This is a genomic window from Amycolatopsis sp. NPDC047767 (genome assembly GCF_040704195.1).
Classification (GTDB): domain Bacteria; phylum Actinomycetota; class Actinomycetes; order Mycobacteriales; family Pseudonocardiaceae; genus Amycolatopsis.
The window spans coordinates 1-44,504 of sequence record NZ_JBEYSJ010000055.1; the positions used below are offsets into that span (position 1 = coordinate 1).

At 69.7% G+C, this 44,504-nt stretch carries 40 protein-coding genes and 1 pseudogene; 19 read left to right on the forward strand and 22 right to left on the reverse strand.

Annotated features, from left to right (window positions below; translation table 11 throughout):
- A partial coding sequence (locus AB0878_RS46910) for an FAD-dependent oxidoreductase (protein ID WP_366589547.1) occupies positions 1-245 on the reverse strand: 245 nt, incomplete at its 3' end.
- Between the two features lie 323 nt (positions 246-568).
- Between AB0878_RS46910 and AB0878_RS46915 the strand changes: the two genes are divergently transcribed.
- Positions 569-1,390 (forward strand): isocitrate lyase/phosphoenolpyruvate mutase family protein, encoded by an 822-nt coding sequence (locus tag AB0878_RS46915; RefSeq protein ID WP_366589549.1) that lies wholly within the window; start codon positions 569-571, stop codon positions 1,388-1,390.
- A 124-nt stretch (positions 1,391-1,514) separates the two neighbouring features.
- Here AB0878_RS46915 and AB0878_RS46920 read toward each other — a convergent pair whose 3' ends face one another.
- Both AB0878_RS46920 and AB0878_RS46925 read right to left on the reverse strand, forming a co-directional pair.
- On the reverse strand, positions 1,515-6,476 hold the full coding sequence (locus AB0878_RS46920) for an AAA family ATPase (RefSeq protein WP_366589551.1): 4,962 nt from the start codon (positions 6,474-6,476) through the stop codon (positions 1,515-1,517).
- 183 nt (positions 6,477-6,659) lie between these two features.
- Positions 6,660-8,846, reverse strand: a complete 2,187-nt coding sequence (locus tag AB0878_RS46925) for an alkaline phosphatase family protein (RefSeq protein ID WP_366589553.1) — start codon at positions 8,844-8,846, stop codon at positions 6,660-6,662.
- Positions 8,847-9,050: 204 nt separating this feature from the next.
- Between AB0878_RS46925 and AB0878_RS46930 the strand changes: the two genes are divergently transcribed.
- Positions 9,051-10,205, forward strand: a complete 1,155-nt coding sequence (locus AB0878_RS46930) for an EfeM/EfeO family lipoprotein (RefSeq protein WP_366589555.1) — start codon at positions 9,051-9,053, stop codon at positions 10,203-10,205.
- Positions 10,198-11,352 carry a Dyp-type peroxidase gene (locus tag AB0878_RS46935; protein ID WP_366589558.1) on the forward strand — a complete coding sequence of 385 codons (1,155 nt, stop codon included), beginning with the start codon at positions 10,198-10,200 and terminating at the stop codon, positions 11,350-11,352. The genes AB0878_RS46930 and AB0878_RS46935 overlap by 8 nt, the downstream gene beginning before the upstream one ends.
- Before the next feature lie 424 nt (positions 11,353-11,776).
- On the opposite strand, the gene AB0878_RS46940 is transcribed toward AB0878_RS46935, so the two are convergent.
- A complete protein-coding gene (locus AB0878_RS46940) occupies positions 11,777-12,979 on the reverse strand; it encodes a LytTR family transcriptional regulator DNA-binding domain-containing protein (RefSeq protein WP_366589561.1) in 1,203 nt (400 codons plus the stop codon).
- A gap of 139 nt (positions 12,980-13,118) precedes the next feature.
- Between AB0878_RS46940 and AB0878_RS46945 the strand changes: the two genes are divergently transcribed.
- Complete coding sequence (locus AB0878_RS46945) at positions 13,119-14,456, forward strand: acyl-CoA dehydrogenase family protein (protein WP_366589564.1); 1,338 nt, start codon at positions 13,119-13,121, stop codon at positions 14,454-14,456.
- Between the two features lie 207 nt (positions 14,457-14,663).
- On the opposite strand, the gene AB0878_RS46950 is transcribed toward AB0878_RS46945, so the two are convergent.
- The 8 genes from AB0878_RS46950 to AB0878_RS46985 form a co-directional block, all read right to left on the reverse strand.
- Positions 14,664-16,310: a hypothetical protein gene (locus AB0878_RS46950; protein WP_366589566.1), complete on the reverse strand. Its 1,647-nt coding sequence runs from the start codon at positions 16,308-16,310 to the stop codon at positions 14,664-14,666.
- A gap of 2 nt (positions 16,311-16,312) precedes the next feature.
- Positions 16,313-17,260: a hypothetical protein gene (locus AB0878_RS46955; RefSeq protein WP_366589568.1), complete on the reverse strand. Its 948-nt coding sequence runs from the start codon at positions 17,258-17,260 to the stop codon at positions 16,313-16,315.
- A 435-nt stretch (positions 17,261-17,695) separates the two neighbouring features.
- Positions 17,696-18,028: a hypothetical protein gene (locus AB0878_RS46960; RefSeq protein WP_366589570.1), complete on the reverse strand. Its 333-nt coding sequence runs from the start codon at positions 18,026-18,028 to the stop codon at positions 17,696-17,698.
- A 13-nt stretch (positions 18,029-18,041) separates the two neighbouring features.
- Entirely contained in the window at positions 18,042-18,737 is a 696-nt protein-coding gene (locus tag AB0878_RS46965) for an SDR family NAD(P)-dependent oxidoreductase (protein ID WP_366589572.1), read from the reverse strand.
- The gene (locus AB0878_RS46970; RefSeq protein WP_366589575.1) at positions 18,734-19,498 is read right to left on the reverse strand and encodes an SDR family oxidoreductase; all 765 of its coding nucleotides are present in this window, start codon (positions 19,496-19,498) and stop codon (positions 18,734-18,736) included. The genes AB0878_RS46965 and AB0878_RS46970 overlap by 4 nt, the downstream gene beginning before the upstream one ends.
- Positions 19,491-20,870, reverse strand: coding sequence for an MFS transporter (locus AB0878_RS46975; RefSeq protein WP_366589577.1), 1,380 nt, complete (start codon positions 20,868-20,870; stop codon positions 19,491-19,493). Before AB0878_RS46975 ends, AB0878_RS46970 begins: the two co-directional genes overlap by 8 nt.
- Entirely contained in the window at positions 20,867-21,757 is an 891-nt protein-coding gene (locus AB0878_RS46980) for a polysaccharide deacetylase (protein ID WP_366589579.1), read from the reverse strand. Before AB0878_RS46980 ends, AB0878_RS46975 begins: the two co-directional genes overlap by 4 nt.
- Before the next feature lie 67 nt (positions 21,758-21,824).
- The gene (locus AB0878_RS46985) at positions 21,825-22,814 is read right to left on the reverse strand and encodes an asparaginase (RefSeq protein WP_366589582.1); all 990 of its coding nucleotides are present in this window, start codon (positions 22,812-22,814) and stop codon (positions 21,825-21,827) included.
- Between the two features lie 151 nt (positions 22,815-22,965).
- Between AB0878_RS46985 and AB0878_RS46990 the strand changes: the two genes are divergently transcribed.
- Positions 22,966-24,033 carry a LacI family DNA-binding transcriptional regulator gene (locus AB0878_RS46990; protein WP_366589584.1) on the forward strand — a complete coding sequence of 356 codons (1,068 nt, stop codon included), beginning with the start codon at positions 22,966-22,968 and terminating at the stop codon, positions 24,031-24,033.
- A gap of 424 nt (positions 24,034-24,457) precedes the next feature.
- Here AB0878_RS46990 and AB0878_RS46995 read toward each other — a convergent pair whose 3' ends face one another.
- The 7 genes from AB0878_RS46995 to AB0878_RS47025 all read right to left on the reverse strand — a co-directional run bounded on the left by AB0878_RS46995 (position 24,458) and on the right by AB0878_RS47025 (position 28,907).
- On the reverse strand, positions 24,458-24,649 hold the full coding sequence (locus AB0878_RS46995; protein ID WP_366589586.1) for a hypothetical protein: 192 nt from the start codon (positions 24,647-24,649) through the stop codon (positions 24,458-24,460).
- The gene (locus AB0878_RS47000; RefSeq protein ID WP_366589588.1) at positions 24,640-24,930 is read right to left on the reverse strand and encodes a hypothetical protein; all 291 of its coding nucleotides are present in this window, start codon (positions 24,928-24,930) and stop codon (positions 24,640-24,642) included. The genes AB0878_RS46995 and AB0878_RS47000 overlap by 10 nt, the downstream gene beginning before the upstream one ends.
- A 116-nt stretch (positions 24,931-25,046) precedes the next feature.
- Entirely contained in the window at positions 25,047-25,796 is a 750-nt protein-coding gene (locus AB0878_RS47005; protein WP_366589590.1) for an SIS domain-containing protein, read from the reverse strand.
- 423 nt (positions 25,797-26,219) lie between these two features.
- Positions 26,220-26,942 (reverse strand): SDR family oxidoreductase, encoded by a 723-nt coding sequence (locus AB0878_RS47010; RefSeq protein WP_366589593.1) that lies wholly within the window; start codon positions 26,940-26,942, stop codon positions 26,220-26,222.
- Positions 26,939-27,253: a hypothetical protein gene (locus AB0878_RS47015; protein ID WP_366589595.1), complete on the reverse strand. Its 315-nt coding sequence runs from the start codon at positions 27,251-27,253 to the stop codon at positions 26,939-26,941. The genes AB0878_RS47010 and AB0878_RS47015 overlap by 4 nt, the downstream gene beginning before the upstream one ends.
- A 59-nt stretch (positions 27,254-27,312) precedes the next feature.
- Complete coding sequence (locus AB0878_RS47020; protein ID WP_366589597.1) at positions 27,313-28,176, reverse strand: sugar phosphate isomerase/epimerase family protein; 864 nt, start codon at positions 28,174-28,176, stop codon at positions 27,313-27,315.
- Between the two features lie 14 nt (positions 28,177-28,190).
- On the reverse strand, positions 28,191-28,907 hold the full coding sequence (locus tag AB0878_RS47025; RefSeq protein WP_366589599.1) for a GntR family transcriptional regulator: 717 nt from the start codon (positions 28,905-28,907) through the stop codon (positions 28,191-28,193).
- A gap of 232 nt (positions 28,908-29,139) precedes the next feature.
- Between AB0878_RS47025 and AB0878_RS47030 the strand changes: the two genes are divergently transcribed.
- The 11 genes and pseudogenes from AB0878_RS47030 to AB0878_RS47080 all read left to right on the forward strand — a co-directional run bounded on the left by AB0878_RS47030 (position 29,140) and on the right by AB0878_RS47080 (position 40,017).
- Entirely contained in the window at positions 29,140-30,141 is a 1,002-nt protein-coding gene (locus AB0878_RS47030; protein ID WP_366589601.1) for a sugar ABC transporter substrate-binding protein, read from the forward strand.
- Positions 30,131-31,621 carry a sugar ABC transporter ATP-binding protein gene (locus AB0878_RS47035; RefSeq protein ID WP_366589603.1) on the forward strand — a complete coding sequence of 497 codons (1,491 nt, stop codon included), beginning with the start codon at positions 30,131-30,133 and terminating at the stop codon, positions 31,619-31,621. Before AB0878_RS47030 ends, AB0878_RS47035 begins: the two co-directional genes overlap by 11 nt.
- A gap of 36 nt (positions 31,622-31,657) precedes the next feature.
- A complete protein-coding gene (locus tag AB0878_RS47040; protein ID WP_366589606.1) occupies positions 31,658-32,671 on the forward strand; it encodes an ABC transporter permease in 1,014 nt (337 codons plus the stop codon).
- A gap of 30 nt (positions 32,672-32,701) precedes the next feature.
- Positions 32,702-33,871 (forward strand): Xaa-Pro peptidase family protein, encoded by a 1,170-nt coding sequence (locus AB0878_RS47045; RefSeq protein ID WP_366589608.1) that lies wholly within the window; start codon positions 32,702-32,704, stop codon positions 33,869-33,871.
- 52 nt (positions 33,872-33,923) lie between these two features.
- The gene (locus tag AB0878_RS47050) at positions 33,924-34,994 is read left to right on the forward strand and encodes an alcohol dehydrogenase catalytic domain-containing protein (RefSeq protein ID WP_366589610.1); all 1,071 of its coding nucleotides are present in this window, start codon (positions 33,924-33,926) and stop codon (positions 34,992-34,994) included.
- The gene (locus tag AB0878_RS47055; protein WP_366589612.1) at positions 34,991-35,824 is read left to right on the forward strand and encodes an SDR family NAD(P)-dependent oxidoreductase; all 834 of its coding nucleotides are present in this window, start codon (positions 34,991-34,993) and stop codon (positions 35,822-35,824) included. The genes AB0878_RS47050 and AB0878_RS47055 overlap by 4 nt, the downstream gene beginning before the upstream one ends.
- Positions 35,821-36,597 (forward strand): aldolase/citrate lyase family protein, encoded by a 777-nt coding sequence (locus tag AB0878_RS47060; RefSeq protein WP_366589614.1) that lies wholly within the window; start codon positions 35,821-35,823, stop codon positions 36,595-36,597. The genes AB0878_RS47055 and AB0878_RS47060 overlap by 4 nt, the downstream gene beginning before the upstream one ends.
- A 38-nt stretch (positions 36,598-36,635) precedes the next feature.
- A complete protein-coding gene (locus AB0878_RS47065; RefSeq protein WP_366589617.1) occupies positions 36,636-38,078 on the forward strand; it encodes a CoA-acylating methylmalonate-semialdehyde dehydrogenase in 1,443 nt (480 codons plus the stop codon).
- A 128-nt stretch (positions 38,079-38,206) separates the two neighbouring features.
- Positions 38,207-38,394: pseudogene (locus AB0878_RS47070) on the forward strand (AraC family transcriptional regulator); the annotation flags it as partial.
- A gap of 114 nt (positions 38,395-38,508) precedes the next feature.
- Positions 38,509-39,090: a dihydrofolate reductase family protein gene (locus AB0878_RS47075; protein WP_366589637.1), complete on the forward strand. Its 582-nt coding sequence runs from the start codon at positions 38,509-38,511 to the stop codon at positions 39,088-39,090.
- 405 nt (positions 39,091-39,495) lie between these two features.
- Positions 39,496-40,017: a hypothetical protein gene (locus AB0878_RS47080; protein WP_366589619.1), complete on the forward strand. Its 522-nt coding sequence runs from the start codon at positions 39,496-39,498 to the stop codon at positions 40,015-40,017.
- A 263-nt stretch (positions 40,018-40,280) separates the two neighbouring features.
- Here AB0878_RS47080 and AB0878_RS47085 read toward each other — a convergent pair whose 3' ends face one another.
- From AB0878_RS47085 to AB0878_RS47095, 3 genes are all read right to left on the reverse strand, one after another.
- Positions 40,281-40,490 (reverse strand): hypothetical protein, encoded by a 210-nt coding sequence (locus tag AB0878_RS47085; protein ID WP_366589621.1) that lies wholly within the window; start codon positions 40,488-40,490, stop codon positions 40,281-40,283.
- A 21-nt stretch (positions 40,491-40,511) separates the two neighbouring features.
- Positions 40,512-40,700, reverse strand: a complete 189-nt coding sequence (locus AB0878_RS47090; protein ID WP_366589623.1) for a hypothetical protein — start codon at positions 40,698-40,700, stop codon at positions 40,512-40,514.
- 69 nt (positions 40,701-40,769) lie between these two features.
- Positions 40,770-40,907 carry a hypothetical protein gene (locus AB0878_RS47095; protein WP_366589625.1) on the reverse strand — a complete coding sequence of 46 codons (138 nt, stop codon included), beginning with the start codon at positions 40,905-40,907 and terminating at the stop codon, positions 40,770-40,772.
- 663 nt (positions 40,908-41,570) lie between these two features.
- On the opposite strand from AB0878_RS47095, the gene AB0878_RS47100 reads away from it, so the two are divergent.
- From AB0878_RS47100 to AB0878_RS47110, 3 genes are all read left to right on the forward strand, one after another.
- On the forward strand, positions 41,571-42,017 hold the full coding sequence (locus AB0878_RS47100; RefSeq protein WP_366589629.1) for a DUF6325 family protein: 447 nt from the start codon (positions 41,571-41,573) through the stop codon (positions 42,015-42,017).
- A gap of 24 nt (positions 42,018-42,041) precedes the next feature.
- Positions 42,042-42,323, forward strand: a complete 282-nt coding sequence (locus AB0878_RS47105; RefSeq protein WP_366589631.1) for an SHOCT domain-containing protein — start codon at positions 42,042-42,044, stop codon at positions 42,321-42,323.
- An 876-nt stretch (positions 42,324-43,199) separates the two neighbouring features.
- The gene (locus AB0878_RS47110; RefSeq protein WP_366589634.1) at positions 43,200-44,408 is read left to right on the forward strand and encodes a cytochrome P450; all 1,209 of its coding nucleotides are present in this window, start codon (positions 43,200-43,202) and stop codon (positions 44,406-44,408) included.
- The last annotated feature ends 96 nt before the right edge of the window (positions 44,409-44,504 follow it).

The window sequence follows — 44,504 nt, forward strand, 5'->3', positions numbered from 1 at the left end:
ATCTCTTCCATCAGGTCCGGGCCCTGGATGCCGTCGCGGAAGCCGGGGAAGTTCTCGACCTCCGTGGTCGTCATCAGCGCACCACCGAACTGCGTACCCTCGAACACCAACGGTTCAAGCTGCGCGCGAGCCGCATACACCGCAGCCGTGTAACCGGCCGGACCCGACCCGACGATGATCACGTCCCTGATTTCCTCGGCAGCCGCCTTGCCTGCGGAGTCCAGTCGCCCGTTCGACTCGGCCATGTGCCCCTCTCCCCTGTGCTGGTTTCCTGGTGGCGTCAGCCGACGGCCGGTTCTTACCGCCGGCTGACGACACCCACCCGGATTGACCCGAACCAGCGGCAGATCCTCATCCGCCTGCACCAAGGCCCCACGCGGTAAAGTCCGCAAGCAAGTCGCGTCCGCGCGCCGCCCGAAACGGCAACCGCTCCCCTGCACCCGCGAGCGGCCGGCCGCGGATCCGCATCGGCGTGACCGCGGATATCCCTCGGCCACCCCGCCGGCAGCTGCTGATACGCCGCCGTTTCGGCAAGAATTTCGCCCGTTTGGGAAGGAACAGCTCGGCCATGTCTGACAACGCAGCCCCGACACGCTACGAACAGTTCGCCGAACTCCATCGTGGCCCCGACACCTTCATCATGCCCAACGCGTGGGACGTGCCGTCGGCCCTGCTGTTCGCGGAGGCCGGGTTCAAGTCCATCGCGACCTCTTCCGCGGCGTTCGCCGCGACGCTGGGCCGGCTTGACGGCATCCACGCCATCGGCCGTGACACGCATCTGGACCATGCCGCCCTGCTCACGTCCGTGAGCGGCCTGCCGATCAACGGCGACTTCGAAGACGGTTACGGCGAGACTCCCGAAGATGTCCGGACCACTGTCGAAGCCGCCATCGCCTGCGGTCTGGCCGGCATCGGCATCGAGGACACCACCGGTGACCTCGCCAACCCGATTCGTGACTTCGACGACGCGGTTCGCCGCATCGAGGCCGCCGCCGCGGCTGCGCGTGGGCGGATCGTCCTGACCGGCCGTACGGACAACTTCCTGTGGGGGATCTCCGACCTCGAGGACACCATCCGCCGCCTCACGGCCTTCGCGGAAGCAGGAGCTGACGTCCTCTACGCGCCGAACCTGCCGGACACGGCCTCGATCAGCGCAGTTGTCAAGGCTGTCGCACCCAAGCCGGTCAACGTCCTCGTCAGCCCCCAGGGCACGGCTACCCTCGCGGAACTCCGGACGATCGGCGTCCGCCGGATCAGCCTCGGGGTTGATCCGTACACGCACGCCCTCGGAGCCACGAAGGCGGCTGCGGCGAAGCTCGCGGACGGAGACCTCACGGCGCTCGCAACGGATCTCACCTTCGGCCACATCATCGACCTCATCAAGCGCTGACGCGGGAGTCGGTGGCCTGGCCCGGCAGCGGCGGAAGACTCAACTCGGTGGACAGCGCCGGGTTGAGCGCGACGCTGTGGTCCGCGTCGTCGGAGCCGGCACACGAAACCGCGGTGACTCCCGCTCAGCTCGGGCCCACGACGGCGCGCCGCAGGGAGAACTCGGCCAGAACGGCCGTGCCCGCACCGGCTGCCGTCTGCAGCCAGAGCCGGCCGCCGAGCGCCTCCACCCGGTCCTTGAGCCCGACCAAGCCGGAGCCGCCGGCGAAGTCGGCGCCGCCACGACCGTCGTCGCGTACCCGGACCCGCAGCGCCCGGCCGGAGTCGACGATCTCGACCTCGACGTGGACGGTCGATGCGTGCGCGTGCTTGACCACGTTGGTCAGCGCCTCGGAAACGACGTAGTAGGCGGCGGTCTCGACCGGCTCGGGCAGACGCCGGTCGACCTCTACGGCCAGCTCGACCGGGACCGCGCAGCGGCGGGCGAGTCCCTTGAGCGCCGGGCGGAGGCCGCCCTCGGCGAGGATCGCCGGATGGATGCCGCGGGCGAAGTCGCGCAGCTCGTCCAGGGCGGTGACGGCTTCGGCCTCGAGAGCCTCGAGCTCCTCCCCCAGCGCGCCTGACTCGGGCGGAACGTCCGCTCGGGCGATGCGCGCGCGCATGGCGAGCGTGATCAGACGTTGCTGGGCGCCGTCGTGCAGGTCCCGCTCGATCCGCCGACGGGCTTGGTCGGCGGCGGTGGCGATACGCGCGCGCGAGGCGATGAGGTCGGAGTAGAGCTGGGCATTGTCGAGGGAGACGGCGAGCTGCGCGGCGATGAGCCTGACCGCGTCGAGCCGTTCCGTGGCGAACGCGGCGCGCATGAGACGGTTTTCCAGCAACAGCACCGTCCGCAGCTCGCCGCGGCCGAGGATGGGCATGGCCAGCAACGAACAGGCGTCCAGACCGGCGAGGTACGGGTCACGGGCGAAGCGGTCATCGCGGGTGGCGTCGTCGACGATCAGGATCTCGGCCGTCCGCTGGACGTAGCGCACTGCCGACATCGGCAGGTCGCGTTCCTGCGGTCCCCCGGCCGTGGGGGTGTCCGTGGTGCGGTTCGGCGCCGGCAGCAGCCAGTCGTGGCGGTCCTCGTCCCACAACAACAGGTGCACGCTGGTGGCGCCGGTCATCGCGCTGAGCACTTCGACGACGCGGGTGTGCAAGCGTTCGATGTCGGTCTCCGAGCTGAGCGCCTGCGACGCGGCGAGGATGCCGAGCAGGTCGAGCGTGCCGGTCGTGACCGCCGAGGACGGCCGGAGATCATCGGTACCCCGGCCGTCACCGGACTCGCCGGTCGTGACTGCTCCCTGCCGTGAGGTGGGGTATGCCCAGTCCAGCTGGGCGACCTTCGCTGTCGCGCCCCATGCCGCGTAGTACTGCCGCGCTCGGGCGAGCAGGTCGCGCCCCGCCTCCTCCAAGCCCTGCGCGAGATGGAAGCGGGCGGTGCGTTCCGTGATGAGGGCGCGGTGCCACGGGCGCTGCCGGCCGGCGACCTCGCGCCGGGCGGTGTCGAACGCGAGGGCTCCGGCGCGGAAGTCGCCGACCGCCCAGGCCCGCTCCGCCTCCAGCAACCGCTGCAGGTGCCGGAAGTTGTCCGGCGCGTCCGCGGCGCGGGCGGCCAGCCAGCTCGTCACCTCGTCCAATTCCGACAGCAGAGCGCCACGCTCGGCACCCGGGCCGGCGCGGGCCTGCTCGGCGAGGGCCAGGCCGCGCAGCACGCGGGCCACGGCCGTGGGGTACAGGCCCGCCACAGCCGGCAGCAGCGGCATCGCCGCCGCGGTGTGCCGCGCCAGCCCGTCCGGATCGCCGAACACGGCGGCGACGAGCGCGTGGCTGAGATGCGCGTGGAAGAGCGGCATCGGGTTGCTGGCGTACCTGTCGGTGGGGACCACCTCGGCGGTGGTGGCGACGCTTTCGCCACGCAGTACACCGGCCAGCCACTGGTAGCTGTCGAGCCACTCGCCGGTCTGCTCGTTGCCGGTACGCCGCACGAAGGCCAGCCCCGCCTCCACCTCGGCCACGAGGACGTCCAGCGACGGCGCGCAGTCCAGCAGGTAGTGCGCGGTCGGGTGGTAGGTGTAGGCGGCGTTGGCCAGGTCGCCGGCCGCGATCAGCCCCTCGCGGGCCCGCTCCGCGGCTTGGACACCGTTCTCGATCGGCTCGAACCAGCAGCTCAGCAGAGCAAACCGGCGGCGGCATTCGGAGGTGCCGGGCTCGTAGCCGCGAGCCTCGCCCAACGTCAGGACCCGGCGCGCCGCCCGGTATCCGGCGGCGTAGCGGGCGCGCCGCGCCACGGCGGCGACAGCGGCGGCGCTGACCGGTCCGATGAGGGTGGGGCCAGGGCCGTGCTCGAGCCAGATCCGCAGCGATTCCAGGCCCAGCCAGGCGCCCGTGGCGTCGCCGCCGGCGAAGTAGGCGGCCGGTTGGACCGCGTCGATCAGCCGGGTCGCGGCCAGCAGTGCGGGCTCGGCGAGGACGGGCCGAGCCAGATCGTCGGCGGCGTCGGTGCGGTCCAGCCACTGGTTCAGGCGGTCGAACTGACGGTCGAGCTCGGCGGCGAGCCGGTCGGCCACCGGCACGGTGATGCCGAGCTCACGCAGCACCTCGATGCCGAGTCCGATCGCATCGGCGAACCGGTTCTGGTGGGTCAGGCTGCTCACCTGCACCGCCGTCGCGGCCGCGCGGTGCAACGCGCTGGGACCCAGCGCTTCGATCGTGCGGTACTCCTCGTCCGCGTCATCGAGGCGCCCCAGGCCGTAGAGGGCGGCGTGGCGGCCGGTGTGCACCGCGATCAGCGTGGCGGTCTCACCCGGGCCGATCAACCGCAGCGCGGCGGCCAGCAGTGAGTTCACCAGCGCGTGATCCCCGATCAACGCGGCCTGGTCCGCGGCACGCCGCAGCAGGCCCACCACCCGGCGCCGCTCGCCGGCATCGTCGATCCCGTCGACGACCGGCAGGTACTGCTCGGCGGCGACGGCGGACAACTCCGGCACCTCGGCCAGCCGCCGGGCGGTGGCCAGTTGCAGGGTGCGTCGCCGCTCCGGGTCGAGCCCGCGCAGGATCGCCTCGCGGAGCCGGTCGTGGCGGAACCGCACCGCCTCATGGGCACCGGGCTCCATGACGAGAAGTCCTTCGGCGAGGGCCGGCGCGAGCATCGATTGCACCTCGGCCGCTGGGTCGCCGGTCGCGATCTGCAACAGGCTCAGCTCGGCTCGGAAACCCAGACAGGCCATCGCCTCCACCAGCCGCCAGGACCGCGGCGGCACGGTCTCGATGCGTGCCCCCGGCAGCTCGCCCGCCCTTGACCGGCCCAGATGTGCTCGCACCGTCGCCGTGTCCCACCGCCATCCCGTGGCGGTCGCGGTGAGCACGCCGTCGCGGCGCAGCGCGTTGAGCAGTTCCACGGCCTCGTACGGGTTGCCGGACGTGTGCGGCGCGATCACCTCGGCCAAACCGGCCACCACGGCCGGGGCAGCGTGCACCATCTCGGCGACCATGGTGACGAGGCTCGGGACGGGCAGGTTGTCCAATCGCAGGTTCCGCACTCCGGCCCGGTCACGCCATCGGGCCAGCGGCGCCGCCAGCGGATGCGCCGCGTCCACGGCCTCGTCGCGGTAGGCGCCCACCAGCAGCAGACCCCCGACCGGTTCCTCGTCGAGCATCATGTCGACGAGGCCGAGCGCGACGCGCCCGGCCCACTGCAGGTCGTCGAGGAACAGCACCACCGGGCGTTCCCGCGACGCGACCGCCCGCAGCGCCTGCACGCCCATCCGCTGCGCCCGGTTCTGCGCGGTCAGCGGATCCCCGGGTTCGGGCGCCACCGCCAGCAGCGCGGCGAACTCCGGCACCACGGCGGTCAGCAGCCCGGCGTTCGGGCCGAGCGCGGCCAGGATCCGCGCGCGGACCTCGGCCAGCTCAGCCTCCGGCTCGGCCAGGAGCAACCGGCCCAGCGCCCGAAACGCCTGGTGGACGCCGTTGAACTCCAGGTCGCGCCGGTACTGGTCGAACTTGCCGGCCACGAACCAGCCGCCCCGGCCGGCCACCGGCGGCCGCAGCTCGTCGACCAGCGCGGTCTTGCCCACCCCGGGTGTCCCGCCGACCAGTACCGCCCGGCACCGGCCCGCCTGCGCGTTCTCGAACGCCGCCCGCAGGATCGCCACCTCGTCGTCGCGGCCCACCAGCCGCGGCGGCAGGAGCCGCGGCGGGACATCGTGCTCGCCGACGCGGACCGAAGCCGCCGCCGGACGCACCTGAACGCCCGGCACCCGCTCCAGGTCGTGCACCACGCCGTCGGCGGTCTGATAGCGGTGGTCCGGTTCCTTCTCCAGCAAGTGCAGGATGATCTCCGACAGCGGCCCCGGTACCGCCGGGTTCACCTTCGCCGGCGGCGCCGGCACCCGCGCCAGGTGATCGTGGGTGAGGCGCAGCGGGTCCCCGGTGCCGAACGGCGGCTCCCCCGTCGCCAGCTCGTACAGCGTCGCGCCGAGCGCGTAGAGGTCGGAACGCTGGTCCACCGGCCGGCCGGTGCGCCCGGTCTGCTCCGGCGCCAGATAAGCCAACGTCCCCACGATCTGCGTGTGGTGGACGAACTCCGGGCGGATCTCGGCGAACGAGGTCGCCAACGCGAAATCGACCAGGCACGGGACACCGTCGCCGGAGATCACGATGTTGGCCGGGGTGATGTCACGGTGCATGACACCCCGCCCGTGCATCCCCGCCACGGCCCCGGCCAACCCCACCGCCAGCCCGATCAGGACACCACCCGGCAGCGGCTTGGCCAGCCCCGCCAGGCCGGTGCCCCCCACGTCCACCAGCACGATGGACCCCGGATACCGAGGGGCCTCCAGCTGCGCCACCCCCGCGACATCGCGCAGCCGCTCCAACATCGCACGCTCATGCCGTAGCCGGCGCTCGGCGTCCGGACCCAGCGCCTCCTTCCGGATGACCGTGCGCCCGGCCAGGAACAGCCGGCTCACGCGCGTCCGGTCGCTCTCGTGCAGCACCTCGACCTGCGGCTCTCGGCCCGGCAGCACCCCGCCTTCCCCCATCCGACACCTCCACGCACGGACGGCTTCCCCTCACCCTGTGCCTACACCTGTTCGAGGGCAAAGGCGACCACCCGCGCGACGTCGGAGGTTGTGGAACCGGGGTGTCGCCGGATCGCGAACGTGCCCGCGTTCCGGTGGGAACGCGGGCACATCGCGACTAGCTCGACACAACCGGCGTAAGGCTCACTTCTCCGCGGCGCGACCGGCGAACCGCTGCATGAAGTCGGCAGACTCCTTCGCGGTGATGATCACGTCGTAGTAGCCGTCCTCGGTCGGCCAGGTGACGACGCTGTGCTTGCCGGCGGGCACCTGGATGGTCGTCTTCTTCCCGGCGAAGTCGTTCGCGGTCAGCGTGTAGGTCACCGACCGGCGGCCGTCGGCGGACAGCGTGAACTCGACGGTCGCGTCGGCCGACTTGCCCCGGCCGTCCGACCGCGTGCTCCCCTTGACCAGCCGGACGTCGACCCGCGGCTGGGCCGAGGTCCGGTCGCTGGCCGGGACGACGGTGCCGGCGAAGGACCGGATGAAGTGGTCGGGCCCGTAGAAGGTGAACGCGTACTTGCCGTTCGTCGCCTTGGTGTCCCAGGTGTACGACTTCGACCGGTGGTTGCCGGCCGTGAGGGGCAGCGCGTCCTGGCCGATGCCGAGCGGCTCGGCGCCGACGAGGGCGGGCACGTACTTGTCGGCCAGCCCGACCAGGTTGACCGCCTTGCCGCTGGGGCCGCCTTCGACGGTGAAGGTCGCGGTCGCGGTCCCGGTGCTGTGGTTCTCGACGAGGACGCCGTTGGGCTGGAACGACAGCGGGCTGCGCTTCGCCTTGCCGGTGATCGGCTGGGTCGGCATGACCTGCGCACCGACGGCCGGCTGGGGCACGGCCGGCAGGCCGGCGTCGACGACGACCGACTTGAGCAGGTCGGCCGGCTTCGGCAGCTTCGGGAACGACGTGTCGAAGTTGCCGAAGTCGATCGCCGAGAGCAGGTTGCCGGAGACGCTGCGCCGCCAGTCGTTGATGTTCTGGCAGATCGCCGGCTTGCCGAGGCTCTTGGTCCACTCCTCGATCAGCTGGATCGTCGAGGTGTGGTCGAAGACCTCGGAGTTGACGAAGCCACCACGGGTCCACGGCGAGACCAGCACGAACGGCACACGACCGCCCATGCCGGGCTTGATGCCGGGCGCACGCTCGCCGGCCGTGCCGGTCTCCGGGATCGGCGGCACGACGTGGTCGAAGAAGCCGCCTTCACCGATGCGGTTCGCGTGGTCGGGCTCGTCGTAGTTCAGGATGATCAGCGTCGACTCCCACAGTTCGGGGTTGTCGTGCACCGCCTGGATCACCCGGTCGGTGTAGACCGCGCCGTTGTTCGGAGCGTACGTGGGGTGTTCGGTCCACGCCGCGGGCGCGACGACCCAGGACACCTCGGGGAGATTGCCCGTCTCGCAGTCGGAGATGAAGTCCCGCAGCACGTAGTCGAGGTTGGAGGTGTCGTTCTTGATGCCGGCGGGCTGCGCGGTGTGGGCGTGCACCACGCCGCCGCGGGCGAGCAGGCCCTTGCGGGGGTGGGTGTTCTCCGGGGTCGCGTTCTTCGGGTCGAACGCCGCGAACGAACGGACGGTGTTGTCGGTGTAGTCGCCGAGGAAGTTGTCGTCGGTGTCGTTGTTGACGTAGATCTGCCAGCTGACACCGGCGTCCTGCAGCGTTTCCGGGTAGGTCTTGAACTTGTAGGCGTAGCCGTAGTCACCGTTGTTGTTCACGACCGGGCCGCCCTGGGTGCCCGCGGCGTCGTTGGTGCCGGCCCACATCATGATGCGGTTCGGGCTGGTGCTGGTGTCCAGCGAGCAGAAGTAGTGGTCGCCGATGGTGTAAGCCTTGGCGATCGCGTGGTGCCACGGCACATCGGCTTCCTTGAAGTACCGGTTGCGCGCGCTGGTGTTCTGCGCGTTGTACTTCAGGCTGTCGGCGTGGTACGGCAGCAGGTAACCCTCGGCACGGCTGTTGGGGTCGTAGTAGATCGTCTGGCCGTTCTGCCAGGTCAGCACCTGCTTGTCACCGAAGCCGCGCGCGCCGGCCAGGTCGAGGGTGCCGAAGTAGTGGTCGAACGACCGGTTCTCCTGCATCAGGATCACGATGTGCTTCAGGTCTTTGATCGTGCCGGTGCGGTGCCGGTTCTGCGCCGAGCTCGAGCCGGACTTGCCGCCCTGTGCGGCGTCGGCCACGGCGGCGTCGGCCGGTTCGGCCTCGGCCGGGACGGCCGACAGCCCGCCGGCGGCGACCGCGGCGCCGGCCGCGCCCGCGGCCTGGATCAGTCGGCGCCGGCTGATCCGGTTGCGCTCCGTGGTCGCTCTGTCCGCGGATGCCGAATCGTTGTCAGACATGGGTTTAGTACCTGACCTCTCGTGGTGGGGAGTCCCGCAAAGTCAACTGCCGCGGGTCTCGGCGCCGCGAGAATCAGGTTATGAACGTTCCGGAAAGTCTCAGGACGACCGCCATCTCAACCTGCCCGGCCGGTCACGCGCTGTTCACCGGTGCGTCATGGGCATCATCGAATGCGTTCACGACCGACACCCAGGCTGGGCTCGATGAGCAGCAGGACGGCCTCGGCCACACCAACCCTGCCGTCGAGCCGGCCGCAGCCCATCGTGCTGATCGTCGGCTCGCCCTACGGCATCGACGACTGGCTGGGCGGACCGGCCGGGCGGTACGACTTCGTCTTCGTCAACAACGAGGGCGCCGGCGCGGAGATCTACCTGGAGGACCCCGAGACCGAGCGGATCTACGTCGAGGTCGAGCACTTCGGCCGCGGCGTCACCCGCGCGGTCACGGCATCGGTGCCGCCCGGAACCTACCGCTGGGTCTGCATCACCGACTATACGATCAAGTACAGCCGGCCGGTCGTCGTCACCGGTGACCCGCTGCCCTACGACGTGCACGGGATCATCCCCGTCACGGGGCTCGACCTGCGCATCCCGATCAACGCCTACGTCGGCTGGATCACCGGGCAGCTGCCCGCGCTCACCCGGCAGGTCAGCCGGCTGCGCGGCGACCTGCGAGCCGGCGATGCGGCAGCTGCCAAAGCCGACTGGCTGATCGCGCACCTCACCTACGAGACGCTGGGCGGCGCCTACCGGGCCTACGACGAGACCGGTGACGAGATCAATGGCGACCCGCCGCGCGGCGTCGCCCCCGCCCGCCTCGCGGACGCGGACTTCACCGGCTTCCGCAAGATCGAGGCGATGCTGTGGCACGACCGGCCGACGGCGACGATCGTGCCCCACGCCGAGGCCCTGCTCGAGGCGATCGGGCGACTCGCCGACGAGCTGGCGCTGCCGAACGCGATCACGCCGATCGACATGGGCCGTCGCGCGCACGAGATCCTCGAGGATGCCCTGCAATGGGACCTGAACGGGATCGGCGACGCCGGCAGCCAGACCGAGCTGGCGACCGTGGACGCGAACCTCACCGGCGTCTGGCACGCTCTGGATCCGCTGCGGCCGATCCTGCGCAAGCAGAACCCGTACCTGGACCAGACCGACGAGCAGCTGCGGGTCACCCAGCAGCTGGTCCGCAGCCACCACCACGCCGACGGCTGGGCCGGGTTGGCGTCGCTGACCGTCCGGCAGCGCGCCGCGGTCAATGCGGCAGTGCAGCACAGCGTCGAATTGCTCTCCCACACCGCGGTCGTCATCGATCCGCGCAACGCCACCCGCGACCGAGGCCCGATCACCCATGACTGACCACGACATCGCCGTTCCGTTCGAAGGTGCCCACCAGGCCGGCATCCTCGAGCCTCCGCAGCGCGCGGCGGTCGTCGCCGCGTTCCTCGTGACCGCGGCCGACCGGCCGGCGCTGCGGCGGATGTTCCAGACGCTGACGGCGACCATCCGCTACCTGGTCGCCGGCGGCGACGCACCGGCCGGGCGCGGCAGCGACGACGGACTCGTGTCGACCCCGTACGAGAACGGCGTGCTCGGCCCGGGCCCGATGCCCGACGGTCTCACCGTCACGGTCAGTGTCGGTGCGAGCCTGTTCGACGACCGGTTCGGTCTCGACGGCGTCAAACCGGCCCGGCTGCGCGCGATGGACGAGTTCCCGAACGACGCCCTCGACCCCGAGCGCTGCGACGGCGACCTGCTGCTGCAGATCTGCGCCGATCACCGCGACACCGTGCTGCACGCGCTGCGCATCCTGATGCGCGCCACCCGGGCCGACCTGCAGGTGCTGTGGCAGATGGAGGGCTTCACCAGTCCCCCGCGGCCGAGCGGGACGCCCCGCAACCTGTTCGGCTTCAAGGACGGCACAGCCAACAAGGAGATCCTCGACCGCGCCGATCTCGTCGATCAGCTGGTGTGGACTCAGGCCGGCGGCGACGAACCGGCCTGGGTGACTGGTGGTTCGTACCACGTGGTGCGCCTGATCGGCATGTTCGTGGAGTTCTGGGACCGCATCTCGATCAACGAGCAGCAACGGATCTTCGGCCGCGACCGCAACACCGGCGCACCGCTGTCCGGCCGGCGCGAACGAGTGCCCGGCGAGGAGGAGTTCCAGATCCCCAGCTACCACCGGGATGCGCACGGCAACACAGTGCCGCTGAACGCGCACATCCGCCTCGCCAACCCCCACGACGGCACAGCCGACGACCGCCGGATGCTGCGCCGCGCCTTCAACTACAGCGCCGGCATCGAGCCCAACGGCCAGCTCGACATGGGCATGATCTTCATCTGCTTCAACGCCGACCTCGACCAGCAGTTCGTCGCCGTCCAGACGCTCCTCATCGACGAACCCCTGGTCGACTACATCTCCCCCTTCGGCGGCGGCTACTTCTTCGCCCTACCCGGCGTCCGCGATGCCGACGACTGGCTGGGCCGCGGCATGCTCGACTGAACTGTCGGCCGCGCGTTCCGGGGCACGTCGGCCGTGAACCTCTGCTCGCCGCGCTGACACTTCCGGCTCGGCGTTCGACCGCTGGATCGGCCACTCCTCTCGCCTACCGAAGGCTGACTCGCCCGCCGCCGACTGATCGCAACGCCGTGCGCGAAACTTCGCCTAGTTCGCCAACCTCCTTTCCGCGTACTGAGCTACAGCCATCAGGCCCTCTTCGTCGAACTCAACAAATACACTCGACCCTGAAATACTCCACCAATACTCACCGGAAACGAACGGCTCAGACCTCACCGTCACTTCACCACCAACTTCAGCCCCATCCACAAATTCCGTCCGAGTAAAATTCGGCATCCGAAGCCGGTTCGAGTCGGGGCAGCTGCAAATCCCGAGAACCGGCGACAGTTGACAGGCGACCTCACCAGGCTCACAGGCCGAGTGCGCGCCGGACCTCGGCCAGATGGCGTCGCGACACCGCGACGGTCTCGCGGTCGGGCCCGTCCAGGACGAGCGCGAAGCCGCCGTGGAAGGTCGGGGCGATTTCGCGCACGCGGTGCAGGTTCACCACGCAGTGCCGGTGCACCCGCAGGAATCCGTGTGGTGCCAGCCGCGCCTCCAGCCGGTTCAGGGTGTGGTTCAGTGCCCGCAACCGGCCCCGGTCGGTCAGCAGCCACACGGTTTTGCCCTCGGCCTGCGCGACCCGGATCTCCGCCGGGGCCATGAGCAGGATGTGCCCACCGTGGATGCCCGCGAGCCGCAACACCGGCGCGGGGGCAACCTCGGTCGCCGGCGGTGAGTCTGTTCTGGTGGTGAGGAGCGTGCCGATGAGCTGCCCGTCGTGCTGGATGGGCTGGACGGTGATCGGGCACCCGTCCTCCGCGCACGCGGCCAGCCGCAGCGCGCCGGCACGCGCGCGGGAGCCCAGCACGGCGTGCCCGACCTCGTTCGCCGCCACAAGCCGCCCGCGCCGGTCGATGACCGCCAGCGGTCCGGCGTCGTCGACCTGCGGCCGCAGCGATCCGGCCAGCTCGGTGAGCACGTCGTCGCGCCGGCGACGCAGGCCATGACCCACTTCCTGGGCGCAACAGGCCAGCCGCGCGATCGCGAGCGCCGTCAGCGGACGGCGATGCACCAGGAACGCGAGCACCGCGCACGGCCGGGGCCGGTCGGGGTCGGCCACCGCGACGCCCGCCCCGGACCAGTCGGCCAGGTCACCGCGCCAGTGCTCCGGGCCGGTCACCTGGGCGTGTCCGTCGAGCAGCGCAGTGCCGAGGGCATTGGTACCGCGGCTGTTCTCCGACCAGTCGTGCCCGGGCGCGAGCTGGTGCGCATCGGCGAGCGCGACGGCGGAACGGCTCCCGAACACCGCGACGACCCGCCCGTCGCCGGCCGCGACCGCCACCACCCCCTCGGTCCGGGTGAGGTCGGCCGCCAGCGAGCGGGCGGCCGACACCACGGTGCGCGGCGCCGCGGCAACCGAGCCGGGAGACGGGTCGGGCGGCGGCGTGTCGGGGGCGATGCCGTAGACCTCGCGGCAGCGCTGCCAGGACGCCTGGATCGCCGGCCGGATCGCGGCGGTGCCGTTCGCTCCGGGTTCGTGGCCGCCGGCGTCGGCCCACTGACCGTCCATGCCGACCTCCTCGCGTTCGGGCGGCCCCCTGAACAGACTAGGACCGACGTGGCCGGCCGGGATAGCGTCCGCGTGCTCCTCGCCCGGGCAGATCGACGATTCCGGCCGATCCGACGACCCGATGCAGGGAGGTTTCGTCATGGCCATCGACTTCACCCTCACCCCGGAACAACGGGAACTCCAAGCGAGCACCCGCGCCTTCGCCCGCGACGTACTCGCGCCGGTGGTTCGTGCGGCCGACGCCGAGACGGACCCGTTGCGCGCCTTCCAGATGACCAAGGACGCCTATGTGCAGGCCTACCGCGCCGGCATCGCGTTCTGCATGCTGCCCACGCAGTACGGTGGCGGCGGAGTGTCCAATGTGGACCTCATCCTGGCCGCCGAGGAGGTGTGCGCCGTGGACCCGGGGTTCGCCTGCACCATCCTGGTGAACGGGCTGGGCCTGATGCCCGTCTGGTACTGGGGCAGTGAGGAGCAGAAGGAGCGCTTCCTGCGCGCGGCCACCTCGGACCCGACCGGCGAGTACATCGTCGGCTACGCGGTGAGCGAGCCGGCCGGCAGCCCTGGCGGCACGGCGAACTTCGACGCACCCGATGCTTCACCCGTCGGGATCGGTGTCACCGCCACGCTCGACGGCGACCACTACGTGCTCAACGGCCGCAAGTACTGGCCGTGCAACGTCGCGGGCTGGGACGGGCAGGGGGCCAACGCGAGCATCGTCGTGGTGCGCACCGACCCGTCGAAGGGCGGCACCGAGGGGCTTTCGGCGATCATGATCGAGCGCGGCACCCCCGGTGTCAGCTACAACCTCATCAGCAAGATGGGGCATCGGCTCACCCCCAACGCCGAGATCGTCTTCACCGACGCCCGCGTTCCCGCGAACAACCTCGTCGAGGGCACCCGCGGCAACGGCGACCTGCTGATCAACCGCAACTTCGCCTGGTCGGGGCCGGTGGCCGGGATCGCGGCGGTCGGTGTGGCCAGGACCGCCTACGAATCCGCCCTCGAGTGGGCGCGGACCTACACCGCCGGTGGACCGAGCCCGATCATCAACCACCAGAACGTCGGTTATGTGCTCGGGGACGTCGCGGCGCGGATCGAGATGTGCCGCTGCTTCTGCTGGAAGACCGCGCACTTCCTGGACCAGCACGACTACCACGGCGAGCTGATCGGCGCGATGTGCAAGATCCAATGCACGGAGCTGATGTTCGACGCGGTCTACAAGTGCATGCAGGTCGTGGGCGTGAACAGCCTCGACAAACAGCACGAGTTCGAGAAGCTGCTGCGCGAGGCCGCGGTGCTGCCGCTCTACGACGCCGGCAACTTCGGCATGCAGCGCCGTCGCGTCCACGGCGTGCTCGCCAGCCCGGACTACAACCCGCGGGCCCTGATGGACGACGAGTTCGTGCCCTTCACGAAGTTCATGGAGACCATCGACACGGTCCCCACCTACCAGGAGACCCCGCTTCCCGTGTGACGGGCGAGCGCTCGGGTGCGCCCCTCACCGGATGCGCCCGGGCGCTCGGCCCCGGCCTGGCGGGACCGGAACTCGGCTCCACGCAAGTTCAAACGCTTGCAGCGGGACGACGAGCGGTTCGTCGGGCCGAACTCGTCGTCGCGATCGTGGTGTGCTCGCGGCGTTCGCGCTCGTTGTTCGTCGACGCCCGAGCCGGCACGGCAACGCTCAAGTCCGCCGTCGTCGCACCGCCGTGAACGCGAACAGCCCGGCGAGGAGCCACAGGAAACCCGCCCCGGCCCAGCCCGTGGCATCGGGCGGATCCATCGCCATACCCGCCGTGGCCAGCAGCGCGATCACGCCGACCACCGCCGCCACGACGAAAAGGATCCTCGACGCGCGTTTCTGCGGTGTCGTGGGTGGCCGTGGCGCCGGAGACGGTATCTCCCGCGGCTGACGCGGCGCCTGCGGGAGTGTCCGATGTGGACCGACCGCCGCGTCGATCGTCGCGGTCACCGCCGGGGACAGGCCGGCGAACAGCGTCGGCTCGACCTGGACCGTCCGGCCGTCGGTGCCGATGAGGCGGCGGCCGCCGTCGGGCCAGGCGAGCATGGCCGCGCAGGAGGTGAAGTGAACCGTCGAGACGCCTTCCGGAGTCTGCACGCTGCAGCCGTCGGCGCCGACGACCAGGTGTGTATCCGCCTGGTTGTGAGCCCGGAATCGGTTTCCCGCGACCGCGGCCGGCGAGAACCGCGGCACCGCCGCGTATCCGGCCCAGTCCGCCGATCGGCCGTGCGGAGCCCGCAGCAGCACCGACGCGCATGCTTCCAGAGCGACTGCGTGGACCTTCGCGACGTCGACTGCACGCAGCTCGGCGATCCGATCCTCCGCGGGCGGGAGAGGCGAACCGGAAAGCAGCGCGGCTGCGTGATCGGGTAGCCGCGCCACGTCCGCGTCTTCGCCGTAGAGCGCGGATTCGGCCTGCGTGCGGACCGTTTCGACGTCGCGCGGGTCCATCCGGCCGACCTTGAACTGGGCCAGGACGTCGACGACGCCGCCGAGCACCGCGGCCTGCTTGTCCGGCAAGGCGTCGGCCAGCCCGAGGATCTCCGCGAAGCCGTCGCCCCGGACCTGGTACGACGTCGTCACCTGGTAGGAATAGCCGCCCTCCTGCCGCAGCGCGCGGAACAGCTCCCGCTCGAGGACCTTCGCGAAGACCTGGGAAGCAGCTCCCTGGCGTACCACCGCGCTGAAGGCGACACTGCCGTCGCCGTGGGCGAAGTACGCGGGACCTGCGGCCAGGGTCGCGGGCCGAGGAGGCACCGGGCGCCGGACGCCCGAGGGGAGCGGCAGCCGCAACCCGTCGGGCACGTTCTCGCCTGCCACCCACAGCGCCGCGTTCTCGCGGGTGAACCACGTGCGTGCCCAGTGGGCGACCTCCGCGGGGCCCAGGCGGGGGACGCCGAGCTCGAGAAAGTCGGTCAGCCCGTATCCCTGCGCTCCGTAACGGTGCCGGAACAGCAGGCCGGCCCCGCCGCGCCGGGCCTCCTCGGTACGCAGGATCGACTTCTCGGTCTCCAGCCGGTCCATCGGAAGATCGCTCAGCGACGCGCAGACGCCGGCGAGGAACGCGACGACTTCGGACTCCGCACCGTTCATTTCGAAGTACGTGTGGTCGGAGCCCGTCGCGCCGCCGAAGTGGTGCTCCCCCAGTCCGAACCGATGCAACGCGAGGTGCTCGACCAGGTGCGTGATGCCGGCCGTCGCGAGCGTCTCGTCGGCCCGGCCGACCCGGAAGACCAGGCCGGCGGTCAGCGGGCCGGATCTCTTGGCCGCCACGGCGGGGACTCCGTCGACCTCGAAGGTGGACAGCATGATCAGCCTTTCGCGAGGGCGCGGTTGCGGTGCTGCGCGAGCGCGGCAGCCGGGTCGGGGAAGAAGTGCCAGGGGGCTTTGCTCGCACGTCCGTCGAGCGCGCGGAAGTGCACGGCAGCGCGAGGCAGATCGCCGATCAAGCTGAACGCCATGGCGAACGTGCTGTGCGCGGAGACCCAGCCGAACCGCGAACGGTAGGCGGAGTGCAGCACCGACGCCGACGCTGCGGCGGTGATCTCCTCCCGGACTCCGGGCTGCTGAAGGTGGTCACGGCCCGCCTTGGGGCCGAGCTCCAGCCAGCGCTCCAGGTGCAGCTCGGCGACGAGGACGCCTTGGGGATCGCCGGGCCGCGCGGCCGCCGCGCATTCGCGGACGAAGGTGTGCGCGGCTTCCCAGGAGCCGCCCCACTTCGGGCACAGCTGCTGGAGCAGGTTGCGCTGGGCGGCCAGGAAACCGGGGTGGTGGGCGGCCAGCCGGTCATAACGGCGCCGCGTCTCGCTCTGGCCGAGTTCGAGCCCAAGCGAGGTGGTCAGCCGCAGCCACCAAGCCAGCTCGTTCTCCGGTTCGCGGGCGGTGACGTCGATCAGCAGCTGCTCGGCCCGCCGCAGGTGCTCGTGCATCCCGGCGAACTGCTCGCGGCTCACCCCGGCTGCCCGCCCGCTGCCTCGGACGTTCCACGCCTGCTCGATGAGCTGGGCTGCGAGCAGCAACCGGGCCTGCTCGGAGCGGGGTTCACGCTCGATCACGGCGCGCAGCATCGCCTCGGCCGCCGGCACCGACATGGTGATGTTCACGCCGAAGCTGCGCTCGTCCGGGGCGGTGAACTGGGTGAAAAAGCCCGAAACGGTCGGCCAGTCGCCCGCTTCCGCCGCGGACCGCAGCACGCCTGCCTCCGGATAGGCGGCCGCCGGGTCGAAGACCAGCGCCGGCGCAGTGCGGGTGGAGGTCATGGGAAGTCCTTTGCCAACGGGGAAGGAGAGGGCGCCGAACTGTACTTCGTCCCGTCGCCCCGACCGAAAGGTGGCAGGGGCTAACGCGATTTCCTTCCCTGGCCGGGAATTCACCGGTTCGTCGTGCTCCCGGTTGCCTTCCCGCAAACGGACTGGGTGGACCGACCCGCGCGGCATCGTGGGTTATCGAAGTCCTTCGGGTGCTGATGCCACAACTGGCGCGGGTTCGAGCTGGCGCAGGTGTGGCGGTGCGGCTTGACGTTGTTCGGCGCGGCACGTGAAGGCCTTTCCCCGCACGACCCCGATCAGCTCGCTCTCGCCGGGGAGACGTTCGTCGACCTGATCTGAAAGGCACGCCGTCGACGGCAAAATGCCACCCGATCGGTCGCGGGGTGGTGCACAGTGCGGCACCGTTTTCCGGAAACGCGGACAGCGTCACCGCGTCCCGGGAAACGCGGTGACGACAGCCCGCAGCAACGGCAGTTCGGTCCGGTACCGGGCTTCCAGCTCGGCACTCGGCGTGCCTGTGGTGCCCGGCGCGGCGGCCAGCACGGCCGACCAGACGTCCGCCACCGTCGCACAGGAAACCGGCCGCCGGCCCGGGAGCGTGACGGTGAAGCCGTCTGCGTGGCCGGCGACGCGGATGCGGTTTGCGGCGGCAGCGCACAACGCGTCGAGCAGCTGCCCGGCGATCAGGTTGCCACGGGTGCTGCGGCCGGCCGGGAACACCGGGTCGGGGACGACCGTCCGGCCGCAGGCTCCGCACATCTTCGACTCCCTTTCAGGGCATCACGTCGCCGGAGTTGGGGCCCAGTGTCTGGCCGACGAACAGGTTCCCACCCGGATCACTCGCCAGCAGCACGGCAGCCGGGGCGACTTCCTCGGGTGTGCCGAAGCGGCCGAGGGGCAGTTCGGCGCGCTTCGCCACCTTCCACGCTTCGGAGATGCCGTCCACCAACGGGGTTTCGATGGGACCGGGGGCGATGGCGTTGACGAGGACGTTGTCCGCCGCGACCTCCAGCGCCACCGCCTTGGTGAAGCCGAGGACCCCGGCCTTGGCCGCGCTGTAGTGGCCGAGCCCGGTGCCGCCTTTGAGTCCCAGCTGCGACGAGACGTTGACGACCCTGCCCCACCGTTGCGCCCGCATCGGTTTCAGCACCTCGCGGCAGCACAGGAACACCCCGGTCAGGTCGACCGCGATGGTTTCGTTCCACAGCGCCAGATCCATGTCCTCGACCGGCGACTCGGTGAGCAGCCCGGCCGAGTTCACGAGCACGTCGACCGTCCCGAGCTCCTTGCGTACCAGCGAGAACGCCGCACGCACACTGTCCTCGTCGGACACGTCCACGGCGATCCCGCCGGGACCGGGCGTCCGGTCGAGCACGGCCACGCGGTCGCCCTCGGCCCGGAACGCCGCCGCGATCGCCCGGCCGATGCCGCTCGCCCCGCCGGTGACCACGACGGTGCGGGCGGTCACGCGCGCATCCGGACGGTCAGGCCGCCGTCGACGACGATGGCCTGACCGGTCACGTAGTTCGCGGCCGGCGAGGTGAGGAAGCCGATCACGTCGGCGACCTCCTCCGGCCGGCCGACGCGGCCCCACGGGATGTCGCCGCCGGCTCGCACGAGCCCGTCCGGGCCGAGCGAGTTGACCGGGTCGAGCGACTGCGGCGTCTCGATCAGGCCGGGGATCACCGCGTTGGCGCGGATCTGCCGGGGTCCGAGCTCGACCGCGACGCTGCGCACCAGGCCCAGGACTCCGGCCTTGGCCGCGGCGTAGTGGGCGTGTTCCTCCCAGCCGTAGACGCCGCCGGCGATGGACGACACCGCCACCATCGCGCCGCCCTCGGTCATGCGGGTGGAGCCGGCGCGCAGGGTGCGCAGCACGCCCGTCAGGTCGACGTCGAGCATGTCGTGCCAGCGCTGGTCCGACAGGTCGGCCAGCGCCGCGTTGCGCAGGATGCCCGCGTTGGCGACCGCATAGTCCAGCCGGCCGAACTCGTCGACCGCGCGCTGCGCGAACGCCTCGACCTGTTCGGTGCTGCGCACGTCGACCTCGTGCACCACGGCCTTCCCGCCCGCCGCCTCGACTTGCCGCAGCGTCTCGGCCGGGTCGTGCGGGTCGCCGGGGAAGGTGCCGATCACCGTGTGCACGCCGCGCTGCGCGTAGTGCACGGCCAGCGCCCGGCCGATGCCGCTGGCGGCGCCGGTGACGATCGCCGCTTTCGGCTCAGACATCCGCGTGGTCCTCTCGCAGGGCGGCGACGGGGGGCTTGGCGGCGATCATCAGCACGCCGGAGACCGCGGTGCCGAGCGCACCGACCCACAGGGCGGCCGCGCCGGTGCCCGCGCCCGCCGCGACCGCGGTGAACAGGGCGCCGCCGATGATCGTGCCGGGCTGGCTCATCGCGCCGATGAACGACGTGCCGGTGGCGCGGCAGCTGACCGGGTAGCACTCGGCCATGAAGTACTGGATGGCCGCGTACGGGCCGACCAGGAAGAACAGCCCGGCGCCGTAGGTCAGGATGATCACGAACGAGCTGCTCGCGGCCGGGCTGAGCATCACCGCGAAGCACAAGCCGGAAATGATCCAGCCGATGATGATGGTGAGCTTGCGGCCGATGCGGTCGCCGAGCCAGCCGTGGAAGACGTAGCCGAAGTAGCCGATCGCGTTGATCACGATCAGCATCCAGAACGCGCTGGACAGCGACACGTCCTTGGCGTTCTTCAGTACCGAGCTGCCCAGCACGCTGAAGATCGCGATGCCGAAGAAGTTCAGGATCCAGGCCAGCGACAGCACGATCGTGTTGCGCCGCAACGCCGGTTCCCACAGCCGCTTGAGCGGCGAGGCCGAGGAGTGCTCGACGCCGTAGGACGCGGCGAGCGCGTGCGCGTCGGCGGTGCGCCCGCCCTTCTCCAGCTCGGTCAGCTTCTGGTGCAGCTCGAACTGCGGTGTCTCGCGCAGCTTGCGCCAGATCAGCCACACCACGATCGCCGCCGGGACCGCGGCCGCCACGTACAGCGCGCGCCACCCCAGCGAGTCGAGGAAGACGAACGCGAGCGCGCTGGAGAGCAGGAAGCCCAGCGGCCAGCCACCCTGGATGAACGAGTAGTAGAACCCGGGACGTTTGCGGCGTTTCTCGTCCTCGGTGACCTGGTATACCTCGTTCATGTAGGTCGCGTTCACCGCCTGCTCGGAGAACCCGAGCCCGCCGAACGAACGGATCACCGTGATGATCACGCCGCTGACCGCGCCGAGCGCCGCCGGGATCAACGCGGTCAGGGTGGAGATGACCGCGGTGCCACCGATGGTGGTCATCATGCCGCGACGGCGGCCGAGCCGGTCGATGATCGGGCCGATCCCGAAGCACACGATCGCGGTGCCGACGGCGATCCACGTGTTGATCTGATAGGCCTCGGACGCGGTCCAGCCGAACGACTCCTGCATCGCGGGCAGCAGCGTGCCGAACAGGCCGTAGTCGAACACCGCGATGGTCCAGGCGATCAGCGCCAGGACAGTGGCGGTGCGGGTCGCTTTCCGGGAGAAGACGGGGAATCTGCGCTTCTCGTCGACGGCGGGCGCCGTCAGGTCGAGGGGTTCGACACTCACGACCCGGCTCCCTTCCGGGGGTTGCGGGCGAGGAAGGAGTCGGCGATCTGGTCGAAGGTCAGCCAGCTGACGCCCTCGTGGGAGTTGATGTGCTCGATCAGCCGCTCCAGCATGAGCAGCACCTGCGGCCGCCCGGACACGTCCGGGTGGATGGTCATGGTGAAGGTCGCCTGGTCCATCTCGCGGTAGACCCAGTCGAACTGGTCCTGCCAGGTCTGGCCCAGCTCACGCGGGCTGACGAAACCGTGCGAGTTGGCCGATGCCTTCACGAACATCATCGGCGGCAGGTCGTCGAGGTACCAGTTGGCTGGGATCTCGACCAGATCCGTCTCCTCGCCGCGCACGAGCGGCTTCATCCAGGTCTCGGCCGGCTGGGCGTAGTCGATCTTGGTCCAGCTGTCGCCGACGCGGACGTAGTACGGCTCGAAGTCACGGTGCATCAGCGAGTGGTCGTACTTGATGCCGCGTTCGAGCAGGATTTCGTTGGTGACGGGGGAAAACTCCCACCACGGTGCCACGTAGCCGGCGGGCCGGCGACCCGCGACCTTCTCGATCAGCTCGATCGAGCGGTCCAGGATCGCCGTCTCCTGCTCGCGGGTCATCGCGATCGGGTTCTCGTGCGAGTAGCCGTGTGCGCCGACCTCGTGCCCGGCGTCGACGATGGCGCGGGTCAGGTCGGGGAAGGTCTCGAGGGAGTGGCCGGGCACGAACCACGTCGTGGTCAGCCCGTAGCGCTCGAACAGGCGCAGCAGGCGCGGGCCGCCGACCTCGCCGGCGAACATGCCGCGGGAGATGTCGCACGGCGAGTCTTCACCGCCGTAGGAGCCGAGCTGGCCGGCCACGGCATCTACGTCGATGCCGAACGCGACCTGGATGTCCTTCGTCATGAACAAGCCTCTCGTGGTGTGGGGAGCAGTGGAGTGGGGAACAACGGAAGCGGGCCGGGCAGCGGAGTCAGGGTTCGCCTCCCCTCCGCGCGAAAGCCGCCGCGATGTCTTCGCGGGACCACCCGAGCCGCAGAAGCAGGGACAGCAGGACGAGCGACTGCGACGGACGCAGCAGTCCGGCCGGGATCGCGCCGGCGGCCAGCAGGTCCTTGCCGCCGCCGGCGCCGTACACCGGGACGACCGGGCCGGCCTGCACGCGGGTGCTGGTGACCACCACCAGGCCCCGCGCCGTCGCCTCGGCGACGGCCTCGCACAGCACCGGGTTGGCGTTGCCGATCCCGGTGCCCTGCAGCACGATCCCGGCCGCGCCGGCAGCCAGCGACGCACGCAGGTGCGCCGCGTCGGCGCCCGGGTAGGACGCCACCAGGTCGACGCGGCAGCCGGCGCCGGAATCCGGCAGCGGCAGCGGATCCGGCCGGTCGCCGGCCCAGCCGTCGCGGCCGTCGTCGGGATTGCTGAACGCGTGCGCCAGCAGGGTTTCCGACTTGCGCACCCCGCGGGCGCCGAACGCCTCGCCGGCGAAGCACACGAGCACCCCGCGGCCGCGGGCGTCCGGTGCGGCCGCCAGGGCCAGGGCGCGGGCGAGGTTGTCCGGCCCGTCCGGGTCGGGCGCGTCCGCGGCCCGCTGCGCGCCCGTGAACACCACCGGGCGAGGGTCGGCGTGGACGAGGTCGGCCAGGAACGCCGTCTCCTCCATGGTGTCGGTGCCGTGCGTGACCACGACCCCGACCACCGCCGGGTCGGCCAGCGCCTCGCGGATGCGGGCGCAGACCAGCAACATGTCGTCCACATCGAGGGTGTAGGAGCCGACGCGCAGCACGTCGACCACGCGCACCGGCAGCGAAGGTCCGGGGCCGGCGCTGCGCAGCAGCTCGTCGGCGCCGTCCGAGGCAACGGCGGCGCCGCCCAGTTCGGCGCGGCTGCGGGAGGAGATCGTGCCGCCGGTCGCGAGGAGCACGACGTGCTCACCTCGTTCCGTCGCCCGGCCGGTCGTCACGAACGCTCTCCCTCCGTCGTTACCTGGTCGTTTCCGAACCCAATCGTTTGGGTTACGGTGCCCGAGGCGTACCCAAACGATTGGGTACGATGGCTGCGGACTGTACGGTGTGGTGCGAATCGGGGTCAATACCCGGCGGAGAGGTGGGGGCTTGCCCAGGGCGAAGGCTGCGCGGGACGGCGATGGCACTGCCGTCGAGGACGGGGCGGTCGCCGAGCGCGTGCCCACTCTCAAGGATCTGGCCCGGCAGCTGGGCATCCACCCGTCGACCGTGTCCCGCGTGCTGCACTCCGACCCGGAGTCGGCGCGCGGCGCGGCATCGGACGCCACCGCGCGCCGGATCCGGGAGCTCGCCGCCGAGCTCGGCTACTCCCCCGACCCGCAAGCGTCCGGCCTGCGCACGCGCCGCACCCGGCTCCTCGGCGTGGTCGTGCCGCGGCTGTCCGACCTCGTGCTGGCCGTGATGTACGAGGGCGTCGAAGCCGAAGCCGCGACCATCGGCTACTCCTCGTTCGTCACCAACTCACGCGACGACGTGGACGAGCAGCGCCGCAAGGTCGAGCTGATGCTGGCCCGCCGCGTCGACGGCCTGATCATCGGCGACCGGCACCTCGACGTCGACGTGGTGCTGTCCGACCTGCGCCGCCGGGCCGTGCCGTTCGTGCTCATGAACCGCCACCACCCCGACATCCCGTCCGCCACCTGCGACGACACCCGCGGCGGCGAACTCGTCGCGGAACACTTGTGGGACAAGGGACACCGCGACGTCTGCGTCATCGCCGGCGAGGCCTACGCCACCACCGGCGTCGACCGCACCGCCGGCTTCGTCCACCGCTGGCGCGAACTCGGCGGCGACATCGCCCCCGCCGACATCGTCCTGTCCCGCTTCGACACCCAGGGCGGCCGGGAAGCCGCCGAGCAGATCCTCACCTCGGGCCGCCGCCCGTCCGCGCTGTTCGCGGTCAACGACTTCGCCGCGATCGGCGCGATGGGCGCCCTGCGCTCCCACGGTCTCACCGTCGGCCGCGACTGCGCGGTCGTCGGCTTCAACGACACCTCGCTCGCGGCGGAGCTGCCGATCCCCCTGTCGTCGGTGCGCTCGCCGATGTTCGAGATCGGCCAGACCGCGGTGCGCCTGCTGCGCGCCGTGATGCGCGGCGAGCCCACGGAGTCGGCCCGGCTGACGCCGACGTTGCAGATCAGGGAAAGCAGCACCTGACCTCAGCCCGAGAAGAAGACTCGGCCGGAGAGGACGCCATCGTGCCCAATCGGCCTCAATTCAACGACGCCAATCCCGCAATCGCACATTCGTGAACAACTACTGATCAAGGTGGCAATTTGGCGACCACGGTCCGAGCGCAGCGACCGACGACCAAGCCACCTCGCACGGACAGGGGTCACGCGGCCAGAGTGTCGGTGACCTTGCGAGTCTGCACGTCGGCCCAGTCCCTCGACTTGCTGGAACACAACGGCCGCCACCACACGACTCCGGCCTGCACCGGCGCCTTACCCCGCGGAGCCGGCCGGGCGTTCGCTCCGGCCGGCTCCCTTCGGCGGTTGCTTCAGGTACAGCGCGCGGCGCATCCCCGCGCGAACCCAGTCAGTCCGCCCCCTCCACCTCCCATGCGAAGCAGCGCGCGCGATCAGATGCGGAACGGCCCGGAGTCCACGAGAAGGGCCGGCGCCGTGACGCTCTCCATGAACGTCTGCTCGCCGCGTTGCGCTGCCTGGGGTTCGCGGGCCAGTGCCACCTCGATCCCGTGGTCGCGCGATTCATCCGCGACACACCCGCCGAGCTGATCAGCGTGTGCCTCGGGTAGAACGTCTACCGCCATTGCACGTTTTCCGCGCGCTCGTTCGTGCCGGCCGTGACCGGGTTCCTGCAGACAGTGCGGGACGGCCACCCCGATACTCCGCTGGTCGTGATGACACCGATCGTCTGCCCGACCGGGGAGCGTGAGCCCAACGCCGTCGGTCTCACGCTCGCGGACATCCGGCCCTGCTGCACGAAGCGGTCGACGTGATGCGCGACTGTGGACACCGCGGACTGCAGCTGGTCGACGGCCTCGGCGTACTCCGCCCCGAGGAAACGCACCTCCTTGTCGACGCGGTGCATCCAGGCACGGACGGGTACCGGCTCATGGCTTCGCGGTTGGGCCCCTTGCTGCGACCACACATGGCGCGCTCAGCCCCTCGGACGGCTGCCACCGATCCCAAGAGGCCGGATCGCGGTCAGCGATCCGGCGTGTAGCGCAGTTCGTCGCGCAGCCGGTTCATCAGGGCCATCGCGTGCAGAGCCGGTTCTTGCTGCTGCGCGGCGATCGCCAGTGTCAGCGCCTCGAACAGGGCGAGCGTGGTGGTCTGCATCTTGTACATCTGCGAGCTGCCGGCGGGTGTCGTGAGCACGATGGCAACCCGGTCTCGCAGCGCCTCACCCAACGTGTCGGTGACGAGAACGACTGTCGCGCCGACTTCCCGGGCGTGATCGAGCACGACCTCGATCTCGACCGTCACCTTCTCGTGCACGACGAGCACCACCACGTCCCGCTCGGTGAGCCTGATCAGGTCGTCTGCGAGCAGAAAACCCGAGGTCAACGCATCCCGACAGCGGTAACCGAGGCGGATGAGCCGCAGTGACAGGCAGCGCCCGAGCATGCCGAGCGCTCCGGTCCCCATCACCACCACCTCACGTGCGCCGCTCAGCGCGGTCACGGCGGCGGAGAACTGGTCGGAACGGATCGAGCGCAGCGCCTCCTGCAGCAGCAGGATGCTCTCGGTGAACACGTTCGACAGCAGGTCGTCGGGAGCCGACCCGACGACGTCCACCCGACGGCCCAGCCGCCCGGCCGGCGTCAGGTGTTCGCGCACCTGCTCCTGCAGAATGCGCTTCAGTGCGGGCATCCCCGTGTGGCCCCGATACGCCACAGGTCCACAGCGACGACGAGTACAACAAGTACCGAGGAACGCCAGTCCACAGGCCACACCCGAGCCCTTCGGCCGCGCGAACGAGGACTGTCCGAGCGGACGCGAACACGAGCCCGGCCAACACGAACGCGGCACTCAGCCGACGCGTGCTCGGCGTCGTCGCCACCCGGCCGACATGCGCCACGGCCGCGCACAGCCTGAGCGCGATGAACGCGAGCCTCGGTGCAGCGCACATACGAACAGCCGCGGCAATCGCGCGCCGGAAAGGAGCGGGGCGAAGCGGCGCACCAGGTGGGCGCGGGCCTGATCTTCGGTTATCTCGCTGCCCGCCGTGCCGCGAGATGACCGCTCGAGGTCACGCCCGCGGCCGCGCGGTCGGCTCCCGGATCTTCAAGTGCGACGGGAGCGAAAGGTCCAGCGGCTGATCACCTGATCATCAGCTCGCACGCGGAGGCATTGGCAGCGAACGGCGGCTCGCTTCTACCAGACGACTTCGCCCCCGCTCTCGGCGAGGATCGTCGGGCGGGGGCCGTCCGCGGTGGCCAGGTAGACGGCGGCCGCTGCGGTTTCGTGCGGGGTGGCGAAGCGGCCGACCGGGATGCTGCGCTGCCGCAGCGCAGCGAATTCTTCGGCGGTAGCGGTGCCTTGGGCTCTGGCGAACTGATCGTGCACGGCGGTCAGCAGCGGGCTCTCGGTGCAGCCTGCGCAGAGGGCGTGGTACGTGATGCCCGCGTCGCCCGCTTGGCCGGCAAGGTGACGGATCCAGCCGACCACCGCGAACTTCGACGCACTGTACGCGGCGTTGTCGGGTTCCCCGACCAGGCCCGCCTGCGAGGCGACGGCGACAAACCGCCCACAGCAGCGGCGCAGGGCGGGGAGAGTCACCTCGAGCAAAGCGAGCAAGGATTCGAAGTTGATCCGCATGACGCGTTCGGTGAAGGCCCGCGTGAGGTCGGCCAGCGGAGCGGATCCGGGGACGCCGTGGGCGGCGATCACGCCGGCCAAACCGCCGGCCGAGGCTTCGCGGACCGTGTTCTGTCCTTCGGCGGTAAGGAGATCGCCGCCGATCCAGTGCACGGTGCCGTCATTGGACGGAGTGCGGATGCTGCGTCCGTGTGCGATGACAGTCTCGGATCGGGCCTGTAACTCGGCGACGATCGCCGAGCCGATGGCGCCCGTCGCACCGGTCACCAGGTACGTCATCGGGGCCTGCGCAGGTCGATCGTCGCGCCGGTGACGTAGCCGGAACCGGAGCCGGCGAGGAAGTCCAGCGTCGGCTGCAGATCCATTTCGGATTCCGCATCGCAGACCACACTGTTGATGCGGATCCGCGCACCCAGCTCGCGCGCGAGCGACTGCGCGATGCCTCGCATCGCTTCGACAAGGGCGTTTTGGCCGGCGTGGCTTCCGGATTGCGTGGTCACCAAGGCGACTCTGAGCGGTCCGGCTTGCTCGTCGTGATCGGCCAGCAACTCCTGCAGAACGTTGAACGTCTCGACGATCTCACTTGTCACCGTCGCACCTTCTGTCGAGACGGTGACGACGTGCAGCGACCGCGCCGGGGAGCGGACCTTCATCGAGCCGAAGCCAGGAGCTTCGCCGCCGCCGCCGCGGCCTGCGTGGTCGCGGTGCGCACGTCGAGCGTCCGGTGATCAAGCGACATCATCTCCACGCCCCACGGACCGCTGAATCCGAGTCGCCGCAAGGACTTCACGAAGGACGCCACATCGAAGTCCCCCTCGCCGCAATAGAGCCGATTGTCGAACGTGTCCTCGAACAAGGTTCCGGTCACCTGCTGGTACCCGTCGTTGATCTCGGCGGCGAAGACGTACTCCGGCGGCAGGATGCGCTCCATGTCCTCATAGGACATCGCACTCCGGTAGATGTGCCAGATGTCGACAAGCAGACCACCGGCCGGGTGCGCGACATCGCGGACGAGCCCCGCGGCCGGCTCGATCGTCGTCATCATCGAGAAAGCAGCGGGTTCCAAGGCGATCCGCGTGCCCGCCGCGGCGGCGGCTTGCGCCAGCGCGGCGAACTCTTCGCGCAGCCGGTCGGGGCCGACCGTGTCACCGGCTTGCCCCGCACCGGCCTTGATGTGAGAGGCGCCCAGCGCTTCGGCGGCGTGCAGGAGATCGGCGCGTACGGCCTCCGATCGCTCACGCCGTTCCCCCGAGCACCACCAGTCGTCGATGTACTCGACTTCGACGGTCGTGATGCCGTGCTGTTCGAACTCTCGAGCGAGCGCCGGAAACCCGATGCTCTCACGCACCGCGACCAGGTCGGTGTGCGTGATCCCGAACCCGCTGAACCCCGCTTCGGCGGCGGCCGCGACCCGGTCCCGGATGTCGAACGGGCTCAAGTCTCCGTTGCGCTGCGGCATGACGTCGCCCGCGGAGGTCCAGCACGTGCTGAGCAAGGCATCGGGATGCGGCATCAGGAAGTGCCCTTTCAGTCGGTGGTCTCGGCTTGTCCGGACGGTCCGAGCTTGTCGATCAAACGGTCCATGACGTTGCGGATGTGGGTGTCGACGGCTTCGCCCATCGCCCGGGTGTCGCCTGCTTCCATTGCCTCGAGCATGGCCCGGTGCTCCTTGTACGCCAGCTCCGTGTGCTCGTGGAACTGCCCGGCCCAGTTGATGATGCGCTGGATGTGCCCGCGCAACCGGTGAATGTGGTTGACGAGCAGGGGGTTGCCGCAGTTGAGCACGAACAGGTCGTGGAAGTCGAAGTCGGCGACGTTGAAGGGTTCGAGGTCGCCCGCGGCGATCGCCTCGCCGATCCGGTCCATGCGTTCGCGCATGGCGGCCAGCTCGCCGGCCGGGATCCGGGTGGCGTTCTCGGCCGCGGCCACCTCGAGTGCCCGGCGCACGGTGTAGACCTGCCGGACCAATTCCACCGACAGCGCCGGAACGGTGAACCCCCGCGGCCCGGACACGTCCAGCAAACCCTCGTCCTGCAACCGGCGGATCGCCTCCCGCAACGGGGAGCGGCTGATCGAAAACCTTCGGGCAAGATCGTTTTCACTGAGCACGGAACCGGGTTCGAGTTCGCCTGACACGACCCAGCGCTTCAACGTGGCGTACGTCTGATCCGCCAGCGACGGCGCTCGTTTCGGCGCGTTCTCGTCGATCCGCATGGTTTCCCACTGCACAGTCGGCTCACTCATGTGCACCCTCCCGTTCGCCCCAGGTCTGTCTCCCGGCTCCGACGGCGATTCTCGTGCGAGGACGTCGGCAGCCCCCGCCGGGTGTATTGACACCTTCCGGGAGCGACTCTAGCGTAATCGGTCGACAGGCGACAGGCGCCCGTCGCCATGGCTCGCCAGACACTCTCAGTGTTCGGTCGACAGGCGACCGGACTGGTGCGGAGTCCTGATCTATCTCGGCAAAGGAGCCCAGATGAGAAACCTTCGTCCGCTGGCAGCGACCGCGATGAGCGTGTTGGCCGTTTCGGCCGGTCTGGTCGCGTGTGGCGGTGCTTCGGGCAGCAGCTCGTCCGGCGTCACGATCGGCTACTCGACGTACACGTTGTCCAACCCGTTCTTCGCGGGGATGCAGAAGGGCTTGGACGCCGGGACCAAGAAGTACGGGTACAAGCTGGTCACCACCAACTCCAACGGCGACGCCGCCCAGCAGGTCACCGACATTCAGAACCTGATCAGCCGGGGCGTGAACTACATCCTCCTGTCCCCCGCCGACGGCAAGGCCATCGCGCCGGCCGTGTCCGCGGCCGACGCGGCGCACGTGCCGATCATCTCCATCGCCGACAGCGTGATCCCGCCGATCACTGCGACGATCACCATCAACGACGTCAAGGCCGGCAGCGACGCGGTCGATCGGATCGCTGCGGAACTGAAGGCCCGCAAGGGCTCGGCGACCGGCACGGTCGTCGACATCCAGGGCATCCTGGGCACGCCGTCGGCGACGCGGCGCGAACAAGGGTTCCGCCAGCAGCTGGCCCGCTACCCCGGTCTGCGGGTGGCAGCGGCGCAGGACGGTGGCTACGACACCGCAAAGTCGAACGCGCTGATGGTCGACATTCTCCAGGCGAATCCCCAGATCGACGCGGTGTTCGCGGCCAACGACGCCGAAGCGGTGGGCGTGTCGGCGGCAATCAAGTCACAAGGCCGATTCAAGCCGGTGGGCGACCCGGGGCACATCATCGTGATCGGCGTGGACGGTTCCAAGCCCGCCATCGCCGACGTGCGCGCCGGCGTGCAGGACGCCAGCATCAGCCAGAACCCGATCAAGATGATGCAGAAGGCCGTGGACACCGTCGCCGACCTCGAAGCGCACAAGTCCGTGCCGAAGCAGATCGACTGGCCCTCGGCGACCATCACCAAGGAAAGCATCGACTCGCCCGAGGTCAAGAGCTACGGGATCTGGTCCGATGAAGTCTGACGCCCCCGCCCCGACAGTGGAGTTCCGCGGCGTGTCGAAGTCCTACCCGGGCATCCGTGCTCTGCACGACGTGTCCTTGACACTCGCGCCGGGCACCGTCACCGCGCTCGCCGGGGAGAACGGTGCGGGCAAGTCCACCTTCATCAAGCTCCTGTCCGGCGCGGAAAAAGCGGACTCCGGCCAGATCCTGCTCTGCGGAAACGAAGTGCCCGGCTCGCCCGGTGCGGTGATCGACGCGGGCGTGAGCGTGATCTACCAGGAGCTGACCGACGTGCCCGACATGAGCCTGCTGGACAACCTCGTGCTGGGCCGGCAGCCGGCGCGGCTGGGAGTGGTCCGACGAGGGGAAGCAAAACGAGCCGCCCGCCTCGCGCTCGACCGGGTCGGGCTGACGGGCCTGCCGCTGGACCGGCCCGTCCGGGAGCTGTCCCTGGCGCAGCGGCAGCTCACCGAGATCGCGCGGTGCCTGGCCCGCGACGCCAGTGTGCTGGTGTTCGACGAACCGACCTCGGCACTGTCCGAAAACGACGTCCGGGTCCTGCTGCGCACGATCAAGGCGTTGCGCGCGCAGGGCATGACGATCCTGTACGTGAGCCACCACCTCGACGAACTGTTCCAGATCGCCGACACGATCGCGGTGCTGCGCGACGGCGAGCTCGTCGGTGCCGGCCCGGTCGTCGAGTGGAACGAAGCGAAGCTGGTGCGCGCGATGCTCGCCAAGGACATGGCCCACGCCTACCCCTGGCGGGACCGGCCCGTCGGCGCCGACCGGCTCCAGGTGCGAGAACTCGACGCACCCGGCGTGAAGCGGGCGACGCTGCAGGTGAAATCCGGTGAGATCGTCGGCCTGGTCGGCCTCGCCGGCGCCGGCCGTACGGAGCTGCTCAAGGCGCTGGCGGGTCTGTCGGTGCGCTCGCGCGGGAACGTCGAGGTAGACGGCCATCCCCTCCCCGCGCGAGCGCACGACGTGGTGCGCCGAGGTGTGGTGTACGCACCCGAGGATCGCAAGGCCGAAGGCCTCGTCCTCGACGCGTCCATTGTGGACAACCTCTCCTACGGCGTCTACCGCTCGTTCGCCCGGGTCGGCTGGCTGCGACGCGGCCGGCAGGAACGCCTCGCCCACCACGCCATCGCCGGGTTCGGTGTCAAGACCCGCGATCCCCGTCAACCGGCCGGCAAGCTCTCCGGCGGCAACCAGCAGAAGATCGTCCTAGCGCGAGCCGCCGCGCACACGCCGAAGGTCCTGCTGCTCGACGACCCCACCCGCGGCGTCGACGTGGGCGCGAAGGCAGGCATCCACGAGCACGTCCTGACTCTCGCCGAATCCGGCGCCGCGGTATTGCTGACCAGCTCCGACACCGACGAGGTTCTCGCGATGGCCGACCGCGTGTACGTGCTACGCGCCGGACGGGTCGTCGGCGAGCTGCGCCGAGCCGAGTTCGACCGGGAACGCGTGCTCCAGCTGGCCGCCGCCGGCTGACTCCCCCGACTCGCCTGTGAGAAACGGAAGGCCACCATGGTGATCACGACCTCCACGGAGAAGAAGGAAGAGACCCGCAGGCCAGACTCACCCCCGTCCACGCTGCGGAGAATGGCCGGGCATCCCCGGACCCCGATCGTCGTCGCGTTGGTGCTCGCCTGCGTGGCGATGGCGCTATTGTCCGACAGTTTCCTGTCCAGCCGCAACTTCACCAACATCCTCACCCAGTCCACCGTGGTCGGAATCGCCGCCGTCGGCGCGACGCTGGTGATCATCACCGGCGGCATCGACCTGTCGGTCGGGTCCAACGTCGCGCTCTCCGGCATGATCGCCTCGCAGCTGGTCAGCGGCGGACTGGCCGGGTTCCTGGGCGTCGTGGCCTGCCTGGTGATCGCCGCCGCGATCGGCGCGTTCAACGGGGTTTCCGTGGCCTGGTTGCGGTTGGCACCGTTCATCGTGACGCTCGCCGTGCTCGGCATGGGACGCGGCTTGACGTTGCAACTGAGTCAAGGCCAGAGCGTGTACGGGCTGCCGGCAGGACTCACCTGGCTCGGTGGCGGAACGATCGGCACGATCCCCGTCCCGGTGTTCCTGCTCGCCGCGATGTTCCTCGTCGGGCACCTCGTCCTGTCGCGCACCACACTCGGCCACCAGATCTACGCGGTCGGCGGCAACCGGCAGGCGGCTCGGTTGAGCGGCATCCCCGACAAGCGGGTGCTGTTCTACGCCTACCTGATCGCCGGCGCGTGTGCCGGCCTGGCCGCGCTCGTGCTCGTGGGCCGCCTCGGCGCCGCGACCCCCACCGCGGGCACCGGTCTCGAGCTTCAGGTGATCGCCGCGGTCGTGATCGGCGGCACCAGCCTGTTCGGCGGCAAGGGCAGCATGGTCGGCACGCTCATCGGGGTCCTGCTCATCGGGGTCATCAACAACGGGCTGACCCTGCTCAATGTGAGCCCCTTCTGGGTCCAGTTCATCCAAGGCGCGCTGATCCTCGTGGCCGTGCTGTTGGACGCGTTCAACCAACGCAGGCTCTCGGTCGCAGATGCCTGATCCCCACCACATCCACGACAGGAGGCCTACGTGAATCCCCCTTTTGATCACCGGCACCTCGACGAGCTCATGGACAACGCCGGGCTCGACGCGCTGCTGGTGACCTCGAAGCACAACGTCCAGTACCTGCTGGGCGGGCACCGGTTCTTCTTCTTCGACTACATGGACGCCATCGGGGTCAGCCGGTACCTGCCCGTGCTCGTGTACGTTCGCGGCGACCTCGACGCGACCCGCTACATCGGCAACGCGATGGAATCGTGGCAGCTGGACAACGATCCGGTGTGGGTGTCCGATGTGGACACCAGCACGTGGCGAGCGCAGGACGCGATCGAACTCGCGCTGGCACACCTGCGCCGAGTGCTGCCGGGACAGGCCGTGGTCGGCATCGAGGGATCCTTCCTGCCGGTCGAGGCGTACCAGCGGCTGGCGGTCGAACCGTCGGTGACGCTGCGGGACGGACAGTTTGTGCTGGAACGCCTTCGCGCGGTGAAAAGGGTGGACGAGCTGAAGCTGCTCGAAGAAGCGTCGGACGCCATCGTGGACTCGATGCGGGCGGCCTTCGGCGCCCACGGGGCGGGCTCGACGAAACGCGAGATCGTGCAGACCCTGCGCCAGGAACAGACACGGCTCGGCATGACTTTCGAATACTGCCTCGTGAGCATGGGCGCCAGCCACAACCGCGCGCCGTCGAACGCCAGCTGGGCGCCCGGGGAGGTGCTGTGCCTGGATTCCGGCGGCAACCTCGGCGGCTACATCGGCGACCTCGCGCGCATGGCGGTACTCGGCGAACCCGACGCCGAGCTGGAGGATCTGCTGGCCGAAGTCGAAGCTGTGCAGCTGGCCGCGCGGGAACCCATCGCGGACGGCGTGGTCGGCCAGGCGATCTTCGACCGCGCAGGCGAGGTGCTGGCCGCGAGCCCCCACCGTGGGGTGACCACCTTCGTCGCGCACGGCATGGGACTGATCAGCCACGAGGCGCCTCGGCTCACCTCGACCGGACCGGTTCCCTATCCCAACTACGACGGTCCCCGCGCACTGTCGGCCGGCATGGTCCTCTCGATCGAAACGACCATGCTGCACCCCCGGCGCGGGTTCATCAAACTCGAGGACACCGTGACCGTGACCGAAGACGGGCACCGCGCGTTCGGCGACCACGCGCGCGGCTGGAACGTCGTGGACCTCGCAGCAACCCGTGTCTGAGGCCGTACCCACGCAGCCTGCCACTCCCGCCCGACCAGCAGAGGAGCCATCGATGACCGAGACCCTGCCCGACACGATGCCCGCCGTGATCTTCCGGGGTGAGGGCGTACTGGCCCTGGAACAGCACGCGGTACCCGTGATCACCGAGCCCGACGACATCATCATCAAGGTCGGCGCGGTCGGGATCTGCGGGTCGGACCTGCACGCCCTGCACACGCCGCCGACCCACCCGGGTCTGCCGGGCGTGATCTTCGGGCACGAGTTCTGCGGGGAAATCGTCGCGGCCGGCCCGCAAGCACGTGGTCTGTCGGTGGGTGACCGCGTGGCGGTCGACCAGAACCCGCCGTGCGGCCGCTGCGGCCCCTGCCGTGACGGACACGGCAACTTCTGCGAGCCGTTGTTCGACAACCCGCACCTCGACATCCCGTGGCCCAACACCCCCGGATTCTTCTGGGACGGCGGAATGGCCCGCTACGTCAAGGTGCCGTCGTACTACGCCTACCGCGTGACCGCTGACGTGCCCTACGAGCACCTCGTGCTCGCCGAGCCGCTCGGTTGTGTCCTCAACGGGATCAACAAGGCCGGCGTCGTGGTCGGCGACCGCGCAGTCGTCCTCGGCGGCGGACCGATGGGCCTGCTCGCCGTCATCGCGCTCAAGCACTTCGGGGTGGAGCAGGTCATCCTGGTCGAACCCGCGGTCAAACGGGCCGAGGTGGCCAAGCAGGCCGGAGCGGACCTGGTGCTCAACCCGACGGAAGTCGACGTACGCGAGGAAGTGCTGGCCGCCACCGGCGGCCGCGGCGCGACCTTGGTGTTCGAGGCCGTCGGTTCCCAGCTGGACACCGCGGTCGACGTCGCGGCCGACCAGGCGCGGATCGTGGTCATCGGCATCAACAACAGCTACCGCGCGAACCTGTCCGCGATGACCGTGACGATCAAGGAACTGCGCATCCTCGGCGCGTTCCTGATGCGCTACACCATGCGCGAATCCCTCGACCTCATCCAGAGCGGCAAGCTCCCGCTCGACCGCGTCGTGAGCCACGTGCTCCCGCTTTCGGACATCCACAAAGGAATCTCGCTGGCGCAGGCCGGCGAAGGTCTCAAGATCGTCTTCAAGCCGTGACGGGGCAGGACGAGCCGACCATGGCCCAGGCCCGGACCGTCGTCGTCACCGGAGCTGCTTCGGGGATCGGCGCCGGCATCGCGCGCTCCGTGCACGAGGCCGGCTACCGCCTCGTACTGGTCGACATCGACGAAGCCGGGCTGGCCCGCGTCGCGGCGGAACTGGGTGGCGCAACCACCCTGACCGCGGACCTGACCGACCCGGGCTCGGCCGCGCGGCTCACCCAGGTCGCCCGAGGCGCACAGGCCACCTGGGGGCTGGTCAACTGCGCGGGGATCTCGCTGATCAAGCACTTCCTCCACAACAGCGAACAGGAGTGGACGCGGATCCTCCGGGTGAACCTGGAGGGCACCATGCGCGCCACACACGCCGTCGGCACGGTCCTCACCGAGAACGGCGGCGGCGCCGTGGTGAACATCGCTTCGATCTCCGGCGTTGTCCCGGCCGCGTGCCAGGCGGCCTACGCGGCGTCCAAGGCCGGGCTGATCGGCTTCGGCACCGGACTGGCGTTCGACTTCGGGCCGCTCGACATCACCGTCAACACCATCGCCCCCGGCATCGTGCGCACGCCGATCTGGGACCGGATCCTCGACGAGGACGCCGACCGGACCGGCCTGCCGGCCGAAGAGGTCTTCGCCGAGCACATCCGGCCCATCCCGCTGGGCCGGGCACAGACCGCGGCCGAGATCGGCGACCTCACCGTGTTCCTCCTCGGGCCCGGTGCGCGCAGCATTTCCGGTGAGACGATCAAGGTGACCGGCGGAATGACCACCGTGACCTTCGATTTCGCGAAGGCGGCTGCCGCGGTTCGAGCGGGGGTCACGTCGTGACCGCCCACCTCGCCTTGCAGCTCAAGGAAAAGCTCGCGTCGGAAGAGCCGCTGCTGGGGACGTTCGCCGGGCTCGGCAGCCCGGTCGCGGTGGAGATCGCGGCCGCGGCCGGCGCCGACTGGGTCCTGCTGGACCTCGAACACGGCGGGGGTTCCGAGGAACTGGTCGGGCCCTCGGTGACCGCGGCGGCGGCCTACGGGGTCCCGCTGATCGTCCGGACGGAAAGTGGTGACCGGCCGCGAGCCGGGCGGGCTCTGGACGGCGGGGCCAGCGGCATCATGATCCCCCGGATCACCGGAATCGCCGACGCCCAGGACGCCCTGCGGATCCTCCGATACCCGCCGGACGGCGACCGCGGCGTGGCGACGTACAACCGTCAGGCCCGGTTCGGGCTTCGGCCCGAAGTGCTCGCCTCGCGCAACGACGAGGTCGTCGGCGTCATCCAGATCGAGACCGTCGGCGCGATTCGCGACATCGGCGAGATCGCCGCGACCGACGGCGTCGACGTGCTGTTCATCGGCCCGGTGGACCTTTCCTACGCGCTGGGCGTGCCGTTGGGGTTCACCTCACCGGTGTTCCGCCAAGCGCTCGACACCGTGGCCGCCGCCGCGAAACGGCACGGGAAGACAGCGGGGATCATGGCGCCCTCGGCCGCCGCCGCGGCGGACTACCTGACCCGTGGCTTCCGCTTCCTGTCGCTCGCGTCCGACGCTTCCCTGCTCGCCCGAACCATGCACGACGCCTTCGCGTCGATCAGGAAGGACCACCCGTGACCGCGGTGCACCTGAACCATTGGATCGCCGGAGCACCAGTGCCTGGCACGTCCGGCGCCTACGCGGACGTGACCGATCCCGCCACCGGCGCGGTCACCGCGCACGTGCCCCTGGCCTCGGCGGCGGAAACCGCCACCGCGATCGACGCCGCGGCCGCCGCGTTCCCCACCTGGCGTGACACCTCGCTGGCCCGCCGTACCCGGATCCTGTTCGCGTTCCGCGAGCTGCTGAACGCCCGGTCGCAAGAGCTCGCGGCCATCATCACGGCCGAACACGGCAAGGTGCTCTCCGATGCCGAAGGCGAGGTCGCCCGAGGCCTGGAGGTCGCCGAATTCGCCTGCGGCATGCCACATCTGCTCAAAGGCGGAGCAACGCACAACGCGTCGACCAATGTGGACATCGCCTCGATCCGGCAGCCACTCGGACCGGTGGCGATCATCTCGCCCTTCAACTTCCCCGCGATGGTCCCGATGTGGTTCTTCCCCATTGCGATCGCCGCGGGCAACACGGTCGTTCTCAAGCCGTCGGAGAAGGTGCCCGGCGCCGCGCTGTGGCTGGCCCGGCTGTGGCGCGAGGCAGGCCTGCCCGACGGAGTGTTCAATGTGGTCAACGGCGACAAGACCGCGGTCGACACACTGCTGGCGCATCCCGGCGTCAAGGCAGTGTCCTTCGTCGGCTCCACGCCGATTGCCCGCTACGTGTACGAAACCGGCACCGCGCACGGCAAACGGGTCCAAGCACTCGGCGGCGCGAAAAACCACATGGTCGTTCTGCCGGACGCGGACCTCGACCTGGCCGCCGACCAAGCGGTCAACGCCGGGTTCGGCTCGGCCGGGGAGCGCTGCATGGCGATCTCCGTCGTCGTCACCGTCGGAGACATCGCCGATGAGCTGGTGGACAAGATCGCCACCCGGGCCGCGAAACTCCGCACCGGCGACGGCCGCCTCGGCTGCGACATGGGACCGCTGGTCACGAAAGCCGCGCAAGAACGGGTCACCGGCTACATCGCCGCCGGCGAACAGGCCGGTGCCGTCCTCGTCGTCGACGGCCGCGGCCTCGCCGGCGACGGCTTCTTCGTCGGGCCGACGCTGTTCGACCACGTGGCCACGGACATGTCCATCTACACCGACGAGATCTTCGGGCCGGTCCTGTCGATCGTGCGAGTCGACACCTACGACCAGGCGATCGGACTGGTCAACGCGAGCCCCTACGGCAACGGCGTCGCTCTCTTCACCAACGACGGCGGCGCGGCGCGGCGCTTCCACACCGAGATCGAGGTCGGCATGGTCGGCATCAACGTCCCGGTCCCCGTCCCGATGGCGTACTACTCCTTCGGCGGCTGGAAGAACTCCCTCTTCGGCGACACGCACGCCCACGGCACAGAAGGCGTCCACTTCTACACCCGCGGCAAGGTCGTCACCACCCGTTGGGCGGACCCCACTCACCGCGGCATCAACCTCGGCTTCCCTCAGACCGGCTAGATCGCGGCAAACCGGCGCGCCACGTTGTCGTCGTCGGCGGTGCGCTCACGTTCGAATCAGCGACGCGTGGTGCGGCGTGCAATCGACCTCACCGCAGGACAACCGCCGCGGGTGACCCGAGCGCCAGGTGCGTGGTCACCATGTCCACCCGCGCGTTGGAGTCCGGCTCCCACTCCGGACCCGGTCCGCCGGCGTGCACTTCAAGCCGTGGGGGCCGGCGTCGTTCCTGCCGATGCCCGCGGCCGAGCTGTGTGACCGGCCGGTGACGGTGGAGCAGGTTGGGGGCCGGCCTGCCATTGCTGAGCTGCGAGACCGCCGGCCCGATCTGCTGGGGCCGGGACGGCCGACCGCTGCCGGCCGATTGAGTTCTTGCAACAGCGACAGCTCACGACACGCTAATTTGGGGGCACCCCAAATCGAGGAGAGCCCCGTGGGCACAGTGGTCATGTACAGCTCGGTGTCGGTGGACGGCTTCGTCGCGGACGAGAACGACCAGCCCGGGCCGCTGTTCGACTGGTTGTCCAGCGGTGACGTCCCGTTGGACGAGAGCGGCGCGCTCAAGGTGTCGCAGACGTCCTACGACTACACCCGGCCGTACTGGGATCGGATCGGGGTGACCATCGTCGGCCGCCACGTCTTCGACATGACGGACGGCTGGGACGGGAAGCCTCCGGGCGGGATCGACCACGTGGTCGTCGTGACGCACCGGTCGGAGCCCGACGGCTGGGACCCCGAAGCGCCGTTTCACTTCGTCGACGGTGTCCAGGCAGCCGTGGCCAAGGCGCAGGAGCTTGCGGGTGACCGCATGGTCGAGGTCGCCGCCGGCGACGTCGGTGGCCAGGTGTTGGCCGCTGGCCTGATCGACGAGGTGCGCATGGACGTCGTACCCGTCGTGTTCGGATCCGGCAAGCGCTACTTCGGGTCGGTCCACGCGCAGCACCTGTTGGAGGAACCCGACGAGGTGATCCAGGGCAACCGGGTGCTTCACCTGCGCTATCGGGTGCGCCGTTGACCGATCTGAGTGGGTAAGCGAAGAAGTCCACTGCGAACGGTGACACGAGATCCGGCCGCCGGCCGCGTTTGCGCGTTCCCGCAGCACGCGCAGCGCCGGCAGCGCATCGCCGACCAGAACCGCCGTGGGGACGCCGAACACCGCCCCCATCGTGGATCTGTGGTGCCGCAGCCGGTCCCGGTCCACCACATCGACGCAGGGTGGATCGTCTTGCCCCGCCTCGGCACTCGGCCGGGCCTCGCCCAGCACTTCGGGAACACTGCACAAGACGCTGGAGCTGCAAAGCCATCGACTCGGAGCAGAACCAGGACGGCGGCAGTGAGTTGGGCCAGTACTACAACGACGAACGCGTGATCGACGACGACCCGTTCTGGGTAACGGTCACCTAGCTGAACGAGGGGACGCATGAACAAACCGGTGAGGACAACAACCGCTGACGTGCACATGAGTCACGGTCACTTCGTCATCAGGGACGTGAGTGCGGACTTGCCCGCGCCACGCCTTGCCCGTGCCAACGGTTTCGTGGGGACGGATCTCGTCAACGGCGCGGTTGTCCTCACCGGTATTCATACGGGTTCGGTCACCGTGACCCTGCAACTGCTCGACACCGCACCCGACTCGGTCGGGCTCGACGACTGGGACGAAGTCGCCGAAGTCTCGGTCGAGTCGGAGTACGGAGAACTCATCGTGCACGGCATCATGGAAGACCCGCCGGATTTCCCCGAGCTGGCCCACGCGGGACCCGGCACCTACCGGATACGTGTGCACGCCCGCGGCCGCGACATCGCCCCCGATCGCAACGTCCAGGAACCCGTCGAGAACTACCTGCTTTCCGTGTGGCCGGCACCGGAAGCACCCGACATCGTGTACAAACAGTCGGACGAGCGCGGACGGGAATACCGGGCAGCACGGAAGCGGCGACCCTGAAGGGGGCCCGGCAGGCGTGACGCAGTGTCGTTGGCTGGGCCGGCCAAACCGGCCGCCCATTAGGACGGGTACCGGTGCGCCCCGCCGTGCCGGGGGTGCAGTCGGGGTCGGGCAGCGGCAGATACAACCGACCTCAAATCCGACGACATCCAGCCTTGACTTGCCAGTACACAACGAGTCGGGCTTTCGACCCGTGCCCCTGCGCGGGTCACTCCTCACTCGATCCGAGTAACGACTTTCTGTAATCAGCCGGGTTGAATCGGTCATGGCTCATCGACCCAGATGATCACCGCAACCAGCTGGTCGTCGACGGGTGTGAGCCTGAGCCGGTCGTGCCGGCCGTCGGCCATGAACTCGCGTTCGGCGGTCGGCCACCGATGCAGCGTCGCGCTCCACGCCACTACCCGGTCCGGGTCCGCGGCGAGCTCGGCGACCGACTGGGGCGCGCCGAGGTCACTGAGATTGGTGGGCATGGTCATGATTGTCTGTGCTGGTCAGAGAAACCGTGGTGAAGCAGGGGAAGGACGCGAAATCTTCTGGAGGTGCGCGGCCAGGTGGATACACAAGCCACGGACGTCGGCCAGCGCGATCAGCCGGCTCGGCATCAGCTGATACCCCATGGCGTTGTCGCCGCCGCACGGGCCGGCGATGTGGGTGAAGTCGTCATCATCGACCGAGGGCACAGCCTGGGGCTGGGCAGATGCTCGCCGAAGTGGAGCGCGCCGTGCGCGCCGGAGTCTTCATCACCTCACTCAGCGCGGCCGCGAACCCGGCGACGTCTCCCGAGGCCAGCCCCAGCCCTCGGCCGGGCCACGCACGCATCGCGCATCACGCCGGACACCACCGTCGCAGGACAGCGCCAGCGTGAAGATCGCCGCATCCACGGTCATCGCAGCTGTCCACGACTGCATCTCCCTGGTCCGTGCGACCTGCGGGACGGGACTGGCGAACGACTCCATCGACGCACACTGGTGGATCGCCACCGCAGCGCAAGCCCACGATCGGCGCGACGTTTCACCTGCCGGCCGAGCTGACGTCGGTAGCGCGAGCGGTGCTGGTCGTGGAAAGTCCTCGGCCGGACGGCACACGGACCTCTGCCGCCGAATGGGGCACCGTCAAGCACCGAGCCAAGGCCACGCGGCGAAAACTCGCGGACGATCGAGCAGTCGGACGGCCCCCGTCCTCCCCGGCTCCCCGTCCGACTGCTCGCAGCCATTCTCTGGAAGACACCCGACCACAGACAGGGGAGAAGGTCCTCACCCGCAATCCCGTGTCCGGGTAAATCATTCTCGATGCATGCAGCGCGCGGTCGGCAACGACCGAGACGACCTCATCCCGAACTGATGTCCGCCTCGTATCGCTGCGATGGGCTTCCGCCCCTCAAACGATTTGCGCGCGTCCGCCGAGTCTGCGCCATCCCCGCCGTGCGGGTGCGACGTCACCTCCTTGGGATGAGGACAGCGCGGGCCATCCGCCCGACAGTCGAGGGGTGGTGCGCGCGTCCACGGCGGCGCGCACTACTCCCCTGCCGTGAAGCAGCCAGGAGGCCTGTGATGACCGATGACGTCGAGGCGATGGGGCCGATCAGTTTTCTGATCGTCGAGTTCCCGGGCAGCAAGATAACCGGACACGGCTTGCCGATCTTCGTGGACCTGGTCGACCAGCGTTTGATCCGAATCCTTGATCTCCTGTTCGTCACCCGGGACACCGATGGGTCAGTGCGCGCGGTCGAGTTGCAGGACTTGGATCTTGACGGCCGGCTCGACGTGGCGATCTTCGAAGGTGCGTCCTCGGGCCTGCTCGACGAGGGCGACCTGGCCGATGCCGCGTCCGCGATCGAACCCGGATCGTCCGCGGCGATCGTGCTGTTCGAGAACCGGTGGGCACGTTCGTTCACCCAGGCCCTGCGCCGTGGCGGGGCCGAGGTGGTGGCGGCCGGTTACGTCCCGCTCGATGCCGTCGCGGCATCGCTGGATGCCGCCGAAGCAGCCGACGTCTGACCCGCCGGAGAAAGGATCAGGACCATGCCGGGACTCCTCCGAGGTATCGCCCGAACCGCCGCGATCGCGGGGACGGCGACCGCCGTGTCGAATCGAGTTTCGCGCCGCCAGGGCCGGCGCTGGGCCATGCAAGAGGATGAACAGGACGCCCAGCAACAACAGCAGGACCCGCCGCCACCACAACCGGCCGCGGCACCCGCTCGCGACGCCGTCACCCAGCTCAAGGAGCTTGCCGAACTCAAGGCACAGGGGGTCCTCACCGACGCCGAGTTCGCGTCGGAGAAGGCCAAGATCCTCGCGTCATGACAGCACATCGGGATCGGACAAGCGCAACGCAGCCGCTGCACTCCTCTCGAGGTGAGGGAGGTCTCGACACCACCACTACTACGATTGGTCGGTTCGCCTTCCACGTGATCGCCGCGACGGACGAGTTTCTCGCCGACCTGATCCCCGAAGTCACCCTGGAAGCCTCGCTCGCCGTCCGGTCGCTGGTGACGACGCCGTGAAAGCCGAGTAAGTCCCGCTCGGTGCGAGCCGTCGCCTTCCACCACAACGATCTCCTCGCCGCTTTCGGCGAGAACTGGCGCGACCTCTCCATGGTCAGCAACCGGGACGATCCTCCTTGCCCGGCCGTACCTGGAAACTTGCCTGTGTTGCCTTCGAAATTCGTGGACTCCATGGTTCACTTTATGGGATGTCGATCAGCGAGCTCATGTTAAGACCACTGTCAGTGAAGCGCCGACTTGAGGGTGAGGCACGATGAGCGGCACTCGACTCTGATTGACCATGAGAACACCCTTCCAAGGCACGTCATCCCAGGTCCGGAAACTCGATTTGAGCCGTGCGACCGTCTGCCTGCTCGAGGGGTTTCACGAGAGGCCGCTGCCGCAACCAACTCGAAGACGCAGCGCCTTGCGGTATCCGTACGGCGACCTTGTATTGGACCTTATGGTTCATATGATTCCTCTGTGACGCCCGATCACCGCCGGAGGCCGGCCTCGCGCCGAAAGGCGCCCCGGCGGTCACGCACCGACACCGAGAGTGCGCCGTCGCAGGCCCTCGCCTTGCGCAGGTCCTCCCCGCTCGGCGAGGCGCCGCTCTACAGACCCTGATCCTCCCGAAGAGACGGCTGCGCTCGATCGCGCAACCGTCCAGACCACCGACAGAAGGGCGTGATCCGCCGTGACGGCAGCCGCATCCGACACCCCGGCCCTCCCGATGACGCGACCGGCCGGATGCCCGTACGACCCGCCCGCCCAGTACGGCGCCCTGCGCACCGCCGACCCGACGTCGCAGGTCCGCTGCCCGGCGGGGATGGACGCCTGGTTGGTCACCCGCTACGCCGACGTCCGCGCGGTGCTCGCCGACCCCACGATGAGCTCGCGTGGCGCGGCTTCGGTGCACGTCACCCGGCGCGCCGACCTCGACGAACCGGTCAGGCCGGGCTCGATCATCCAGCTCGACGGTGAACCACACTCGCGGCTGCGCAAGATGGTGCTCGCGCAGTTCACCGTCCGGCGAGTGGAAGCGCTGCGCACCTACATCCAGGACCTCGTCGAGAACCATCTCGACGCGATGCTCGCCCGGCCGGGCGAGGCGGACCTGGTGCGAGACTTCGCGTTGCCGATCCCGTCGCTGGTGATCTGCCAGTTGTTGGGCGTCCCGTACGCCGATCGCGAGCGGTTCCAGCAGCAGAGCTCATTGCTGGTCAGCACCGACGCCACGCGCGAGCAGGGGCAGCAGGCCTATGACGAGCTGGCCGGGTTCCTGGCGGGGTTGTTCGCGGACAAGCAGCAGAATCCGCAGGACGACCTGTTCAGCCGGATGATCGCGCGAGGCGCCGCCACGGGTGATCCGCTCAGCCTCGAGGAACTGGTGATGCTCGGGCTCAGCCTCCTGGTGGCCGGCCACGAGACGACCGCCAACATGATCGCGCTGAGCACCCTGGTGCTGCTGGAACACCCGGAGCAGCGCGACGCTGTGCTGGCCGCGCCCGCACGCGCGGTCGAGGAACTGCTGCGGTACCTGTCGGTGGTGCAGTTCGGCGTGCTACGCCACGCCACCGAGGACGTGCAGGTGGGCGACCGCGCCGTCAAGGCAGGAGAATGGCTGGTGGCCGCGCTGAACTCCGCGAACCGGGACGAGGAGCTGTTTCCGGCGGCGGACGAGCTGGACTTCCACCGCGAGTCGCCGCGCGCGCACGTGGCGTTCGGCTACGGCGCGCACCAATGCATCGGCCAGCAGCTGGCGCGCGTCGAACTGCAGGAGGCGCTGACGCGCCTGTTCCGCCGGGTCCCCGACCTGCGCCTGGCCGTGCCGCGGGAGTCGCTGGGCTTCAAACAGAACACCCTGGTCTACGGCGTTCGCGAGCTGCCGATCGCCTGGGGCTAGGTGTGATGTCCAGGGAGGTTGGTCAGCCGGGTGATCGGTGGGTGGCCTCCGACGGCGCTGTGGGGTCGGTGGTGATTGTAGAAGTGGAGCCAGGCT

What these genes read in the sequence shown, in the direction of transcription:
- AB0878_RS47085 (WP_366589621.1), bottom strand. Translation starts at nt 40,490, where the DNA reads ATGCCCACCAATCTCAGTGACCTCGGCGCGCCCCAGTCGGTCGCCGAG.
- AB0878_RS47025 (WP_366589599.1), bottom strand. Translation starts at nt 28,907, where the DNA reads ATGAGTGAGCCGACTGTGCAGTGGGAAACCATGCGGATCGACGAGAAC.
- AB0878_RS47010 (WP_366589593.1), bottom strand. Translation starts at nt 26,942, where the DNA reads ATGACGTACCTGGTGACCGGTGCGACGGGCGCCATCGGCTCGGCGATC.
- AB0878_RS46970 (WP_366589575.1), bottom strand. Translation starts at nt 19,498, where the DNA reads ATGTCTGAGCCGAAAGCGGCGATCGTCACCGGCGCCGCCAGCGGCATC.
- AB0878_RS47000 (WP_366589588.1), bottom strand. Translation starts at nt 24,930, where the DNA reads ATGCACCGCGTCGACAAGGAGGTGCGTTTCCTCGGGGCGGAGTACGCC.
- AB0878_RS46925 (WP_366589553.1), bottom strand. Translation starts at nt 8,846, where the DNA reads ATGTCTGACAACGATTCGGCATCCGCGGACAGAGCGACCACGGAGCGC.
- AB0878_RS46940 (WP_366589561.1), bottom strand. Translation starts at nt 12,979, where the DNA reads ATGGACGGTCAGTGGGCCGACGCCGGCGGCCACGAACCCGGAGCGAAC.
- AB0878_RS46915 (WP_366589549.1), top strand. Translation starts at nt 569, where the DNA reads ATGTCTGACAACGCAGCCCCGACACGCTACGAACAGTTCGCCGAACTC.
- AB0878_RS47105 (WP_366589631.1), top strand. Translation starts at nt 42,042, where the DNA reads ATGCCGGGACTCCTCCGAGGTATCGCCCGAACCGCCGCGATCGCGGGG.
- AB0878_RS47020 (WP_366589597.1), bottom strand. Translation starts at nt 28,176, where the DNA reads ATGCCGCATCCCGATGCCTTGCTCAGCACGTGCTGGACCTCCGCGGGC.
- AB0878_RS47040 (WP_366589606.1), top strand. Translation starts at nt 31,658, where the DNA reads ATGGTGATCACGACCTCCACGGAGAAGAAGGAAGAGACCCGCAGGCCA.
- AB0878_RS46995 (WP_366589586.1), bottom strand. Translation starts at nt 24,649, where the DNA reads ATGGCGGTAGACGTTCTACCCGAGGCACACGCTGATCAGCTCGGCGGG.
- AB0878_RS46935 (WP_366589558.1), top strand. Translation starts at nt 10,198, where the DNA reads ATGACTGACCACGACATCGCCGTTCCGTTCGAAGGTGCCCACCAGGCC.
- AB0878_RS47030 (WP_366589601.1), top strand. Translation starts at nt 29,140, where the DNA reads ATGAGAAACCTTCGTCCGCTGGCAGCGACCGCGATGAGCGTGTTGGCC.
- AB0878_RS46980 (WP_366589579.1), bottom strand. Translation starts at nt 21,757, where the DNA reads ATGACGAAGGACATCCAGGTCGCGTTCGGCATCGACGTAGATGCCGTG.
- AB0878_RS47095 (WP_366589625.1), bottom strand. Translation starts at nt 40,907, where the DNA reads ATGACCGTGGATGCGGCGATCTTCACGCTGGCGCTGTCCTGCGACGGT.
- AB0878_RS46920 (WP_366589551.1), bottom strand. Translation starts at nt 6,476, where the DNA reads ATGGGGGAAGGCGGGGTGCTGCCGGGCCGAGAGCCGCAGGTCGAGGTG.
- AB0878_RS46960 (WP_366589570.1), bottom strand. Translation starts at nt 18,028, where the DNA reads ATGTGCGGAGCCTGCGGCCGGACGGTCGTCCCCGACCCGGTGTTCCCG.
- AB0878_RS47100 (WP_366589629.1), top strand. Translation starts at nt 41,571, where the DNA reads ATGACCGATGACGTCGAGGCGATGGGGCCGATCAGTTTTCTGATCGTC.
- AB0878_RS46930 (WP_366589555.1), top strand. Translation starts at nt 9,051, where the DNA reads ATGAGCAGCAGGACGGCCTCGGCCACACCAACCCTGCCGTCGAGCCGG.
- AB0878_RS47050 (WP_366589610.1), top strand. Translation starts at nt 33,924, where the DNA reads ATGACCGAGACCCTGCCCGACACGATGCCCGCCGTGATCTTCCGGGGT.
- AB0878_RS46950 (WP_366589566.1), bottom strand. Translation starts at nt 16,310, where the DNA reads ATGCTGTCCACCTTCGAGGTCGACGGAGTCCCCGCCGTGGCGGCCAAG.
- AB0878_RS47080 (WP_366589619.1), top strand. Translation starts at nt 39,496, where the DNA reads ATGAACAAACCGGTGAGGACAACAACCGCTGACGTGCACATGAGTCAC.
- AB0878_RS47035 (WP_366589603.1), top strand. Translation starts at nt 30,131, where the DNA reads ATGAAGTCTGACGCCCCCGCCCCGACAGTGGAGTTCCGCGGCGTGTCG.
- AB0878_RS46955 (WP_366589568.1), bottom strand. Translation starts at nt 17,260, where the DNA reads ATGACCTCCACCCGCACTGCGCCGGCGCTGGTCTTCGACCCGGCGGCC.
- AB0878_RS46945 (WP_366589564.1), top strand. Translation starts at nt 13,119, where the DNA reads ATGGCCATCGACTTCACCCTCACCCCGGAACAACGGGAACTCCAAGCG.